Below are 57,671 nucleotides of genomic sequence, written 5' to 3'. Positions count from 1 at the left end.
TAGGAATGTATAACACACGAATAAAATGTGCTATTTCCGTATGGCTAAGTTTTGGTCTGGGCTTCTATCTGATGTCACTGTACTGGGTGAAGGAATACATTCTCGATGAATATAATACTAGTTGGGTTAATCAGTTAACGTTAATTTTACTCGTTCTTTTGATACTGTCATTTAGCTACGCATTAGTTCCTTTATTATTGGCTTTAGTTAGAGGTGAACAGCAGTTTATCCTCTTGCCTGTTGCATTAGTTTGCATAGATATTGTTCGCGAATATAGTTTACTATCCTTTCCGTGGCTTCAACCAGGTTACATCGCGTTAAATCTAGGTTTAAAAGGATGGTATCAAACATTTGGTTCACATAGTATTAGTCTTATATTTTATGTATTGGCAAGTTATATTGCTTGGCTGATTTATTCTAAGCGTTGTAATCTCAGAGTTTGGCTATATCTTAGTACGGTTTTGTGTTTTTTTCCTTTATCTAGTCTAGCACTTGGCACTTTATCTAAGACACAGCCTATCGATACTGCCAAGGTACGTGTTATCCATGGTTATTTTGATGATGCAAGTAAACTGTCTAAAAATGATGTGATTCAACGTGTCGATAAATATGTCTCTTTATCATTGCAAAAACCCACACCAGATCTGGTTGTATGGCCAGAAAGTAGTGTGTCATTTCCGGCGCAAGAGATGCGTCCGTTCTTAGGTGATCACTTTGTCAGGTTAAGTCATAAGCAAGTCTCAACACTTTGGGGTGGTTTCTATCGACAGGCAGACGACATTCAGAATGCCATTTTTAGCGCCCCCGATAGTACCCCAATCTACTTCAAAACAAAGTTAGTTCCTTTTGGGGAGTATGTGCCACGTTGGTTTGCTGCTTGGTTTAATGATCTGAGCCTGTCGAGAGAATTCTGGTTTAGCTTGAAGACCGAAAAACAGTCCAGTTATGCCGTCAATAACATCGTTGCGATTTTTGGCGTGTGTTATGAGGCTCTGTTCTCGGATGTGTTTCGTAAGCAAATTGATGGCTCCAATATTAATCTAGCGGTATTGATCAGCGATATGGCTTGGACTGATGCCAGCTGGCTGAAGAAAGTGATGCTTAATGTGGCGCAAGCCAGGGCAATAGAAATTGGTAAAAGTACTATTCATGCAACCAACGCCGGGATCACTGCAGTTATATCTCCTGATGGCAAGGTGCTCTCTAAACGCGATGCCAGTCAAACACAAGTATTAGATTATAACATTCCGTTAATGACTGGAGAGACAATTTTTTCTAAGTTTGGTGGTGTGCTTTTTCAAATTGTCTTGAGTGTAATATTACTTTTGACTGTGTTGCGCGGTGCAACCTTTAAGTTAATTAATGCAATGAAAAACTAATAGTGGTTCAGATATGAAGATTACATTGTGTTTGGCTGTGGCTATTACTTTTGGGGTTGTTATTCTAGTGGCTATGAATGCTAGGGTAATAAGCGAGGTTGAACGGGTTTCTATTATATCTTCTGACGGAAATGACACTTCAACAGATATAGGTATTACAAAGTATACAGATAGTAACGACAGCGTTTATAAAGAGGGGGCGCCAGTTTCGAAAGAAGTTTATCAAGATCTTGGTCAGATTGCGGCTTTTGAAGAACTCAATGATATTGATAGGAATATACATAAAGCTCAGCTTAAAATTGAAAGAGAATTTGTTGACGAGATAAAGAACCTACCTAAAGCAGAAATTATTTTAGCAGAGGCAAGTTACGTACTGTCAGGGCTTGAGCAACAGGGTATAGAGGTTACTTATGAACCAGCGCTACTTAAATCACCAGTATTAAGTACTGATAGGGTTGAAATAGATCAGGAGATAATAGAAATAGAAGAGCAACTTATCAGTATCGAAAATAAATTTAGATCTTTGAGTGACGAGTAATTGGGGAGATCCAATCATGAACTTCATCAAGCTTATTATCCAAAGTGGCCTCTTGGTTGGGGCGTTGTTGGCACATTTTGATCTCTCTGCACGCTCGGTTGGTGAACTTAACTCTGTTGCCAGTGTGGTTCAGGGCAAGGCGAACTATCACGTCAGTATTGAGTTACCCGAGGGGGTGAATGGCTTAACGCCAGAGCTAGGGATTAGATATACCCAAGGAGGTGCTAACACAACCCTGGGCCTAGCATTTGAACTCTCTGGATTATCCGTCATCACCCGCTGTACTCAGACTAAGCAAGTGGACGGAGTTCGAGGTGGTATAGGGTTGAATGAAAAGGACGTCTACTGCCTTGATGGTAAGAGGCTGCATCTGATTTCAGGCAAGTTGGGCAAAGGAGGTAGTCACTATCTTGTTGATGATCAGTGGCAGACTAAAGTCGTTGCCATCGGCAACCAAGATTCTGGCCCACAGAGTTGGACAGTTTACTCCTCTAGCGGCTTTATCACCCACTATGGTACCTCATTACATTCTAAGCAAGATGTTGAAGGCCACGGACTAGTTTGGAAAATCTCAACTCAAAAGGATCGGTTTAACAATCAAATAAACTATAGCTATGAGGAACGTGAGGGGTTTTTATACCTCAAAGCACTGGAGTATTCGGATGTGAAGATAGCGTTTCTCTATGTCTCACGCCCGGATGTGATGACGAATCATTACTTTGGTAAGTCATCGACGCTGGGAAGGCTGCTTGAGGCTGTCGTAGTCAAGCGGGCAGGTCGCAAGTTCCGTGAGTTTAAACTCAGTTACGATACGGTCAAATTGCAGGGAAAACCATGGAGCCGCCTTGCCTCAATAAAGGCATGCAGTCAATTAGATTGCACGCGACCACATTTGTTTGAGTGGGCAGAGTCGGAAAGCTATTTCTCTGAGCCAGTTGAAAAAACGCTGTTTTTACTCGATGAGTTCAGAGGCTTCATAACTGGGGATCTAAACCGTGATGGTATGAACGATATTTGCTATCTCACCGATGAGCTGTATTGTTCGCTGAATCAAGCCGATGCAAGTTTCTCAGCGCCAAAACGCTGGAGTCGTGACTTTTTTGGCGGCGATTGGAACAAACCTGAGGATATCGCTTCCCTGGCCCTGATCGACATCAACAACGATTCCTATGTGGATGTTTGCGGAGCTAACCAACATGGGTATTACTGTGCGTTGAACGCCAAAGGTGTAAGGTTTCTACCCGGTCGATACTGGACCGAACAGTTCAGTATTTCCGACTATTTAAGACTTGTCGATATTAACACCGATGGACTGATTGACCTTTGCACCCTAGACAGCGAGCAATTGACCTGCTTATACAATACTGGAGACAAATTTAGTCAACGAGCTGTATTGTCGCGAGCGGGATTTACCTTAGAGAAAGTATATTCAAGCGCCAGTTTTCTAACGGTCACTAAGGATTTTGATCCAGTAAAGATGCCGCAAGTACCATTGGTTGATATTAATAAGGATGGCTACCCTGACTTTTGTGGCGTTGAACTAACCGGTGACTTTAATTGCTTATTGGGCCATAGAAATGCACAAGGTCAACTAATGCTGTCTGATAAAGTCACTTGGGCAGAAGGATTACCAATTGGGCTGATACTCGATGCTGACATTTATGTGACCGAGGATCAGTACCGGTCCGATAAGGCCAAAATAGAAGCCTTGCAACGTACACTCAAGGTTATCGATATCACAGGCGATGCCTTACCCGATCTTTGTTATCGCCTTGGGCAAGAATACCTTTGCCGCGTTAATCACGGCGATCGCTTTGGTGCGGCACAAGTATGGCTGCGTTTTAACTCCCAGCATTGGAACTCAAATCACTTGAATTCGGCCCGCGAAGGAAGCCTACGTTTGGTGGACAAAAATCATGATGGTCTGGCGGATTTGTGCTACATCGTTGCGGACAAAGTATTTTGTGGCTACGGCAATGGAGAGCGATTTAATCGGGTGAGCGAATATACGACGATTACGCCTGACTTAGATAAGCTACACGAAAAGGTCAAATATTCGGAAAACTATATAAAAAAAATCTTTGGGATCAAGACGACGGTCCACGCATTGGCTGTTAACAATGTCTATGGTCCATACAAACAAGGTGTTGATTTAACGAAAGACGGTGTGGCAGGAGATTGCTATCGCTCGATTAAGGGGCTGGCTTGCATAGACCAAGAAATCACACCGCTTGCCTTATTGACTCAGGTGAGCACTGCGTTTGGAAAGTTGACCAAGTTTCGTTATCAATCGACAAATGAAGGGAATGTATTTCAACCAAAAGACTTTGTTGCCCCACTTTTTGGTGTAAAGCCAAGCATTACGGTTGTTTCCGAGTTAGAGCAAAGTGATGGTGTAGGGGGATTGAATCGTTCAGCGTACTCTTATTTCGGGTTTGCTGCTCACCCTGAACTCGGGATGCTAGGTTTTAACGAGATCCATGTTGATGACGTTCTCCACCAGAAAAAACAGATATCTCTAAATGGCTATGATCATAATTGGTCGCCTTATTTATCTAAAACGGAGACATGGATACAAGGGGTTAAAGTCGGTCAAATCGAATTTCATTATCAATCGGCGCCCTCTCCGGTACTTGGCCGATTATGGTTTCAGCTAAAAGAAAAGCAACAAATCAATTGGGGTCTGGGCGGTGAGCTTTTGACTCGCAAGAAAACCCAGTATAAAGATTATGATCGCTACGGCTATCCGAAAGTCACCAAGGTGAAAATAGAAGACCAAAACGGGGGCGTGTTTCTAGAAACAACCAATACCGAATACCGGCATCTGCCTTATCGATGGTTGTTGGGTAAACCAAGCAAAATCTCTGTGACAAAGTCGAACGGCTATAACACCCAAACAAGACATACCGAGTTTGAATATGATCCTAAGACCGGGGCGCTATTAACTCAAACTATTGCCCCCAATCATCCGTTGGCTCTTAGAACTAATTATACCTACAACTCTCGAGGTTTTAGGGTCACAGAAGTCACCTCTGGAGCTGGGGGTGAGAGAGGGTCAAAGACTCAATACGATGACCAGGGCCGGATCATCAAGCACACCAACCCACTCGGTCATTCAGTGGTGACTAAATACCATCCATTATGTGCTAAGCCGAGCGCAGTCACCGATGCCAATGGTTTAACTACTCGGTTTAAATACGACGATTACTGCCGCGAGACCAAACAGTTGCTCCCTGATGGAAGCTGGCTAGAGACCTGGTTTGAATGGTCTGATGGTGCTGATGTAGGCATCGACCCCTATGGATTAGCCTTAAGCGATCGAAGTATTACCATGGTCACCAAACAGACATCGAACGGAAGCTCTGCGCGCAGCTATTTCGATAGGTTTGGCAGAGAGGTACGCAAGGTGACAGTAAACGATGAAGGCAATGACCTCGTTGTTGACAAGGTATTTGACAGCCAAGGACAGCTAGTCGCTGAGACGCTGCCGTATATTCGTCATTTATCCTACCATGAGCCCCAATACTGGATTAAGCATACCTTTGACGGTTTGGGGCGTCCGATAAGTCACTCAAGACCGACCATCAAAGGCGACGAGATAGTCACTGAGCTTGCTTACCATGGGCTAGAGGTACGTATTGTTGAGCCTGGCGGTCGAGAGCGGCGCGAGAGAGCCAATGGGCTTGGTCAGCGTGTTGAAGTGGTCGAGAATGAAACCTCAGTTATTGAGTATCAATATGATGCATTCAGTAACCTAATTAGAACCAATGTTAATGGACTAGTCACGCAAATGACCTACGACAGTCTCGGTAATAAGGTTGAAACCGCTGATCCGGCAATGGGCACCTGGCGTTATGGTTACAATGCTTGGGGTGAGCTAACTTGGCAATTGGATGCTAAGCAGCAGCGGGTGGAGTTCCATTACGATCAAATTGGTCGAAAAATACAAGAAAAGCGCGCTGATCGAGTATCAGCTTGGCAATATGACCAGGCATTCAAGGGTAAATTAGACAAGCGTTATACAAAGGGTAATGCGCAAGGTTACCGTTATGACGAGCTGGGGCGGATGTCATCGATGACACTGACTATCGATGGCAAAGACTACTTAACACAATACCAATACGGGGAAGGCAGTCGTTTGAATCGCGTGACTTACCCATCGGGTATGAAGGTCGATAGGCAGTACGACGTGAATGGGAACCTGAAAAGGTTGAGCATTCCCAAGTCAGATATCTGGGATAGTCAATATGTGCAATTAGAGCTGGCCCTAGAGGAGACTTCAGCTCGCATTGCCCGGCTCGAAATGCGTGCGTATGAGTTAGAAAACAAGGCGCAGTTCTATATTCAAGAGTCTGAACGGCTGCGTCAGGCCGCACAGCAGCTGGTTAAGCAAAGCGACAAGTATGAAAAGCAGGCGATAGAACTAAACAATCATGCTCGTTCACTGTTTAAGCTTGCCTCAGTAAACTTGGATAAAGCTTCCAGCTACCGCGAGAGTGCTAACTATTTTTGGCAAACCTTCGGCAATCGTGTATTTAAACTTTACAAAACCAAGGGAGGTTACGCTCACTACAAATATGAAAAGTGTAAGAAAAAAGACTTTAAGGGAAATTGTAAGAAGAAGGATGTCTTCACCTCACAAGTACCGGTCTGGATGGTTAAGGTGGGGTATTGCATTCAGTGGAAGGGAAATACTCATTGTTATAGTGGCCCGCGTCGCAGTGTCAATCTAACCCATGTCTATAATCAGTGGGCTGACCATTATCAAGTGCTGGCGGACACACAGCAGGCCGAAGCGCGTATAGAGAAAGCCAAAGCAAAGACAAAAACTCAGCAGGCTAACCTTGCCTCAGAAAAAGCCGCGAAGATGACTGAGAAAGCCAAACAATTTGCGAAGCTGGCCAAAAATCAAACTCAACTATTAGCCAAGTTAACCGACGAGCTTGATAGTTTGATTAAGACAGAAAGTGAGTTGCAGCAAATCCTTGATGATCGTTTAAAAGATGAAACTGAGCAGGTGATCTGGCTGGCAACCAAGCGTGATAATTTTGGCCGGGTGTCTGGCGAGTTATTTGGTAATGGTTTTGTCACGTTAAAAGAGGTGGATCATGCGCAAGGTAGAGTAGCTCGTATTACAGCAAGCTTAGGGAAGAACAAGCGCTATGATGTTCGATATACATACGACCAGAGAGGGAACGTAATCAGTAAGTCTAATCTCTCATTACAGCGCGAACAACATTATCAATACGACGCTTTCAACCGCTTAGTCAACTGGGAGTTCGCTGATGCCAAGCAAAATACCTATTATTCCAGAGGCTATCAGTACGATGTGTATGGCAATTTGTTATCTAAAACGGGTCAAGAGCGATTTGAAGTTGAACCAAGTGGGTTGCTAAAAGGGAGTATGACCTATGATGCCAATGGAAATTTAATTTCAGGTAAGGGAAGAAAGATCAAGTGGAGCTCATTTAACAAAGCAACCCAGATTAATGATAATGGCGATGTAGTCCGGTTCGAGTATGGGAGTGAGCAAGAACGTGTAAAACAACGCACAGGTCAAGCAACCACGATTTACGTCAGTTCGGAGTATCAAGTCGTAACCTCAGTCGATGCCAAAGGTAAAGAGGTAATATCGATGCATCATCGTTTCTTGGCTGATAATCAGATGGTTGCAGAGCATGTTAAAACGCTTTTGTCTGGTCAGAAGCAGATTGACAAGACCGCTTATTTTCATACCGACGCCTTGGGGAGTGCGGAGCTTATCTCTGATACCAATGGTGTTATTCAAATTGAGCGAGGGTATACACCGTTTGGTGAGAAATTAGCTGAGCTCGAGCTGAGTTCTCCACCGCTGTTTTCTAGTCGTCAGATGCGTGGGTTTACCGGGCATGAGTATGTTGCTGGTGGCACACTGGTTAACATGAATGCGCGGCTATATGATCCGCAGCTAGGGCGATTCCTGAGTGCCGATAGCTTTGTTCAAGACCCAAGCATGAGCCAAAGCTATAACCGATATTCGTATGTGTTGAATAATCCGGTCAAGTATACCGATCCCACAGGGCACTTCTGGGAGTTAGCTGCGATAGGCTTTGCGATATTTGTTGGCTCTCAGACGTTTGGTGACCCGGCTATACAACAGATAGGCGCAATTGTTGGCACGACGCTGATGTCATTTGGGGCTGCAGGTATCTTCAGTGGACTTGGAGAGGTGGCCCAATATGCAGCGAGTGGCGCCTCGACGTCATTTGTCTCCAATATTGTGGTCACCGGGGATCTGGAGAGTGCAGCGAGTGCAGCCGCGATTGGGGGGGCATCCGCCATGATTACGCACGCATTGGCCCACAATACCTCGCTAAGCCCTTTCGCTGATGGACAACAATGGCATGCCGCTTTACCACTCGCTCATGGTGTCGCGCAAGGTGGCATTCATGAACTTCAGGGTGGAGAGTTCAAGCAAGGCTTCATTAGCGGTGTCGTCGGTAAATTCGGTGGTCGGGTAGTACATAGTACGTTTAACGAATCTCAGGTATATGAACAGATGGCTGGGATGGCAGTGGTTTCCAGTGTCGCTGCAGTCGCCAGTGGGGCGAATAGTCGTGATGCGGTAATGAGGTCTGCTGTGAGTTCTTTGACTATATATCTATACAATGATATTGCCCGTATGAGGATAATGAACAAGAGAGCTGAGAATGATGTAGGATTATTAGAGTCTATAGAATGGAAAAAGACAATGGTATTCATCTCAAAAACGTCCGCCGATATCGCGACAGTTTGCGTTGTGACAGCCAGGCTACACTGCGTAGCAGTATCAAGCGCGATTAGCATAAGCACTGCAGGCATAGCTCTAGCCATCGACACAATAGATGGTGGAGGTGTTGATGAGGGATCTGTAGCAGGATATGCTAACTCTGTTTCTACGATGATAATATCAAAGAGAGCAATAGACTCTTTACCAATTCAATATGAAGTTCCTGCATTGATTATATTTGACTCGTACGGTCGGATATCCACATTTCTTTTTAATGAGGCCTCGGAAAATGCAAAAAAACAAGACAAGTAAAGGTAATATTTCCCCTGATAAATTTGTTTGCACATCTACACTTGGAATCTATGCACCAATGTTTTTTGCAGCCAAGGAAAGCGGCGAGTTTATGGTCTATATAGTCGCAGCGCTATGTGCTTTTGCATGTTTTGGCCAAGGGTACATATGGGATATATTTAGGAGTAATAAAAAGTTTAGGGATTACTTAATCATTCACCAAGCAGCTCTCTGGTCTCTAAGTCTGGTGATTCACCCGGCTTTGGCAATAGGGATTATGTTTTTACCAACTTTTGCATTGTCATGGTATGCAATTAAATTATCTGATAAACAAAGGTGATTTAATTACAAAGCTGTATGCTGTTTGCTACTCGTCGATCTTGTTTGTAATCTAATAGTGCACTTACGCTAGTCTATAATTGCCTGGCTACATGGTTTTTAAATTTAAGACAGCTATAGTGTATTATGATTGAGTATTTTCTATTGTAAACCTAGTGTGAGTTGACTTTAACTGCCTAGTAATGTAGGTAGGGTGGGTTATATATACAAAATGTCATCTGTCTCATTTTTTAAATATGCACTTCCAAGCGTAGTCATCTATTAATATCCAAAAGGTGGAAAATTACACCTTTAGTTTAATTTCCTCAGGCACAAGGATGATAAAGATGGATATACGTTGGATAGCTGCGATTGTTGCGACCGGATTGTTGGCGGGATGTCCGCTAGAGGATAGCGACTCTGGTAGCTCGAGTAATGGCTTCACAAATAGAACACTGAACGGTACAGCGGTAAAAGGAACACTGGAAAACGCTCGCGTTGCGGCGTGTCAGGCAACCTCTGATCGCTGTCGAACTGCGATTCTTGCCGACTTTTTGAATGCCCCAGTTCCTGGGCAACTTGGCGATTTTGCCACTACGGATGAAAACGGTGACTATGAGATCACTATCTCAAGCGAATACGATGGTCACCCGATTTTTATCAGAACCTTTGCGACTAGTGAAACAAAGGTCGTGAATTGTGACTTTTCGTCTTGTGAAGATTACGAGGGCGCACTAGAGGGGCTGGAGTTAAATACGGTCACTCGAATGGGAGGTTCGGCCCCGGTAACAGCAAACGCTAATTCACTAACTACAATGGCCGCGAATTTGTTTATCGAGTCTGTGGTAAAAGCGGATGACTTCCCTGAGGGGGAAGTCGATGAAGCGTCGTTTTACTCGGCGATGCAAACGACTAGCGATAGCATTGCTCAGTTGCTTGATCTCGACCTGTCTTCCGGTGTGGGGACGGAGAAATTTAGCTTATTCACTATGGATCTTCCTAGTGCAACCAGTGAAAAATTGAGCGAGATGGAACCGCAAGTAGTCGATGGTTTAACCATACCCCAAAGTTTGATCGAACAGCTTTCACTTGTGAATGCATCGTTTGGTGAGCTATGTGCTGAGTGCCGCGATACGTTGCACGATTTGTCCAATGAGATTATTGAGATTGTTCAGGATAAAGCGGCAGGCAATGATCTAGACACTGCTGTTTTGGCTTCTATTCAAAACCGATTGGACACAGCTAAGCAAGAGATCGATACCAATGCCAATACAATCAAAGAAGTTATTGAAGATCTCTCGATACCGAGTATCACGGAAGATATTCATGCAATACTAGATGGCGTCATTTACGAATTTCCCAAAGTAGTGTCTCCAGGTGATGACAATTCTAATGATGACACACCTAGTGAAGGCGGAACAGGTGGTACAGGTGGTACAGGTAGTGGCGGCACGTCTGGTGGTGGTACCGGCAACTAATCAATATATAAAAATGGCTCCCTGTTGTTGGGAGCCTTTGTTTATTGAATCCTAACTGGCAAAACGGAGACTGTTAACGCGTTTTACCAACTTTAAGCTACTAGCTGGAAGCCGATTAAGATGGGTTGTTAGGCATCGGCAGGATCTCAAAATCGACACTGAAATCATCAAGTGCTGAGGTCAGCTTTTGCAAGATATCAGCGTCCCCCTCGATAGTCGCTTGTTCAAACTTAATCATATCGGCAAACGAGAGGCGGCCTTGGAGCACGCGGGTCAAGTCGGCACGTTCAATCGTCACCGTCATATCAACATCTTGCATTGGCTTGTCTACTTTGACTGATGACAGGTTGGCGTTAGCAATCGTCGCGTAATACACCTCATCAATATCCGGATGAATAACTTGGAAGCTGGCATTGAGGTTAAGTGCTTCTGCTTTAGGTGCGTTTAGGCGCACGGCAAGCAAATCAAGTACCGCCGATGTGGGCGTATTGGCTAATACATCAGGAGAGGTGGTCTTGATAGGCTCTTTGATCTCATTAGTACGAAGCTCATACGCGCCCTGCAAATAGCTGTTACGCCAAGCCATCGTCTCCGATTGATAGCCTTGTTGCTCTAGTGAGTCTGCCATTGCCAAGCGATAAGTGACATTGTCTGGCTGACAAAGAACTAGGTCGTTATACAGCATCGTTGCATGCTGATAATCGCCTTTGGCGAAATATTGATTGGCGGCCTCAAACATTGCTTTAGCACCCGCGACTTCGACATAGGTACAGGACTTGTCCTGAGTCAGCAACGGATTGAGTGTTGCCGGGTTGGAATCGTAGTAGCCTAGGTATAAGTTCAATACAGCACGTGCATTATGCGAGTAGGATCCATGGTAGCCGTTTGTATACCAAGCCTGCTCTTGCGATTTAGGTACGATTTGTTCTAGCTTGCGACCGACATCATTAATGTTCACGCCGTGGTTAGCTAAACGCAATGATTGGTTATGAATAAAGCCGTAGTTATCGCGCTGCAGGGCAAGGTACTCCCCGACATATTCATTGCCAATCACGGGTGCTGAGTGAGCGGCAACAATGTGATCAACGCGATCGCCATATTGCACTAACATATTGGCAAGGTATTTTGACCACAATAGACCGTCGCGCACTTTGGCGCCGCGCAGAGTATAAAGGTTGTGCATGCCGTCATAAGTGAGCTCACCGGTATTAAGGGACTTATACTTTTCAACCCAAACAATAAGACCTGCCGGTGCCTCAGCATACGGTACATTAGTGATCTCAAAATCAACACCATCGATATTGATCACCTTGGTGTCTTCCTGAACCTCTTCGGTTGGCAGAATCAATGACATGCGTCCACCATAAGCCCCCAGACCAATCGCACTGTCAACAATCCCGGTTTCTGATGGGGTCAGTGTGGTGCCATATTGATACTGTGAGCGACGATTCATCGCATTGCCCGCAAGGATGCCCTCATCAATCAGCTCTTTGAGGAATCCTCGTGGACCGATCACTGGTACGTCTTCAGGGAGTGTGTTGTCTTGCCACAATCCGCGTACCCCACCGAAGTGATCAATGTGGTTGTGCGAGTAAATTACCCCCGTTACTTTAACCTCACCATTGATCTTTGGTAAGTGAGCACGAGCGAAGTCCATCGCATGCTCGACCGCTTCGACGGTCAGTGCTGGGTCGTGCACGACATAGCCATTGTCTGTGCGGTAGAAGGTTAAGTTAGTCACGTCTGCCCCGCGAAGCTGGTAGACCCCTTCAGCAACTTTATACAAACCGTTAGCGAGGAAGTTCTGTGCGGCTTGATGGTAGATAGATGGGTTAACCGTCTCAGGTACGGCATCAGCGGAAACATCAATCGCGCCTTCGAGAAAGGCATAGCGTCTTAAGATCTCGCCGGCAGGATGGTCACCAAAACTGGCAATAAGGCCATGCTTTTGACGCTCGATAACGCTGCGATCATGCCAAGGGAGCTTGGTTGAAAATGCTTGGTTGGCAGCAATGGTATGCTCGGAAGCAGGCTTACCCTGATAATTTAATAGGTTATCGTAATTGATGGCGTGCTCATCACCGCCGTGATCACCGTGTGCTGCAACAACACAAGAGAGGGTAGAGAGAACCGCAATGGCGGTCAGATGTTTTTTCATGATTAATACTTAGTTATTTTAGTCGGAGCAAAAGTATCCATCACAATGATTTTTAAATATAATCACCTGGCGAAAATAAGATATATGAAATTCTAATATCATCTTGATCAAGTAGGGACAGTGATGGAAAAGCAATTGGATCTAAATCTGTTAAGAGTGTTTTGTGCAGTCGTAGAAACGGGCAGCATGTCTGAAGCTGCACAGAGCCTAGATATGAATCAGTCGGCAGTCAGTCTCGCAATGCAAAAACTGAAAGTAACGTTAGATACCGAATTGTTTGTGCGCAAGAGTCGTGGCGTTGAGCCCACCACAACGGCCAAGGCGCTTTATCACAAAGTCTCGACCGATCTATTGAGTATCAATCGTGCGGTTTCCAGTTTGGTGACGTTTGAGCCAATGCAATCAAAACGGACTTTTTCAGTCTCTTGCCCTGAATTTAGCCATACGGTATTACTCAAACAGCTTTTTTACCCTGCAAACCCAGAATTACAGATCCATCTTTATAATCAACCCGAGAGTAGTGAGTCGTTGATACAGCAGCTTCTTGATCGAGAGCACGATGTGTTTATTGACGTTGATGTGCCCGATCACCCAAGCATCGTTGCTCAGCAACTCAGTCAGGATCGCTCTTGTGTTATCGCGCGCAAGGAGCACCCTCGATTGACTGGTGACAGGATCAGCCTAGAGCAATTTCTTAACGAGCCATACGTTAAGCTCGCTCGCACACGCAATAAACTGGCAGGGATCAGTTGGCTGACTAAGGCCCAGATGCACCAATTGAATGTTGTCTCGCATACCAATTCATTGTTCGAATCCATGGTCACCGTGTCGCAATCTGATTTGATCTCGACGCTGCCTATAACGATGGCGCAGCACTATCAACAATTGCTTGGTTTACAGACCTATGAGCTCCCGTTTAGTGGCGACAACATCAACATTTATATGCTCTGGCACAAGGCCAACAGTGCCGATCCCGGCCACCAATGGCTCCGAGAGCGGATTGCATTGATTTATCAAAATTGATTGACTGTTAGATATAAAAAAGCCATAGGTTTCAATCCTATGGCTTTTGATTAGAGCAGTGAGTGGGATAAAACAAAGCACCTGGGATACAGATCCCAGTCGGTTTTGCACTAGCAGACGGGTTCCGCTTCTGGTTGTGGTTTTGTCGCTTGTGCAGTTTCTTGGCAGTTGCATGTCAGCCCAATCACGCTGTTGCAAGCTGCGCACATCGCAATCTCACCATCATCGGTGAAGTCGCATTTTCTTCTTTCCATCCAGCGATAGTCAGTTTGGGCGCCACCGCAGTAGGTAAACTTTTCACTCATAATGTGTTCTCCTTTTCACCTGTAGCTTTGACCGATGATATCGCCTGTTCATCGAGCCTTAATCTTGCTTAATGAATTCATTGTATATGGCAAAGGCGGAGAAAAACGGGGGCAAAGGCAGCGTTTGACTAAAGTCTAATACCTTTTTGTACCAGAGTTTGAACGTGCCAGAGTATGGTGTATCCAATAAAAAGAGAGGCATCACGCCTCTCTTTGCTTGATTGATTCCCTTCTCTTGCTGTGTAAGTAGTACAGGTATCCTACCTGCAACACTTTGAGAGTTAACCAGATCATCGAATCAACTATAGTGTATTTAGAGTTGGTTGATGTATCAATTGACAGTTTCAAACGAACACTCTAGAGAAAATAGGTCAGAGTTGGTCTATATCAAACCTAACTAATATCCCAGTAACACAAATTCTCATCCGTTGTGCTGCGATACTTTTCCGCCAGAAAATCAATCACAACCCGAACCTTAGACGCAAGATGATCGGTCTCAAGGTAAAAGGCACTGATTAATTGTTGCTCTGAGCTTGTTGAAACATGATAGCCTTCCAGCACCGGCACCAAACGCCCGCTACTGAGCTCTTCGCCAATCAACCAAGTGGGAAACAGGACGATCCCACCGCCACCCACCGCGCTCGCGACCAAGGTTTCAGCATTATTGCTAAACAGTGAGCCAGAGACGTCATAAGGTTTGAGTTGCTCATTGCCGATAAACCAACGTTGCAAACCTTTGGTGCCTTTAAATACCAGGCAGTTGTGCTGCTTCAGTTCTTCTGGGGTTTTAGGAGCGCCATAAGATCGAAGATAAGAAGGGCTTGCGGCCATCACATAACGCTGCTGAGCAAATCGCTTCATGCGCAGGGAGGAGTCCTGAGGAACTCCAATACGTATCATCAAATCAATGGCTTGTGCAGCTGGGTCAACAAAGTCATCGGTTTGCTGCAGCTCGATTTTGAGCAAAGGGTAACGCTCGAGTAACTCAGGGAGATAAGGCGCTATATGCAAGCGGCCAAAGGCGACAGGGGCGCTAATTTTGACAGTGCCTCGAGGCATGCCATTGCGCTGCTCGATGCGCTCAACCACTTGTTCATAATGATGAATAATTTCGCTACAGTGCTTGCTAAAAGCAATCCCCTCATCGGTGAGAGAGATGGCGCGGGTATGACGATGCAAAAGCTTAGTGCCGACTTTTTCTTCCAACTGGGCCATTTTGCGCGAGACCGACGAAGGCGTCATATCCTGCTTGCGGGCGACCTCAGAAAAGCTACCAAACTGGATGGTGAGTAAGAACAGCTTTATCTCTAACAGCGACACATCATAATTCACATGCACTTCCCATATCGTTTTTATCACACTCTCTTTTTCACTATTGCTGATATATAAAAAAAGGCAAGCGAATAACCCGCTTGCCACTGACTCGACAACGCTTAAATGATGTTCTCTGTCAGGATAAATTGTGCGCTTTCTGTGAACTGCTCAAACTGCGCAACAATTTTCTGCATTTCCTCGGTCTGGATATCGCTTAAAAAAGCCTCTTCAGAGTGAATGTGGATCACTTCAAAGTAGTCCCATGGTGATGGCGTACTCTGGCCAAACAGACTAAGCCCCTTAAACACCTCAAAGGAGGACACACTGCTGAGTTTATTCACCGTTGGCAGATCAGATTCTTTGGCCCACGTTAAGTACTCAGATTTGTTGGTTGTTTGTTTGAGATTGAAGAAAACAATCAGTGTTTTAGTCGACATTTATATCCCCTCGAGAGCAGTTTCGTTAGTTTGATTTGTTGTGCGTGTTTGACGGTTGGCTAAGTAGGTGCAAGCGAGTGCACAGGCGATACACACCATCGCGGCGACTCGCCAGTAATTGAGCTCAATCGGCGCGTTTCCAAGCCAGCCTTGAGTATCAATCACCAGGCTCATCAGCATTTGTCCAAGAATGGTCGCGACCGTGGTAATCACAACGCCAATTTTTGGAATGGCTGCTACCATTACCACCATATAGACGATACCGAACAGCGCCCCAGACAGCTGCCACTTAGGTACCGTGAGTAGCGTCGCTTCATAACTGGGCTCAAAGAAAAAGATCAGCAGACCTGTGATCACACTGCCCATACTAAAGGTCAGCAGGGCGCTTTCGATAACACCTACCTTGGCGCCAAGTTGACCGTTAATCGCAGCTTGAGCGCTGAGCGCCATACCCGCAGCAATAGCGAATAAGATAATTAGGCTCATGACATTGCTCCTATATAAACACAGCAAAGGGCGAGAAAGATATACACTAAGCCCAGCACTCGCAGCGGGTTAGTCGGTTGCTTAGGTAATCCAAACCAACCAAAGTAATCAATCGCAAAACTCTTGGTGACTTGGCCAAATAAGACACAAATCATCGTCATCGCCACACCCAAGATAGGGGTTGAAAGCGTTAACACCACCACATAAATCGGACCAAGCAGGCCACCAATCAGTTGCCAGCGAGGAATCGAGTTCCAATCGGTAAATTTACCCTGTGGCATAAAGTGTCGGATCATCCACAGTAGGGCAGTACCCACACCAAAAATGCTCAGAGTTGCCCATAAGTGGCCGACTTGTTCACCTAGTGGGCCAAGAAGGCCGGCTTCAAAAGACAGCCCCATTCCCGCCATGACGACGAGTAAAATCAAGATAATGTTCATCGTGGATCAAACAGCCCTACAGAAGAGTGACGCGTATAGGCCTTGCCGTTAGGGTAAGAGACCAGTTCCAGTTGCATACCCCAAGGGGCCACAAAGTAGACCCAAGATTCGCCTGCAGTAGGGCCGTCTGTCATCACGCTTGGCGCTCCAAGGACTTTGATACCCTGCTGCTTGAGATAAGTCACAGCAGCATCGATATCGTCTACATAAAACGCCAAGTGGTGCCCACCAATGTCTGCGTTGTTCGGCGCGGTTTTGTTGCGCGGAGCAGTATCGGCGTACTCGAAAATCTCAAGGTTGATGCCCTTCGCGTTCATCACCGCAATCTTGGTAATTTGCGCTCGTGGGTCGACGTTTAGATGCTCTTGCATCCAGTTATCATCAGAAGCAAAAGGTCCAAACTGATAGGCGAGCTCGAACTCGAAGTGATCACGGAAAAACGCAATCGCTTGGTCGAGATCAGGCACAGTAAAGCCGATGTGGTCAGGTTTTTTTAAGCCAGGAATTGCCATTAGAGTTCTCCTCGTTCGTGACGAATACGCCTGTTAACATTAGGCAGTACGACAAGTCGCCTGCCGTAATCAGTGGCAGGCATTATAGAGATTGGAGATCGATGAAAAACCGGCTGTGAGGAATAGGACTTTTGCAGATTCTGCACAAATGCAGTTTGATCTGTGTGCGATTGAGCAGTATTTAAAGCGCAAAGCTTAAAGTGCTATTTTTAGTGTTGAGCAGGCTAGGTCAGATAGAGTGACCAATAGAGTAAATCTGTCATACATCTATCAATTGATTTCTGTTAATAATGGCTATTTAGGCGGGTTATTAGACTTACCGATCATTCAATATAGATAATTGGTCATTAGAATTGCTGATAAATCAGCTGATTCAGAAATCCAATTTAACTTCCGATGTGATGCATGTTTTGTTTTGGTGATGATTTCACAAGCGAACAAAGACCCCGGTCAAGAATGAGATTTTTTGGTTAAACAGTCGATTGTTTGGCTTAGATGATAGCGGTATATTGGCCCTGGGGCTTAGGATCTTTGCTTTGAAAAAAGCCAATGTGACACAGATTGAGCCCTGAATATCGGGTTATGGTTTGTGGCAAGGAACCCAGCATGTGGTGTGATATTGACAGAGTCCCGGGACGTGTAATCCCCAGTAATACAATTTATCGGTTGACTCAAACATGGGTGGAGCACAGTGCTCGCTCGTTCATGTCTTACTTATTGAGTGCTCTCATACTGGTTATTTCCTCTCTTATTCATGCACGCAGCTTCATTGAGTACATTCATGCCTTGCTAAGCGCATTCACTACACGCCCAAACCTTGCGTTTCTCCGCGCGATCGACCCGATAAGAAAAAAGTACACAGTAACAGTTTTAAAGTAGCCCGCTGCAATTGAGCGTTCTGCTGTAAGGATTAGTTTTGATCAACGAATACCAACAATAGTCAAAAATCTACCCTACAAAACATGGAGTACTACCATGAGAAAATTGAAATTACTGACACTGTCGACAGTTATCGCTATGGGTTTTTCTACGGTTGTTAATGCCGCAACTGAGATCCGAGCCGCATTCAACCAATCAGACAAACACCCTCAATATCGCGCACTGCAAGAGTTTGGCCAGCAGTTCACCGAGGCAACGCAAGGTCGCTACAAGCTCAATATCTTCCCCAACGAACTGCTTGGTGACCAACGCGCCTCCCTTGAATTGGTGCAAAACGGGGCGATTCAAATGGCGGTCGTGGCCAACCCTCTGGTCGAGAACTACAACACTAACTTTAGTGTGATTGGTTTGCCTTATATATACAGCGGCTATGATCACCAGCAGCAAGTGTTCACTTCGGGCGCGTTAGACAGCCTATTTAAAGAGACATCACGGCTAGGGTTTGAAGTCGTCGCAGCCTACACAGGCGGCGCGCGCAGTATGTATAACAAGGCCGGACCGATTACCTCGATGACGGATATGCAAGGCAAGAAAATCCGCGTGATGCAATCCGATACCATGCTCAAAACCCTGTCTTGCATGGGCGGACAAGGGGTGCCAATGGGGCAGGGCGAGGTTTATTCGGCTATCCAGCAAGGAGTGCTTGATGGTGCGGAGAATAGTGAGATCACCTATTACGATTTGAAGCAGTATGAAGTGGCGCCATATTATTCAGCTACGCGTCACCTAATGGTGCCAGACTTGGTGGTCGCGAGCAGCATGTTCCTTGATTCGATGTCCAAAGATGACCGAGCCGCGTTCGAGAGATTAATTAAAGACAGCACCAATAACCAGTTTGAGCTATGGAAGAATCAAATCGAAGTGTCAAAGCAAGCCGCTATTTCTGAGGGTGCTCAGTTTAACGAGGTTGATATTGAGCCTTTCCGTCAAGCGTGTATACCACTGCAAGAGCAGTTGATCAAATCTCCTGTGCAAAAAGAGCTTTACAACAAGATTGTCTCTCTTCAATAGAGACCCTATTGAGACCAACGCATTGTTGGTCTCTTTTTTTATTGGATTAAGGGTAGGGGATCAGGATGTTCAGAAAGCTTGTTTCAGGTATCGAATTTTGCAAAAGGGTGGTCGACAAACTCTTGTCGCTGCTGCTCATTACCATCGTTGGTTTGATGACAATCCTCGTCACCTACCAAGTTGTTACCCGCTATGTATTTGAAAGCCCAAGTGCGATTAGCGAAGTCTTGTCTCGCTACTTGTTTGTTTGGCTAGTGCTGTTTGGCAGCGCCTATGTGTTTGGTTCGCGCGAGCATATGGCGATCGCGTTTGTTAAGGACAAATTCAGCCCCAAGATCCGGTTGCTGATTGATATGTTGATTGAGCTGATCACCGTGGCATTTGCACTAACGGTAATGATTGCTGGTGGATACAATAGCGCATTGCGTCAAATGTGGCAGATGGACTCAGCGCTGCAAATTCCCATGGGTTTGATCTATGCCGCGATCCCGATTTCCGGCGTCTTGATGTTGTTCTATTTCCTGTGCAACGAAATTAGGCTCATCGATCACTTTACCAACCCTGAAAAATTAACCGAAGAGCAAGGAGGCGACTAATGGATATGGCAGTCACCGCAGCACTGATCATGCTAGTTGGCATCGTTGTGCTGCTGATTCTTGGTACACCGATAGCGATCAGTGTTGGTATCTCTTCGTTTGCCGCAATGACGGTAATTTTGCCCTATCAAGGGGCGATCACGACCTCAGCTCAGCGAATGTTTGTCGGTTTAGATTCGTTTGCGCTATTAGCGATCCCGTTTTTTATCCTCGCTGGTAACATTATGAACAATGGTGGCATCGCGATACGGCTGATTAATTTTTCTAAAATAATCAGTGGCTTTTTCCCCGCGCCTCTGGCTCAGACCAATGTTGTGTCTAATATGCTTTTTGGCTCCATCAGTGGTTCGGGCGTCGCGTCTTGTGCGGCGGTAGGCGGGATTATGAGCCCAATCCAGAAAAAAGAGGGCTATGATCCTAAGTTCTCCACCGCGGTGAACATCGCCTCGGCGCCAACAGGGATGCTGATCCCACCCAGTAACGCCTTGATTGTCTATGCGACTGTCGCAGGCAGCGTGTCAGTATCGGCGCTGTTTATGGGCGGCTATGTCCCAGGGATCTTATGGGGGCTTGGGGTGATGATAATGGCGGCCATCATGGGCAAGCGACGTGGCTATATCGGCAAGCACTCAATGACCCTAAAACAGTGCCTGCAAGTGACCTTTGAAGCGATTCCGAGTATGTCGCTGATCGTGGTGGTGATTGGCGGGATTTTAGCGGGGATATTTACCGCCACTGAGGCCTCAGCCATTGCGGTGGTTTACTCGATGATACTGGGCTTTTGCTACCGCCAACTCAAGATAAAGGACCTACCGGGTATCTTCCTCAACACCGCCAAGATGGCATCTATCGTCATTTTTATGATTGGTGCTTCTTCGATCATGTCTTGGGTGATGGCTTTTACGCAATTGCCAGGCATGATAGCCGACACCTTGCTATCACTGACTAGTAACCCAATCATGATCTTGCTGATCATTAATATTGTGTTGCTATTCATCGGTACCTTTATGGACCCAACGCCCGCAGTGTTGATATTTACGCCAATATTCTTGCCAATTTGTGTTGGGCTAGGCATGCATCCAGTGCAGTTTGGTATTTTAATGGTGTTTAACTTATCACTTGGGACGATCACTCCACCCGTCGGGCCAATTCTATTCACTGGCTGTAAAGTGAGTGGGATCAGTATCGACTCAATCGTGAAGACGCTGTTGCCGTTTTTCTTTGTGATATTTTGTGTGTTGCTTTTGGTGACATATATTCCGCAGGTGTCGATGATGCTGCCGACGTTTGCGGGTTTGGTTCGTTAAGCGATAGGTTGGCTTTAAGCAATCTGCCAGAGCGAGGCTCTGGCAGAGATTGCATTACTCTGTGGGATGATTACAGGTAACGATTGTTTAAATGCGCTTGGAAGAACTGTGCATTGAGCGTCTCGCCCGTCGCCTGTTTGACTAACTCGTCAGTAGTAAGCAAGCTGCCCTTGGTCCAAATATTATCAGAAAGCCAGGTGAAAATAGGTGAGAGATCGGCATTGGGGATAGCCGCATCAACATCAACCTGCTGACGCATCGCAGCCATAAACTGCGCCGCGTACATAGCACCTAGTGTATAAGACGGGAAGTAGCCAAACGCACCATCTGTCCAGTGAATATCCTGCATACAACCATTGGTGTAGTTGTCCTTGGTTGAAAGCCCCAAGTAGGTATGCATTTTTTGATCCCACAGCTCTGGCACATCGGTGTGTTTGATATCGCCGTTTATTAAATCGCGCTCAATTTCGTAGCGTAGGATCACGTGCGCAGGGTAGGTGAGCTCATCCGCATCGACTCGGATAAAGTCTTTCTTAACGCGGGTGTAGAGCTTTTGGAAGTTGTCGAAGCTAAATAGGCTTGGGTCATGGTGGGTGAAGGTGTTGCCTGCCATTTGCGCCAGATGTTTGATGAAGGCGTCGCTGCGACCTACTTGCATCTCAAAGAACAATGATTGTGACTCGTGGATGCCCATTGAGCGCGCTTCACCAGCTGGCAACCCTGCGAGCGCTTTTGGTAAGCCTTGCTCATATCGGGCATGTCCAGTTTCATGGACAATGCCCATCAAAGACTGAACAAACTCGCTTTCGTCATAGCGCGTCGTGATACGTACATCACTGGGAACGCCGCCACAGAAAGGGTGCACACTCTCATCAAGACGGCCGTGGTTGAAGTCGAACTGGAGTAGTTTCATGACTTCAAGGCCTAATGCCTTTTGCTGCTCAGTAGTGAAGCTGCCTTGGGGCTGGATAAATTGATCGCTGCGCTGCTTATCAATCGCCTCATCAATCATCTCAGGGAGCCAGCTTTTGACATCGGCAAAAAGCGTATCGAGCGCGCTCGATTTTGTGCCTGGCTCATAGATGTCGAGCATGGCATCGTAAGGGGTTAGTCCAGTGGCCTCAGCGCGGATCTGTGCCTCTTGTTGAGACAGGCTCACCACCTCTGCCCAGTTTTTCTCAAATCCTTGCCAGTCGTTCTCACCGCGCTGGGTACGCCAGGCATGCTCACACTTAGAGCCTGCTAAGGATTTAGCTTGAACGAGATCTTCTGGCAACACATTACTTTGCTGCCACGAGCGTTTTAGCTCGCGCAGCACCGCGCTATCGTTTGGTGCTAACTGCTGCTCTTCGGCTTGAGCAAACCAGTCGCCAAGCTGTGGTTGGGTCATTAACTTATGAATATGGACAGACAGCTCGGCCATGGCAGCAGAGCGGGCCTGATTACCGCCACTTGGCATCATGGATGCGGCATCCCAACCGCAGATAGCAGACAGGTGATTAAAATTGGAAACGGTTTGAAAATGGGATTTTAATTGGTCAAATGCACTCACTAAGGCAATCTCCATGCAGTGGGTCTAGCGTCATATCTCAATGATAGCAGGGTCTTTTTTACAGACAACATATCTAAATAGTTGTTTGTCCTGACATCATTGTAAAAGGGCTGCGAAGTGGAGATGAGTGCTTTGGCAACACGACAAAGTTTTTAGATTTTTTGCACTATGGCACCTGTGTTATCTGTCGATGTCTTGACTCACAGTGCTTTCTGATTTTTCCATTTTGTCATACTGGGTATTCTGTGTGTGAAAGTTGGTCATGGTCTACACTGAACTTATCTTTTTAAGTAGTAGAGTTCCAGTCATGACCTCGGAAACACCTGCTGTCAGTGATGTTGCGTCACCAAAGTTACAGCTGCCCAAGCTCAATAATGATGTTTACCGATTTCACGCCGTTTCTAAGCCTTCAGCATCACGGTGCAATTTAGATTGCAGTTATTGCTTCTATCTGCACAAAGAGTCTCTTCTGGAGCAACCATCCCATGCAGGTATGAGCGACGAAACGCTTGCACTCTACATCAGGCAGTATATCGAAGCGCAAACCGGCGATGAGGTAGTCTTTACCTGGCAAGGTGGTGAGCCAACGTTGATGGGCTTATCCTTCTTTGAAAAAGTCATAGCGCTACAAAAACAGTACAAGAAGTCAGAACAAACCATCCTTAATGACTTGCAAACTAACGGTATTTTGCTCAACGACAATTGGTGCCAATTCCTAAAAGAAAATCATTTTTTAGTTGGTATTTCTATTGATGGACCAAAGCACCTTCACGATATTCACCGTGTTAATCGAGTCGGGAAGTCATCATTTGATAAGGTGATGGCAGCTATAGCTTTGCTGAAAAAATACCAAATTACTTTCAACGCCTTGTGTGTTGTAAACCAAGACAACGGTGCTTTTCCACTTGAAGTCTACCGTTTTTTGCGTGACGAAGTTCAACCTCAGGTTATTCAGTTCATCCCTTGTGTTGAGCCAAAAGACTTTACTCAGGTAGCCCCAAATAAGTGGCCTTCTCAAGAACTTATCCAAATTGGTAACAACAAGCTCTCTCCGAATGAAGATGAAACTTACCTGACCCACTGGTCTGTTGGTGCTACGCAATGGGGGACTTTCCTTACTGCTGTCTGGGATGAATGGTTGAAGAAGGATTTTGGTCAGGTTTTTGTTGATCAATTCGAGAACGTTATCTCTCAGATGTTTGGTTATGGTGCTCAAAAATGTGTCTCCGCTGAGTTTTGTGGCAAGGCGCTTGCCGTTGAACACAACGGAGACTTGTATTCTTGTGACCACTTCGTTTATCCGGAGTATAAGCTCGGAAATATTGCTGAAACTCATATGGGAGACCTGGTGTTTTCAACCAAGCAAGAAACCTTCGGCAGGTCTAAAAGCAAAAACTTACCATCGGATTGCCGCCAGTGTTTTTTCCTTTCGCTTTGTTACGGTGAATGCCCTAAAAATCGGTTCACTAAAACAGCAGCAGGCGAGGAAGGGCTCAATTATTTGTGTCCTGGACTTAAAAGATTCTACAGTAAAGTTGTTAATAGTCAGACAGCTCTACAACAACGTTTATTTACTTGAGGAGCTGAAATGAAAACCAAAGTAAAACCAATAGTTGCCATCACCAGTATGCTACTTGCATCAGCAAGCTACGCTGCGCCTAGCCATTCTGTTGATAGAACCGTTTTACCGATTCAGCAGGCTGCAGAATTTGGTGGAAAAATCGGTAAAACTTATGATCAGTCTAAGCCAGATTACCCTCAACCGATTAAAGCACCCAAAGGTGCGCCAAACGTTGTAGTGATTCTTCTAGATGATTTAGGTTTTGGTCAGGCAGGTCGTTTTGGTGGCTTAATCCCGACACCGAATATGGATAAGATGGCAGCGCGTGGGGTGACTTACAATAACTTCCATACTACCGGTATCAGCTCGCCAACTCGCGCTGCATTGCTAACGGGTCGTAATCATCACCAAGTTGGCTTTGGTACTATCTCTGAGCTTTCAACGGGCTTCCCCGGTTATAATTCTATCTGGCCAAAATCTGTCGCAAGTGTCGCTGAAGTGTTGACTCACAATGGTTACAGCACCAGTGCCTTTGGTAAGTGGCATAACACTCCAGACTGGGAAACATCGCCATCAGGACCATTTCATCAGTGGCCTACTGGACTGGGTTTCCAACACTTTTATGGTTTCCAAGGTGGTGAGACGAGTCAATGGGAGCCACAGTTGTTTAATGACACGACGCCGATTGAACCAGCAACAACGCCTGAGGAAGGTTATCACCTGAATAAAGACTTAGTGGATAAAGCGATAGGTTGGATTGACCAACAGAAATCACTGAATCCAGATAAGCCCTATTTTACCTATTTTGCCCCAGGTGCAGTCCATGCACCTTTGCATGTGCCTCAAGAGTGGATTGATAAGTTCAAAGGTCAATTCGATATGGGCTGGGATAAATATCGGCAAGAAGTCTTTGCTCGACAGAAAGAGATGGGGATTATTCCGGAGAATACTAAACTGACGCCTCGTCCGAAGGAGATTCGAGCGTGGGACAGCTTAAGCGCAGATGAGAAAAAACTGTATGCCCGTCATATGGAAGTGTTCGCGGGATTCTTAGCTTATACCGATTACGAAATAGGACGTTTGATCGATAAAATCGAAAGTATGCCAGATGCAGATAACACAATGATCATGTATATCGCCGGTGATAACGGCGGTAGTGCAGAGGGGACTCCTACCGGCACCACCAATAATATAATGACACAAAACGGTATACCCGATACCGTCGAGTCTCAGCTCAAGTACATTGATGAGTTGGGTAATGAGTTACATGAAAACCACTATCCAGTCGGTTGGGCTTGGGCGAGCTCTACCCCTTTCCAATGGATGAAACGTGTGCCTTCCCACTTTGGCGGTACGCGTAATGGGATGATCGTTTCGTGGCCAGCGAGAATTAAAAATACTGGTGCGATTCAGAGTCAATTCCACCATGTGGTCGATATTACGCCAACCATTCTTGAAGCCGCTAATCTTCCGGCACCGAGAATAGTCAATGGGATAGAACAGAAGGAAATGGCGGGTACGAGCATGATGTACTCGTTTAATAATCCAACAGCCAAGTCACATCGTACCGTTCAGTATTTTGAAACAGGTGGTCACCGCGCGATTTATAAAGACGGCTGGGTAGCGGCTGCATTCCATGGTGTACCTTGGCAGTTAAGTGGTTCGCGTGGTTTTGAAAACTCGAAGTGGGAATTGTATAACGTCGAACAAGACTTCTCTCAAGCAGATGATTTATCTGAGCAAATGCCAGACAAATTAGCAGAAATGGTGGCTGAATTTGATCTTCAAGCGGAAATCAACGAAGTGTATCCACTGGATGACCGGTTCGTAGAGCGAGCGGCGACCCCAGACCGCCCCTCTTTAACCAGCGGTAAAACCAAGTTTAGCTACACAGCCAGCGTTACTCGGGTACCTGAAGGTTCTGCGCCACCTGTTTATCAGCGTGATCACCGAATTGATGCATATGTTAGTGTCACCGAAGGCAAGAAAGCGGATGGTATCTTAATGGCAATGGGAGGGAGTGCCGCTGGCCTCTCGTTCTATGTCGATAACGGTACATTGGTGTATGGCTACAACTTCTTCGGCAAGGGTTACTATACCGTCGAATCCGACTCCGCTATTCCGTCTGGAGACGTAAAATTGTCGGCTGTGTATAAGCAAGAGCCATTTAAATTCTTGCAGGAATTTAATGGTGGTAGCGTAGATTTATACATCAATGATAAAAAAGTCGGCTCAGGGAGAGTTGAACAAGCTGTGCCTGTTCGATTCTCAGCAACAGAAACCTTGGATATTGGCGTAGATCTAGGTGCACCAGTGATGCCCGTATACCGTGATAAACTGCCGTACAAGTTCAATGGTCAAATCAAGAAAGTTGATTTAGAAGTTGCTCCAACGCAACCGATTATCCAGTAACTCCTATCAAAACGAAAAATGCCAACCGTTTCTGTTGGCATTTTTGTACATATGCCTAATTCGGGCGGTCAGTCGCTGGATGAGAGACGATAAACAAGCAAAAGGTTGATTAAACTAATTTATTATTTTCCAAGTGTTCCCATGTAAGCGGTATTTGCTATATTGCTCCCTCATTGGATTAAATAGGCAGCTGCCGTGATTGAAAACTTTAGCGCATTTCTGATTGCGATTACCATCTTAACCATGACGCCCGGCTTGGACACAGCGCTGGTGATCCGCAATACCACCCGAGGGGGGCTCAATGATGGGGTGCTGACTAGCCTTGGAATTTGTCTTGGGCTTTATGTGCATGCCACGCTCTCTGCGCTGGGTATCTCGGTGGTGTTGACTCAGTCTGCGCAGTTGTTTTACCTAATCAAAACCTTGGGGGCGGGGTATTTGATTTATCTTGGGATCACGAGTCTACGCTCGATGACCAGGTCGCATACCGTCAAAGTGGATAGTGTCGGCAGTCAAAGTCTGAGTGTGAAGCGCTCACTACGCGAGGGCTTTTTGTCCAACGTGCTCAACCCTAAAACTGGGGTCTTCTATCTGGCCTTTTTGCCGCAGTTTATCAATCCCGAGTACTCAGCCTTTAGCCAGTCATTGCTGATGGCTTCAATCCACTTCGTGATTGCCATGGTATGGCAATGCGGATTATCTGCGATGCTGACCTCAGCTAAGTCACTACTGAGTAACGCCAAGTTTATTGCTTGGATGGAGGGCACAACAGGAGCCGTGCTGGTGGTGCTTGGGATTAAACTGTTGCTGGAAAAGGCGCCTGTTTAATCAGTCTGCAAAAGCTGATCCTGTAGGCTGTTCTGTCCAACTAAGAAGGTGTGCCGTCAGCGCCTCAGGTTCAGCTAAAGGTAAGTCATGGGCGTTAGACTCAAATGTCTTTAAGGGGACTTGCCATGCTGTGGCAATGCGCTTACCTGCAAGACTGAAAACCAGTTGATCGTCAACACTCACAATGACTTGGCACGGACAATTTGGCGCACTAGCGAAACCTCTAAAGCGGGCGGCGGCCAGAAGTTGATAGATGGCATTACGCATGCTCACAGGGTGACGCTCGGCCAGTGCAATATGATTGGCCAAGACAGTCGGTTTTGTCCTGTGCTCAGGGTAGGTGTAGTCAAGTAGTTTGGTTTGAAAGGACTCTTGACCCTTGAGTCTAGAGGCTAAAATGGCGACCAATTTAGTCAGGTTAATCCGCTCCCAAGGAGGGCTAAATCGGGCAAAACTAGGATTAATCAAAGTCAGACTTGCCACGCAGTGCGGATAGCGCTTCGCCCAAACACTGGCAAGCATCGAGCCCATTGAAATTGCCACCAGATGATAGCGCTGACAATCACTCGGTAACTGCTCTAATACACTAGGCAGCATCGCCTCTACACTTGATGGGCTGCGCTCTTGATAAAGAGCGCCATTGCCCTTGACATCTGGAGTGATGAGATCGATGTATGGGTTGTGCGTTTTCATCTCAGTAACCAGTTCACTCCAATGCCCGCTCTCTCTGAGCAAGCCGCGTAACAACACTATTGGTACCATAGTTTGATCGCCTTTTCGGTTAGCTTGGCTTTACTGGTTTTATCATGTTGATCAATTAAATCATTGGCTAAGACCTGAATCAGGTAGTTGAGTAAGGTGGTATGGCGACGCTGTACACGCTTGATCCGATGGGGTTTGGTTGGGTGAAATAGCTGACTAAAGCTCAATAGCTGCAGCGGATTTTTTCGCACCCACAACCATGAACCAAGCTCTAGCGTCAGTGGGACAAAGTGATGGTTTGATTGCCCATAGTGCTGCTGGTACATCCAATCCCAGAAATCGCCGTGGGTGGTGTATTGGTGCCATTGGGGCTCAAATTGATATAGCTCGTAGTGGGGGTAGCTTTTGCGAAACTGGCGATAGAGCAGATAAAAATGGTGCAGGTTATCTGGCGGCTTAGCGTGATGAGCAAAGGGAAACCATAGTCTGTCGCGCGCGCCAAAGCCGCTATGAAGATCAAGCACGATGGTGGTTGGCGACTGCTGAGTATGCTTAAGAATATAGGCCGAAAGTGATTGCAGCTCCTGCTCCATATTGTTGGGATTACCGCGATACCAGGGGAGTTTGGAGCTGATAGTCTGCCCAGCATAAAGATGATGCGCGGGATTATTGGCGCTTATCGGGGCATTACGCATCAAATCGACGCCGTTGTGGTTAGCGCGACGTCTGTTGGCGACTCCCCATGGGTTAACAACAGGTACTGCTAAGATTTTAATGTTTTCGAGCGTTTGTGCCAGTTGCTTATCCCATACCACACGGCGAAGCAGGCTTTTGATAAACGCAAGGATGATCTGGCTACCAATCCGCTCAACCCCATGAATCGCCCCGGTGAGAACTAAGCAAGGGGCACTAGGATCGGGGCTGCCGAACGACAATGAATGGATCGGCAGGCTATCCCCTTTATGTGTTACTTGGGTCAAGGTATTCAGTGTCAGCCGTGACTCTTGTTGAGCGATACGCTCTATATGCTTGATCTCTTTCGGCACCAATGGCTCCATATCGCCTAAACCGTTGTTAAATTGTTAGTTTAATCTATACGTAAGCCGATAGGATGAATCCTTTGTTGCATTTTTAACCATGGCTGCTTTTTCGCTTACTCAGCTAGAGCATAGGTAAAGTTGAGCCGAGCAGCAGCGCGCCCATAGCGTAGTTGAACAGTGACATGCGCCGTGGTGTATTCAGGAAACGGCTAATTTCGCGTCCCATTAGGGTCCAAATCGTTCCTGAAGGAATATTGGCCAGCGCGAATGCACCACTGATGATCACCACCCCGGTGAAATCTTGACTGGTGTTGTACACGGTAATCGAGGTCAGCGCCATGCTCCACCCCTTGGGATTGACCCACTGAAATAGACAGGCACCGATAAACGACATAGGTTGGAAATTGCTTGCTTTTAACTCGGTGCGACTAGTTACTATCTTGTAGGTCAAGTAAACAAGATAGCCAAGACACAACCACTTCAAAACTTCCTGCGCCAAGGGGAAGGTGTCAAACAAACTGCCCAGCCCAACGCCAACGATGAGTACCATTAAAGAGAAACCACACAGTATTCCCGCCTTATGGGGCAAGGTGTGAATAAAGCCCACATTCGCACCAGAGGTAAGCAACATGATGTTGTTAGGGCCGGGTGTGAAGGTTGAAACAAGAGCAAACAAAGCCAGTGCGGAGATAACGCTAATATCCATAATGAGCAATCCAAAAGTCGATTTGGTGGTATTTTATATAGATAAGCGGGCAATTTTGTGCCTAAAATGGCGTAATAAAGACCAATTAAGCAATAAATTAGCGCTATGGATAACTTTGAGCAAAAAATATTGCGTGAGCTGCGCTCAAATGGGCGAATTTCTAATGTTGAGCTTGCAGAGCGAGTGGGACTATCACCCTCAGCAACTCTACGCCGAGTACAAGAACTGGAGCGCAGTGGCGTCATCACCGGTTACAGCGCCAATATCAGCCGCGACAAACTCGGCGTCGGTTTTATTGCCTATGTTTCGGTGGGACTATCAAGCCATCGCAAGCGCGATCAGCTAGAGTTCGAGCAGCATGTGGCTTTTGAGGAGGAAGTGGTAGAGTGCCATAACATCACTGGCGCGAGTGAGTATTTGCTGCGCGTTGAAACCCAAGATCTTGCAAGCTACAAGCGCTTTCATTCCGATGTACTAGGGGAGTGCCAGCAGGTCAATTCGATTACGACCATGGTGGTGATGGATACACCTAAAGACCTAAGATGATTGAAGAGGCGAGAATCGAGAGGCGAGAAGCGAGATAGACAGTGCGCGAGGGGAGTGACTTTCTCGACTGTGCAAAAGCGTACGCTGTGTTTTGCTTTGGATAAGGGGGCGGGGCTCGAGGACGGGCTTTGCCCTACGGGGAGCGAGGAGTCTGTTTAATGTATCAAACTCCTCGCTCCCCGAAACGAAGTGTACTCGCTCCTCGCCCCTAACCCCCTAGGGGGTTAGATCAGTGCGTAGCGGGCTTTGGCTGAGATCCACTCTGAGATCACGACAGTCGCTAAGATAGAGCAGAAGATCACGGTGACCTGTGGCCAAGCCAGGATTGACATAGACTCTTGCAGTTTAAGGCCGATGCCGCCTGCGCCGACTAGGCCGAGCACGGTTGACTCACGGATGTTGATGTCCCAGCGGAACAGGCTCGTGCCGATAAAGCTCGGTAGAATTTGCGGCAGGACGCCGTAATTCAGTACTTGTAGCTCAGAGGCACCCGTCGCGCGGATGGCGGCGACTTGAGTCTCATTGACCTCTTCAATCGCTTCATAAACCAGCTTCGATACAAAACCAATTGAACGCAGCGCAATCGCGATGATACCAGCCAGAAGGCCAGGGCCCATGATTGCTACCAATAGCAATGCCCAGATCAATGAGTTGATTGAGCGGCTTGATGCAATGATCAGCAGCGCAATTGGGCGCGCGATGGTTTGGCTTGGCGTGGTATTACGCGCAGCCAAAAACGCAATAGGAAAGGCGATGGCGACGCCAAGCGCAGTGCCTAACGTGGCAATGTTGATGGTGTCCCACAAAGGGATCCACAGCTGCTCAAGATAGCTCCAACGCGGCGGCCACATACGCGATGAAATATCAGCGACCTGATTGGGCGCATCCACCACGAAGAACCACATGGTGTCTTTATTCATCACTTGCCAGCAGTAGACGGTCAGTGCCACAAACAAGAACCAACCAATAAAGTGTTGCAGTGACTCTATTTGTGAGTATTTGCTCCAGTGAGCTGGGGTTGAGGTCGTAGTGTTCATTAACGAATTCTCTTTCGGATCTGCGTTGAGATAAACTCAGCGGCCATAACAATACCGATGATGATCAGCAAGATAGCGGCGGCTGCGCCATATTCGTAGCGATCCATGGCGGTGTTGAGTGTTGCGCCGATACCACCGGCACCGACGATACCAATCACTGCAGACTCGCGGAAGTTGATATCAAAGCGGTACAGGCACAGGCCAGCAATGCGCGGCATCACTTGCGGTTGAATCGCGTAGTTGACCTGCTGTAGCCAGCTTGCGCCAGCGGCTTTCATGGCTGTCAGTGGCGCAGGATCAAGCGCCTCAATCTCTTCGGCGAACAGCTTGGCTAAGAAGCCAATCGTGGCGAAAGTCAGGGTCACAAAGCCGGCAAAGGTACCGAAACCAAACAACGCCACACACAAGATAGCGATGATGATCTCTTGCAAGCTACGGGCGATGGCCACGAAGCTGCGGCAGAAGTAGTAAACCGGCTTTGGCGCTAGGTTTTTTGCTGCGCCCAAGCCAAACGGGATTGACAGGATGATACCAGCCACCGTTGAGGTCATGGTCATGGTCAAGCTTTCAATCAGACCCGCGGATATGTTGTTCCAGCGACCTGAGAAATCAGGACTCATGAAGGCTTTAACAAAATTGAGACCACGCTCAGAGCCTTCATAAATTCGCACCCAGTTGACTTCAATCGATTGGGTGGCCAGATAAAGATAAATAGCAACCGCAAGCCACAGACCGTTTCTCACCCAAGGATTTTGGATCAGCGGTGGCTTTTGCCAAGTGGTAGGGTAGTGACTCATACTGCCAACTCCAATTCTACACCGGATTCTTGTTGCTCTTCATTTGAGCTTGCATTCCAATCTTCTTCACCGTAGATCAGTGTCAGCGCCTCATCATCAAGCTGGTCTGGCGCGCCATCGAATACCACTTCACCACTGTTCAGACCGACAATGCGATCGACAAACATCTTGGCCAGATTGACATCGTGAATGTTGATAATCGCTGGCAGTTGGCTCTCACGGCAGATATCGGTGATCAGGCGCATGATTTGACGCGCGGTTTTAGGGTCAAGCGCAGCGGTTGGCTCATCAATCAGCAGCAGTGATGGCTGCTGAGCAAGTGCGCGCGCAATCCCGACACGTTGTCTCTGACCACCCGATAGGGCATCGGCACGCTTGTCGGCGTGGCTGATAAGGCCAACGCGATCAAGCAGGGCAAAGGCATTTTGAATATCGGTACTTGGATACTTGCGAAGCAAGCTGCGCCAGAATGGGACATAGCCAAGACGGCCAGAGAGCACGTTTTCCATCACGGTTAGACGCTCAATCAGGGCGTACTCTTGGAAAATCATGCCGATTTGGCGGCGAGCTTGTTTTAGTTGACCTTTAGACAGTGTGGTTAGGTCACTGCCTTGAAATAGAACTTCACCTGATGTCGGCTCAGTGAGACGGTTGATGCAGCGAATCAGGGTTGATTTACCGGCGCCAGAGGGGCCGATAAGTCCCACAACTTCACCAGCTTGAATCGATAGGTTGACGTCAGTCAGCGCCTTATCGGTGTTGGAGTAATGCTTAGTTAAGCCTTTAAGTGTTAGTGTGGACATGGTTTACCTTGGGTAATAACGTTGTGATCGAATAAAGCAGATGCAGCCATCAAGCTGCACCTGCGATTCGTATAAAGAAGGGGCGATAGATTAGCTACAAGTGTAAGAAACTTGGTTTGCTGTATCGATAGTACGGATCACTTCCCAGTGCTCTTGGTAAGTGATTGGGATGAATTGAGATTCACCGTTACGCTCAAACTCTTCTTTTAGCTTGGTGCCTTCCCAGTCGAAGCTAAAGAACGCATCTTGGATTTGCTCTTGTAGATCTGGGTGTAGGTTGTGGGCAAAGCCGTATGCTGTAGTTGGGAACGTCTGAGACTTGTAGATAGACTTGATTGCGTCAGCCTTTACTACTTCACGAGAAAGCATGCGGTTAAGTACTGAGTTAGCCACTGCCGCTGCATCGTAGTCTTGGTACGCGACACCCAGGATCGAGTTGTCGTGCGCGCCAGAGAATGCAGGGTTGAAGTCGACTTCAGGTTTTAGGCCGTATTCTGCATCTAGGATAGCTGAAGGGGCTTTAAAGCCAGAGTTCGACGTTTGCGAGGTAAACGCAAGCTGCTTACCTTTTAGCTCTTCAGGAGTGTTGATGCCAGACTCTGGGTGAGTGATGATTTCCATTTCGTAACCGAAAGAGCCATCTTCGCCCGCCATGATAGTGAACGGGTTAAAGCCCGCGCAGTTTACCGCAAGAGGAGTTGCACCTGTGTTAAAGCCGGCAATGTGTAGGCGGCCTGAGCGCATCGCTTCGATTTGCGCCGCGTTGTTTTGCACAGGGAAGAAGCGTACGTTTTTACCCGTTTTTGCTTCTAGGTGCTCTAGGAACTCGCTCCACACGTCAGCGTAGACTGCAGGATCTTCAACCGGAGTGTAAGCAAAGATAAGAGTTGATGGGTTAGACCACTCTGATTCGCTTGCAGGAAGGTCAGCAACAAGGTTGCCAGTACGGTCTTCGTAGCGTGCATCCATCGCTACTGTATTGAAAGACATTACTAGAGCTGCAGCTACAGCTGATTGAATAAGTTTCATCGTGAATACTCATATAGATTACTGAAAAGTCGAGCTTAAGGTAGAGCTGCTATATGACACTAAAGGCGCAGAAAAATGACAGAACGAAGACAGGAAGTAACTAAATGTATCAATAAAGGCGACTTTTCAACCACTGAAAACCAAACACCCTCCGGCGCACAAGGCGTGGGAGGGTGTTTGGCTACAGGTCACATTTTACTCATGTAACCTATGAAAAAGTATGAAGAATTTATTACGCGGCGCTCATTTGCGCTTTGGCCGGCTTCGCCGCTGCGAAAAAGAGCTTGGTTTCTTCGATAACCACTTGGCGAAGTAGGATCAAGCCAATCAGGTTTGGAATTGCCATCAGACCATTAACGATATCAGCGATCAGCCAGATCATATCTAGGTGCAGGAAAGCGCCAGACGCGACTAAGCATAGGAAGATAATCTTATATGGCAGCACTCCTTTGGTACCGAACAAGAACACCACGCAGCGCTCACCGTAGTAGTTCCAACCCAAAATGGTGGTGAAGGCGAAGAAGATCAGACCGACTGAGACCAACATTGGACCAAGTACGTTGGCATTAAGACCTGTGGCAAAGGCGTGAGTAGTCATTGCTGCACCAGCAAAGTCGCTCTGCCATGCTCCAGTTAGGATCAAAGCAAGACCCGTCATAGTACAGATAATGATGGTATCAAAGAAGGTACCGGTCATTGAGATCAGGCCTTGACGTACGCAAGAGTCAGTTTTCGCCGACGCCGCCGCAATCGGCGCGCTACCCAGACCTGCCTCGTTTGAGAATACGCCACGGGCAATACCCGACTGGATCGCAAGCATAATACTGGCGCCAAGGAAGCCACCGGTGGCTGCCGTTGGAGTAAAGGCTGAGGTGATCACCAGCATCACGGCGTCAGCCAAGTGTTCAATGTTGACGATGATGACCGTTGAACAAGCCACGATGTAAAGCACGGCCATTGTCGGTACGATTTTACCCGCCACTTTAGCGATCGATTGAATACCACCGAGGGTGACACAAGCAACCAAGATAGTAAGAACCACCGCTGTCATTTCGCGCGGAACGCCAAACGAGATTTGCGTGGCGTCTAGAATGGCATTCACTTGCGGGAAGGTACCAATACCAAGTAGGGCAACACCGAGTGCGAATACAGCAAAGATCACCGCTAGCACATTAGAGCCCACTCCGTACTTAAGGTAGTACATAGGGCCGCCGACCATCTGACCCTTTGCGTCAACTTGGCGGTATTTTACTGCGAGCAAACACTCGGCATACTTGGTCGCCATGCCAAATAGAGCAGCAAGCCACATCCAAAACAGCGCGCCAGGGCCGCCAAGCTTAATTGCAGTCGCAACACCGACGATATTACCGGTACCAATCGTGGCTGATAGGGCAGTACACAGCGCGGCAAAGGGTGAGACATCGCCTTGGGTGCCGCTTGATTTGCTAAAGACATATTTCAGCGCGGTTGGCAGATGACGAAATTGAAGCAAGCCAAGGCGGAAGGTGAAGTAAATACCTGTGCCGACAAGCAGGATAAGTAGTGGTGGTCCCCAGACAAGGTTATCGATGGACTCAAGAATAGATTGAATGGTGGTCATGTGAATTCCCCTTAATAGATACAACGTAACTAAGGAGAAGAGTGAAAGGTCTGACGCCTCAATGAAGAGGTAAACACTATCGCTATCCCTGCGTCTAACCGAGATCGAATGATCGCAGCTAGGCTAATGGATAGATTTAAATTGTTCGCATTTTCACTCCTCTGTCCTTTTGCCTGAGAGTTTCACTATCGTGTGATAGCTTGCTCCTTCGGCGACCGCTTGCTACAACAAAGTAGTACGGTTCTCTCCAGAGGTTCCTCCAACTAACAGTCCTTTTGCCTGAAATAGTTAATTCTTCGGCGGGTATACTCGCGGTATACCTCTCTCCTGAAAGTCTTCATAGGAACGTTTGCTCATTGGTTGAACAAACATAGCTTGCTGTTGGCCAGCAAGGTGGCGTTAATTTAACAAAAAAATTGAAAGATTCAACTTGATTTGTACAAATTGGTGCATAGTAATCGTGCGTTTGCTTAGTTTATGTACAGACCCTGCTAATTTTGCCGTGATGAACAACAGATCTGAGTGCAAGTGATAGTAAAGCTCGATTAGTTCGTATTGTGGATTAAGCTGTTGTAACAAAAAACTATGGTAAGTCGTCAAGTTATAGTTATTAACCCACTGAAAAGGCTTGCTTATTAGGTTAATATCCGTATAAGTAACCGTAAATTTTCGCAGGCATTGCACTGCTGGTGCGTGATTGGGTGTTTGCCCAGTGTGCTGCTGAGGCGAGACTTGGAGCAGATTATTATGATTAGGCTGATAACGATTGCCGTGTTAATCGCGGTTGCGTATGTGTTGATCCGCTACCGTACCAACGAAAAATTACAAAAGATTGTCGTAATTGGCGTGGTAGGTGCTTTCCTCCTGTATGCCGCAAGCATTATGATAACCGAATTAGCCCGCTAAGCGCTTGGAGACTGTCGTGGACGTACGACCTGAACAAAACGAACAAGAAGACATCGTTGTTATTGAGCAAAAAGATCGTAAAACACGACTTTATATCATCATTGCCGCCGTGTTAGGCGCGGCTCTAGGTGGGGTGATAGGCTCCGCCCACACTGCTGATCGTTGGCAATCGACCTATGATGAATTAGAAGTGCGCTACCAAGAGCTGGTGGAAGAGAAGCAAGAGCTCGCTATGACGGTTGAGCGTCGAGTCGCAGAACTGGATACCCAGTTGGAGCAGCAGCTAGAGGCGAACATGCAAGTGCAAGTCGCCGACTTCCAAACCCAATTAGAGGAGCGCGATGGACAGATTGCCAGTCTTGAGCGTGACAACAGTGAGTTGAACGATCAGCTTAAGCAAAACGAGAAAAACTTGGCGAACTCCACCCAAGCTAATGTCGAGCTTATCCATAAGGCTGAGAAGCAAGTGATCATGCTAGAGCGCTCACGTGAACTTTTCCAGCGTGAGATGGGGATAAAAACGGAGTTGGCTAAGCTTGAAGACCAACGAGATGATTTGATCCCAACCATAGAGAAACTCAAACAAGACTGTGAGCTGTTTTTGCAGGGCACGACGTGGGATGCTAAATCTGATGCGTGCAGCAAACAAGATGAGGCCAACAACCGTTTAAGCCAGATCAACCAGTTGATCCAGGTTCATCGCATGGACCTTAAGGAAATTGAAGCGATCGCCAAGGAGATCGGTGTCAATTAACTCGACATTTTATCGATAGTTAAAGGGGCTTTATGGCCCCTTTGTTGTTTGTGCTTAATTGATTGTCGAACACCTTTAACCCCCTCTATCTCTTAAATAAGTCACTTCAATTCAAAATTGGCAGTTGATTTTATCTATGCTTTAGGTTGACTGCGAAGTGAGTGAGCAGTAGCTAATTCAGTGTCGCAGTGTGCGAGAGGCAAAACGATGCCGATTGATGAACTTGCCACGAGACAAGACAATCAGTCCAGTGCAAATGGGGAAATGAAATGGAATGGTACTTCGCAGTTTTAAAAAAATATGCCGTGTTTACGGGTAGGGCGAGACGACAAGAGTATTGGATGTTCGTGCTTTTCAACGTGATTATCTCTATCGCCATCGCTTTAATCGAGCGTGTGATAGGCACTAATTTTATCGGCGGACTGTACTCGCTTGCCGTGTTTATTCCTAGTCTTGCCGTGGCTGTGCGTCGTCTGCATGATACTGGGCGCACTGGTTGGTGGGTGTTAATAGGCTTCATCCCTTTGATTGGTTTGATCGTGCTGATTGTATTTACTATTAAGGACAGTGATGAAGGGGATAATGAATATGGGCCTAATCCAAAAGGTTTGGATGCACAGTTAACCTAATAGCACTGCAGCCTTGAGTGTGTGGCTTTTTTAATCAATAAGATACTTAAATGCGAGGCCTAAGGTAGTCGTGCTCACTTGGGCATATCTCAATGTAAAAGAATCGATGTACGTTGAAGGAAAATATGGTTCAATCTCTAAAATGAAGTTTTAGAGGAAATTTGGGCCATGACAGCATTTACGGTCCTTGATGGTGGAATGGGCAGAGAGCTCAAGCGAATTGGTGCGCCGTTCTCACAACCACTTTGGAGCGCTCAAGCGTTAATTGAAGCGCCGCATTTTGTCGAGCAAGCGCATCAGAATTTTGTTGCGGCAGGCGCAGAGATCATCATAGTCAACAGTTATGCTTGTGTGCCTTTCCATCTAGGTGAAGATGGTTATCAGCGCGATGGTGTTCGACTTGCACAGTTGGCAGCAAAGATTGCTCATGCAGTCGTCGGTTCCAATAACTCAGTGTCAGTTGCGGGAAGCCTTGCTCCACCCTTTGGCAGTTATCGCCCAGACCTTTTTCAGGCGCTAAGCGCGCAGCAGATTTATCAGCAACTTTATGCTGCGCAGGACTCTTATGTCGACCTTTGGATTGCAGAAACAATATCTAGCGTTGCAGAGCTTGAGGTCGTTCAATCGGTATTGCGACAATCGGAGAAGCCATGTCACTACGCGTTTACATTGCAAGACGAACTAGATAATGAAAAGGTCTGTTTGCGCTCCGGTGAACCATTGTCAGAGGCGCTGAAGTCAATCAGCTTAGATAAGGCCGCTGGGGTGATGTTTAACTGCAGTGTGCCTGAGGTAATGGAGGCAGCAGTCCTTGAAGTCAAACAGTGGCAAGAGCACAGCGGTGCTTCGCTTAAGGGAGCAGTGTTGGAAATAGGGGTTTATGCCAATAACTTCGCACCCATCGAATCGGACCACCAGGCGAACGGTACGCTGCAACAGACGCGCACGTTAACGCCTGAGGACTACTTAGCGTTAGCTCGACGCTGGCATAAGGCGGGGGCGACGATTATTGGTGGCTGCTGCGGGATCTCGCCAGAGCATATCAAGGCGCTTGCGGACTGGTCGCGAGAGCTTAGATAGCAAATCCGGTTGAGCACATTCTAGCGACTCAATTAGCGGAAAATGTAAAAATACCCAGCCTGCGAGCTGGGTATTTTTATCAAGGCTACAAACCTCGGGTAACGAGAGCGAGCTACCGGATATCAGAACTCCCGATTCATTTGAGCCAAAATTTGTACTAAGCGATCGCTGTCTTCGGCACTGATTCCACTGGTGAGATCTTTGACTAGATTAAGGTGTAGCTGATTATGATGCGTGTGGATCTGTTTGCCCGCACTGGTTAAGGCAACCACGATAGCGCGCCTGTCGTCAGGGTGGCGGAGACGCTCAATTAACTGCGCAGAAACCAACTTGTCTACTTGAACGGTGAGGGTGCCAGTGGTGATGCCTAATTTATCCGCCAGCTCCTTCATTCGCATTGGCCCATGGCTGCCCAACACTTCAATGGTGTGGACTTGAGCCAGACTATACCCGGTTTCTTTGACCACCGACTGCTCCCAAGACGACATCTTGTCGTAAAACTCGGTCAGCAGTTGATTTAGCATCTCTATTTTTTGCATTATTTTTCATGTACTTCTAACGTCAGGTGTTTGATTTTATCAAACTCGGCTAGCTTTTTCTTGTAGTCCACTATCGATAAGTCACTGCGTGAATCAATGGTGATGGCGGCACTGTAGTGGTGTCCGGTGATTTTCCAGATATGTAAGTCGGTAATATCACCGTACGGTGACAAGGTATCGCGAATGCGTTGACAATAGGCCTCATCGATATTTTCGTCGAGCAGAATGGGACTGGTTTGTGCGAGCAGATTGAATGTCCATTTTCCAATGACTACAGCACCAACCATACCCATGATGGCATCAAGCCAGTTCCAACCAAAATATTTGCCAAAACACAGAGCAACAATGGCCAGTAGTGAGGTCAAGGTGTCAGCCAATACATGTAGGTAAGCGGCGCGAAGATTATGATCGTGGTGGTGATGGTGATGGTCATGGCCATGTGAATGGTTGTGATCATGATGATGATCACCGAGCAGTAGCATACTCACCAGATTGACCACAAGCCCAACAATCGCAACCAAGATAGCTTCATTAAATTGAATGGTTTGCGGGTTGAACAGCCGGTTCACCGACTCGACGAACATGAGTAAGGCAACAATACCCAGTGCGATGGCACTGGTGTAACCACCAAGCACACTGACTTTACCCGTGCCAAAAGAGAATCGCGTGCTATCGCGATGCTTTCTGGCATACCGATAGGCGAACAGGGTAATGCAAAAGGCAGCGGCATGCGTGCCCATATGCCAACCATCGGCGAGTAGGGCCATTGAACCATAGACGGTACCCGCGGTGATCTCTATCACCATGGTGACAAGGGTCAGTATTAGCACGTAAACCGTGCGTCTTTCCCCGTGGTGGTTGTGCTCTGAGAAGTTGTGATGATGTTTGAGAGAACGTTCCATATTTACTTTGATAATCAAACTATTTGATAGTTAATTTAGTTTGATTATCAAGCTAAGTCAATATTCAAATTAATATGAGCAGAGAGTATTAGCTCCAGTTAAATACACAAAAAAGGCAAGCCAATTTCAATATCGAAAAGTCACAAATCACTAACATCTCAAATCAACAATTAACATAATAATCAATACTCTGAACGTGATAGTCCTCCCAGAAGTATACTTGACATTTTGTCAGCATTATCATGTGACCTTACTAAATGTATGGTTATTAGTTGTCTGTTTTCAATAGTTTTTACTGTTAGCTAGGAAGATAAAGGCGGGTAGATATGGAGATCAAAAAAATTGCAATCTCGGTCGCTTTAGCGCTGGCGACAACATCGTGCTTTAACGATGACTCTAGCTCTTCGTCCGACCGTTCAGGAAGCTATACGCTATCTGGAAGTGTTATTGATGGTTACATTTACAACGCGTTGGTTTGGATAGATGCGAATAGAAATGGAGAATTAGATGAAAGCGATCCACAAGCCGTAACGGACATCAACGGAACGTATTCGCTTAACTTGACTAAGGCGCAAGCCGATGGGCTGATAGGCTTACCTATTCTCGCCAAGTTAACCAATGAATCGGTCGATGTGGGTTCAGTGCCACCGGAGTCAGAAGAGGCTCTTTTACAGCTTATAGAAGATGGTGAGTTAGACTACTTCTTCAGTAGCGATCAAACAGCCCACTCTGTAACATTAAGCATGCCTCCGATAGGACCAGAGGCACTCGACTCGCTTTTAAACGGCGAGCTCGAAGGCCAGGTAATCAATCCATTTACTACTGAGGTGTATGAAGACATTGCGGATGTACTAGATGGTTTTGTTGCAGATGCTATCGACAGTGAAGAAGCGTCCTTTATAGCCTCGCAAATTGCCACCTTAGTTGAGCGTACAGAGCGTCAGCGTATGGAATGGCTCAAGACTCAGATGAGTAATACCGGTGATTACGATGATGAAGAGCTTCTGGATTTAATGAAGGGAGATTTCATCGACAGCAACCATAATTTGACCAATGCCATGCTAGAGATGGCGGCAATAATGGTTGAAAGCAAAAAACAAGATGAAGAAAAGGCCCAAGAGCTGGCCAGCGAGGCAGGCGACGGAGCCACCGTTATCTATCGCACGGTTAATGGGACCGATTACTTTACGCCTTATAACACTACCTCTCCGATTGCCGTTACAGAAAAAGGCTATAAACAATCGGTTACTCAAGGCAATAACATCGATTTTGAAAGTAAAGTTGATCAGTTTAGAGAAGTTGATGATGAGGACATATTGTATAGTACATCTACGACGACGGGGGCTGAGAACACAGAGACTGGTGACTACTGGGCAATGGCAAGTTATAGCTCAGACCTAAACCGTGACGGTAGCTTGAATTTTTCCTCATTTGTCTATGATATCGGTACCCATACTGTTGAAGATGGGGTCAGTACCTATTCAACCACCAAGTACATCGATGAAGACGACCCATATACTGCCGCATATCCATACTCTGTGTGGGAACAGGATAGTGGCAGAGTATTGACCTATGGTTCTGTTGAAGAGTTTGTGGACGCAATCAAAGATGATGATCTTTCAGGTGTGGATGCATTGCAAAAAATGGAGCAAGTGTCGTGGGTGACTTCTGAGTATGAGTTTGAATCGAGGGAATTTACTGAATACGACCATACAGGCGCAGAGCCATTTGATTTGCCTACTTACCGTCAGATTAACAGTTATTGGAATTACTTTGATGGATCAAAAAAAGAGGTCATTTCAAGTGATTGGGGGGCCGATGGTCATATAAATAATACCCAAGTTAATGAGTATGATGCGACTACCGACATTGACTATAACTCTTGGGAAGAAATTACCAGGGGTGAGCTGTATGGTGGGGATTTCATCGATTACTGGAAAGATTTTACGGTCTTTGAGTATATTGATGATGAAGGAAGTGAGATCCACAGAAGTATTGGTGGTAAGTACATCTTAGACTCAGATACAAATACTAAGTTACTAGACGATTCTGATGAGGGCTACTTATTCAACAGTTGGGATTATACCTTAATAAGCTACTCAGAGTCTGATCAGCGCGATCATGTAATTTGGCACAACTATAAGCTCGAGGGTTATGATTTCACCTATAGTGGCAGTGGTCAAAAATATACGACCGAAATTGATGGCAAATATACAGCTTATATAGAAGACTGGGGGCCATTTATTACGGGCTTACCTTCATTTGTCGATGGTCTTATCGATGACGGTTTCACTGAGCAGGAAATCTGGCTAAGAGTGATAAACGAGTCCTTAAGTAGTGCTCGGGCTCAAGAGCCTTATGATGAATGTGAAATTGATATAGTGGGAGAGGGAGCGACCAAAGCAGTGTTTGAATCTCACCTTGCATCCTGTGGTGGCAAAATCGAACTGGAAGAAGAGAATATTAGTGGCATTACAATCGCTCGAAGAAGAAGTGGTGGTAGTGCTGTTCGGTTGTGGTACTTAGATCCAGATGGCACTGCGATTCGAGGTGACTGGGAAGACAGTGGAGAAACCTATAAGTATGATTATAACTGGTCAGTTAATAGTGATGGCCACTTAGTCATTGAGCGTGATACGTTCAAGCGAGAGATAGCAGCTTACTATCTGTTCTCTGGTGAGAATGATGTCTACGGCGGAGCAATGATCGTCCTAGACCAAGATACAGAGTTCCCAGATGAAGACACAGTCTGGAATACCTATTTTGTCGATGTGAGCGATGTTTGGATTCCATACGACGTTTCAGAAATACAATAGTCGGCCGTATTAAACCTAAAGCCTCAACGTAGTGTTGGGGCTTTGTTATTTCAAACCTAGTTTAATTGGACAAGAAGGTATTTTTATCTTCTCACGCAACTATCGATTACGTTAATTTTGATGATTTTTGCACAGGTAATTCATCTTGCCAGAGCTGCTGGCTGACCAATCGGCTAAAGTTGATGGTGACATGGCGTTTTTGGATATTCCTGGATAGATCACTGAAGAATTTGATCCTCTATTTGACCTAGTGCCAATGAACTAAGCCCGTCCAAATATACTAGCGAAATAAAAAGGTCGCCTAGCGAAAGCTAGTGCGACCTTTTTTTGATACCTACAGATTGGGTAATGTTATTTTTTCAACTGAGATTGCGCTTGCTCGACTTTAGAGAAGTCCAAACCTAACTCCTCAACGGCTTCTTTGATCAGCGCTGGGTTTTGCATTACTTGGCCCATCAATAGTTGCAGTTGCTCTTGTGGCAGGCCGAGTTGGCTGATTGTTGCCATGGCTGCGAGTGGGTTCTGGGTTAGGGTCTCAAAAAGCTCGTGGATCTGCTGCTCACTGACTTGATGTTGTTTCAAGATCGCTAGGATTGGGTTCATGATTTGCTGTACCTTTCTGAACGCGAATAGATTATCGCGCAGTCTATCACTTGTTCTAATTGGCGGGTAGCCCAAGTAACCGCCTTTCTAATTCAAACATTTTACGTTTATCGGCAGGGACAGCACGAAAAGGGGCAATGCCAAGTCGATAACACATTCGGTAAGACCTGTTGGTTAGCAAAGTTTGATTTAGCCAACATAATCAGAAGGTTAATGGCAATTTCGTCGGTGTTTAGTGATTCGCTTTCCTATACTATTTTCAAAAGATGACAAAGGAACTGACTCAATGAAAATCAAGCCCTCACTTTATGTGGCCCTGTTTATCGCAGGTGCCACTGTGAACGCTAATGCCAGTGAATGCGGTGAGTTTACCATTGCCGATATGAACTGGAATTCGGCCAGTGTCATGGCGCACGTGGACCAATTTATTCTCAACAATGGCTTTGACTGCCAAGCACAACTGATCCCGGGTGACACGGTTCCGACGGGCACGTCAATGATTGAAAAAGCCCAGCCAGATGTCGCGCCGGAGCTATGGACCAATGGCATAAAAGAGGCTTTGGATAGGGGGGTGGCTGAGAAACGTTTGCGTTATGCGGGCAATTCGTTGACCGATGGCGGCCAAGAAGGCTTTTGGGTGCCAGCCTATATGGTTGAGCGTTACCCGGAGCTGGCGACGATAGAGGGCGTGATCAAACACAAGGCACTATTCAAACATCCTGAAAGCGATGACAAGTTTGCGTTCTATACCTGCCCATCAGGTTGGACGTGTCAAATTACCGCTGGGCACTTATTTGATGCCTTAGGTCTTGAGGCGCACGACTTCGATATTATTGACCCAGGATCTGGCGCGGCTTTAGCGGGTATCTTGGCCAAAAATTATGAGCGCGAGCAAGCTTGGTTTGGCTACTACTGGTCACCCACGCCCATACTCGGTAAGTATGAGATGGTCATGGTTGATTTTGGCTCGGGTGCTGATATTGACGAGTATCGAAATTGTACCACCCAGCCAGATTGCCAGTCGCCCAAGGTAACCATGTATCCACCATCGCCGGTACACACGGTCACGACGGAGAAATTTGCCCAGCAAGAGCCAGCCGCATTTGAGTATCTCAGCAACCGGGGATTTACCAATCAGCAAATGAGCAAAATACTCGCTTGGATGGAAGACGAGCATGCGGATGCTGAAGATGCTATGTACTACTTTTTAGAAAACTATCCCGAGGTGTGGAGATCATGGATCTCTTCAGAGATTGCAAGCAAAGTTGAAAGCGCTATCTAGAAATCGTGTCGAGGTTTGCGCACTAGCGCAAACCTCTCTGCATCAGGGCTGTGTTTTAAGATCCGAAAAGTACTCTTTCCAACCAATATGAGGTCGGCCTGCCGCTTTTTCATAATCGCTCGGGTTGTTCGCCTTACCTTCTAAGATGCCTTGATAGATACCCGCGATCACGGTACCAAGAAACTCACCGAGCTCTGCTATTCGGTCTTGGCGGTATTCCTCCACCGTCATTGAGCGATAGTTTATCGAACTGTCAAAGGCCATGCTCATCAACTCGGCTAACTGAGCCTGAGTGATCGCCTCGCCATTCAAGTTGTAGGTGTGACCATTGTGCTCATCCTGAGTGAGTAGGCGTGCGTAGGCATAGGCAAGCTCAGGGCGAGTCGTATAGCCACATTTTCCCTCTCCGGCACAGTTGACAATTTCGCCTGCCTGAATGTAGTTATCGATATACTCAATATCGGGTTCAATATAGATACCATTGCGGCCCACGACCCAACTGAGGCCGCTGTTTCGCACATCCTGTTCTGTCTGTCGGTTACTTTGCACCACCGGCGAAAAGGCGGTGTTCTCTTCAGCGCCTTGCACGCTGGTATAGACAATTTTGCTCACTCCGGCTTTTTTGGCCGCTTCTATCACGTTTCTGTGCTGTTGAATGCGTTTTTCAGGTGCGTCCATACCTGAGACGAGTAACAAGGTATCCACACCTTTGAGCGAGGTTTCAAGCTCGCTTGGGTTATTGTAATCCCCGGGTCTAATCTCCACCCCCAAGTGAGCTGCCTTGCTCGGTGTACGGGCCAAGCCGATTACGTTATTGCTTGACAGTAATTCCGCAGTGGCTTTGAGTATCGCTGATCCCAGGGCTCCGCTGGCAGTGGTGACGGCTATTTTCATTTTTGCTGCTCCGTAAACAATGGTTGATTACACCTAATGGTAGTTAATTCTCAGGCAACGGGAGATAAATGAAACGATATGAGTGGCTTACATATAAAATTTAGATTCTAAATGAGGGTAACTAGTGAAAGTCTCCGGAGCCCGATAGCACGACTATCGCTGTGCCCCTAGATATCTTTGCAGCGCTTAGTTGTGTGGCATGAATGAGGCGGCAGACAAAATTGCGAGCTTCGTACTCAAACACAGTCTTTCTTAGTTACGCTTACGTTGGTGATCACTCCTATCCCAGAGTTGTAGACATCAATAGATATCCAATTGTTATTCGATAACCAGTCTTTTAGTACCGTGCTACTGCAAATTTTCTGAGGGAGGATCTTCCTGGATTGTTTGGCTAGCGTACTTTTGTCTTTTTTCATTAGGTGTATATTCACGATACGGACATCTAGGGCGATAACACTATCTTCAACTCTTATTTCAGTGATTTGCACTCGATTATCGTCTTCAAAGAGGAAGTCGTGAAACTCTGACTTGAGTTTTTCTAATTGTTGGTCCTGTTGATAATTAGGGTAATACACATGAACGACAAGAAGAAATATGGATAGAGTAATTGGTACGATTATTTTCATCTCACCCTCCGTGTGAAAGTGATTCATTATCTTGCCATGTTCCCAAGTAACCCATTATCACATCAAGTATCTAAGCAAAAACCTTACTCGCTGTCGTCTTAATGATTTCTAGCATGCATCTCGTGAGCGGGTCGAGTGTCGCTCTCTCATGGAACAAAAGCTTAACAGTCTGCTCTGCAATGAAGGGGGCTGGCTGCGTGATGACATTATAGTTGTCAAAAAAGCCATCGTTGGTATCAGCGGCAAACATTAAGCGGTCGGTGCCTTCTAAGGCCATTGTAGTGAACTCCATGGAGGTTGACGTAAACTCAACCGAGCGCGGTTTGTTTTGTCTGTCGGCTAGGTAGTCCAACCATCGCTCGACCGCCTCATTGGTACTGACTACCGCATGTGGGTAGTCAAAAACGGTTTGTTTGCCGATCACTTTCTCCGCCATTGGATGTGCATGGGACATAACGATCTGATAGCCAACCTCGACCAGAGGAATAGATTGCAGTTGCGATAACTTATCGCCCTCAAAGCCAATAGCAAAATCAATTTTGCCCTCCTTGATCATCGAAGGTACTTGCTCAGTCCAGTCAACAATCTCCATGCGAACAAGTGGCAGTTGGTACTTTATCTCACCTAGAAGTTGACCGATAAAATTGCGCGAGCCGTTTCTATGACATGCTAATCTCAAGGTTCCTGTCGCGGTCTTTTTATCGAAGTGATCATTAAACAGTAAGCGCTCGATAGCGTTAAAATGCGCGGTTAAACCAGAGTGAATTTGCTTTGCGTAAGTGGATGGCTCAAACCCCCGCCCTGAACGAACCAGAAGCGGATCGTTTAATACCTGCCGAAGTTTTCCCAGTTGATAACTGACCGTGCTTTGTTGAAGACCTAGGAGCTCTGCTGCTTGCGAAACATTTCTTGTCTCGATAAGCACTAACAGTGTACGCAACATCTTTAAGTCGAGTGTCGTCAACTTATCGAATTGTACCGTCATTTTCTTACTCCTCCTCATTACCTGTTAGATGTTATCGCAATAGCAACTATCGAAGATTTCGATAGTTGCTATTGATGCTATCACATTGTTCGATGTAACTCGAAGGCCCACAATGCACTCAAACCAAACGAGGATTCGAATATGAAAAACGCAACAGCAAGTATTGCTATCGCAACCGCGCTTATCTCACACGCCGCGACTGCTGAAATCGTCGCAGAGCACTATACCGCTCAACTTGATGTACCCTATGCCAAAGGCTTGGTAACAGTGGAGGGAGAAGTGGCTGAGCGTGATTTGGTTATGGATATCATCCAACCTAACACTCCCAAAGCAGAGCACAATCCAGTCGTCGTAATGACGTTTGGCGGTAACTTTATTCGCGGTGGTCGTGATGATATCTACTCGGTATCAGGTGCTCAAACGACCACCATGAGAGACTACTGCGAGCAATTTGCCCAAGTAGGCTATACCTGTGTGGCGATTGATTACCGACTCTCAAGAGAAGAGCCCGTACCGACGAACATCGGCTATTCGGATAAGATGCTAGTTGATCAAGAGTTGCGTAGCAAAGCGCTGCACGATCGCCACAATTTGCTGCGTGTCAACAAAGGCCTGGAGCCAATCCCTTATGGGTCGGATATCCTGCGCAATAGCATAATCGCTGCTGCAGAAGACCTGTATCAGGCGATTGGCTATCTACAAGACAATGCCGAAACCCTGGGTATTGACCCCGATCGAATTGCTTTGGGCGGCTTTTCTGCAGGGGCTATCACCAGCTTTAACGTTGCGTATGGTATGAACGCACCGGTTAAAGCTGTTATGGCTAACTCAGGTATGCTACTTGGTTTTGATCTAAACCCACAAAACCAAACTGAGCTGCCTCCTGCAATAATCCACTTCGGTCAGTACGACCTAGACGCTTTATTTGATGTAGCAGAACATTCGTTGCCAAAATACTCGCAAGCGGGCATTCATGTCGATACGGCATGGGTGGCAGGCTTTGGTCATTTCTATCCATCAGGTGCCATTACACTGGATGATAATGCTACGAGAGCCCCCTTGATTGAGCGTATGGTTAGCTTCTTGGACAAGAGTCTGTAATACGAGAGTTCACTTAAGTGGACTAATTGTGCACTCAGCGGATTGCTAAGCAAGATGTGGTGAATCAAAAACTCTGCCAATGGCGCCACTGAAAAGTGGCGCCATTGTGATTGGCTATCTCAACAGTTTTCCTTGGCAACCCGAATTGCTAGGGTGATGGTGCTTTAAAAAACTGGCGCGTTAACGTCGGTTTGAGCGTCCGCGAGATGAGCGCTGTTTGAAGGCGGATGCGGCTTTCGCTTGCGACTTCAGAATAGAGTCAACGGTTAGCTCCATAGGCTCTTTAGGTTTCAGGCCATCGGGGAAGGTACGGGCTCTTGGGGATAAATTGAACTCTTCTGCACTTGCGCGTGGCATGCGCTTGAAACGATAAAGGTAAAAGTTCTCTAATTTTTCTCGCGCCCAATCGGTCTTCTTCAAATATTTCACACTGCTGGCAATCGAAGGATTGGTGTTAAAACAGTTAAAGCGCATTGCGGTATCAAGAATATCCCAACCATAGAAATCCACTAGCTCTTGCAGCATAGTCTCTAGCTTTAGTCCATGCAGTGGATTGTTTTGTTGCAGCTTGATTCTTTCTTCGTCAGTCATCATTTGCGGGGTATCAGCCGTTGTTGTGGTGCTTTTGACAAAGTATACAGTACAGCGGTATAGACAGCTATGATGCATTGTGTGTGAGGCCGGTGATGGAGCAGAGGCTAAGTCTATGCAGGCCTGGTCGATTCATTTAGCATGTTTGAGCCGTCTTGTTCACATTCTGTAGCACAATTTATTGCAAAATAATCATTACAAATATCGATAGTTTGAAGCCTACTCGATCTTTGGTCTTGCACACTGGGTAAAATAGCGCTCTCTTTTTGCTTCTTGTAACCGTTTTCGTCAGCAATGAAAAAATACGCGCTTATCGCCGGTGTCACCGCTCTCGCGGGCTTCACGGCATTTTCACTCCATACTTCTGAAAATGAACAGCCTTCAGTATCCACTGCCTTAACCGTTGATACGACCTTTAGTCATCAACAGACCCTGCAACGCAGTGTCCATATGTTGGGAAATACGTTCGCCCATCAGTCGATTGAAATAAAACCACAAGAAAAGGGCCGCATTACTCAAGTTTTGGTGAGTTCTGGTCAGCAGGTTGCGAAGGGTGAGCTTCTATTTAGCATCGATGATCGCCATCAACGTGCGGTTGTTCAGCGTGAGAAAGCAAATCTCAAAGAAATCGAGAGACAATATAATAGCCTAGTTCGTTTGTTACCCAATGGTGCCGTTACACAAGCAGATGTTGATGCAGCGCAAGCACTGGTCGAAATTCAGCAGGCTGAAGTCGATATTGCAACGGCAAATCTGCAAGATAAGCAAGTAATAGCGCCATTTAGCGGTCGTCTAGGTCTGGTGGATGTCAGTGTTGGTCAAAATATCGATTCAGATACGGTGCTAACCACACTGGATGACCCAAGCAAGCTAAGATTGAATGTCGCTATACCAGCTTCTCATTTACGTCAGCTATCCATAGGCCAGTCTACGGAGCTTTCCAGTGTTGAAGGCAGTGCTAAAGTCACAGCAACCCTAACCAGTTTAGATGGGCGAGTGAGTGATCAAACTCAGAGTATTCAAGCCCAGTTCTTAATCGACAACCACAAAGCGGGGTTAACACCAGGAAGCTTAGTGATGGGTGAGTTGACTTTGCCTTCTCAAGTTGAAGTGACCATTCCACTGCAGTCTGTGGTCTATCGTGGTGATCAGCGCTATGTCTATGTGGTTCATGATTCTGTCGTTGAACAAAGGTCGGTTAGCTTAGGAGAACGGACTGGCGAGCTGGTTCAAGTCTTGTCTGGGTTAAAACTTGGAGAAGAAATCGTTTATCGCGGAACAGTGAAGCTACGTGATGGGGCGGAAATTGAAGTGATTGAAACCATCGTACTGAATCAACACAAGGTAAGCGGTAATAATGAAGCTGTCTGATTTTGCTATGTACCGCCCAACTTCGGCGGTTGTCCTTAATATACTCTTTGTTGTTTTTGGATTGGTAGGCGCAAGCATGCTTGCCGTTCGCGAGATGCCAGATGTCGAAAGTAGTGTTGTTTCGGTAGGCACGTCCTATCGAGGTAGTGCGTCATCGATTGTTGAAAGTCAGATCACTAAACCGATCGAAGATCAGTTAAGCGGCATTGATGGCATCGATTATATTTGGTCATCTTCTTGGGATGGTTGGTCGGGTGTCAATATCACCTTTAAACCGGGTACCGACATGATTCAGGCGGTCAGTGATGTTCGGGATGCCGTTGGGCGTGCCAGGGGACGACTACCCGACGATGTCGATGAGCCTGTCGTACGTAAGAACAGTAGTGAAGGTGACCCCTTCATGTGGCTCAATTTAACCAGTAACAAACACGACCGTGTTGAACTTAGCGACTATGCGCAACGTATTTTGATTGAGCGTCTCAGCCTGTTACCCGGTGTGAGTTCGATTAACACATCAGGTGTTATCGAACGTGTGCTCTATGTTGAAATCGATCCAATCGAACTTGCAGCCCGAGAACTCACAACGACAGACGTGACCCGTGCACTAAGAGCTGAGAACTTGCAGCTTCCTGCTGGATACGTCAGAAATGAGTCACTTAATATTGTCGTTCGACTCGAGCGAATGTATCAAAAAGTCGATGACTTTGAACACCTACAGATCGTTGAGAAAGACGGCGAGTCTGTTCTGCTCAAGGATATTGCGAGTGTTTACGTTGGAGCAAAGAAAGAGACAACGACCTTCAAGGCAAACAATGTCGACAGTATGGGGCTGGGTATCGTTGCGATGTCACAAGCTAACCCGTTAACCGTTTCTGATGCGGTTCAACGTGAACTTGAGCAGTTGCAACATTTTCTCCCTGAGGGTGTTCGGCTTGAAGTCGATTACGACAGCACCGTATTTATCAGAGAAGCGATTAAAGAGGTTTACATAACGCTAGCGATAACCGCGGTGTTGGTGATCTCCGTTTTGTATCTGTTCCTCGGTCGACTCTCGACGACTATCGTACCCGCTATTACGGTACCCGTGTCACTCATCTCAGCATTCTCAGTCGCGTATTTATGTGGTTATTCAATAAACCTGGTTACTTTGATGGCACTTATCCTAGCTATTGGCTTAGTGGTTGATGATGCGATTGTGGTGGTTGAGAACATTGTGCGCCATCGACGAAACGGTTTGCCTGCAATGGTGGCAGCTTTTAAAGGGACGAAAGAGCTCAACTTTGCCGTTATCGCAACCACACTTGTACTCATCATGACTTTCCTTCCTTTGATCTTTTTGCAAGGAAAACTTGGCAACATGTTTGCAGAGTTTGCGGTTATCTTGTCAGCGGCCGTTGGGTTCTCATCAATCGCCGCGCTAACCCTTGGGCCAGTAATAAGTGAACGCCTATTTAGAAATGAGTTGGAAACCCCAAGCAAAGTGTGCCAATGGGTAGATTCTAAGGTGGCACGCACTCAAATGGGTTACCGACAGACGCTAGAGGGTGTTCTCAAATGGAAAACCTTTTCACTGTTTGTATTGGCGCTATGTTCGGTTGGACTTTACTTTGCGTACGGCGCACAACAACGAGCGTTTGCACCGGTGGAAGATCGAGGTGCTGTCAACGTGTATGTCAGTGGTATTGAGGCGACCAGTTATGAGCGCATGGTTCGTAGTATGGAGCAAATCAATGAGCGCTTAATGCCGCTTGCTGATGAAGATGGGCCTGTTGCCTATCTTAACTATTCAACACCGGCTTTCGGAACGTGGGCTGATCACCAAGGTTTCTTTATTATCCGCCTGAAACACTGGGACGAGCGTGACATGAACGCCACTCAAGTCGTCAGTCTGATTAAAGAGTTGACGCGAGATGTGACCGATGCACAAGTATTTCCGTATCAACCGGGGTTTGGAGGCGGAATGGGGGAGCCTGTTCAGTTTGTACTCCAAGGGGAAGACTATGATGTCATTTATGAGATTGCTAAAGAGTTAGAACAGCTTGCTGAAGCAAGCGGCAAGATGGATGGTGCAAAGCTTGATTACAACCCAACAACACCGGAAATGCTGCTCACCGTCAATCGCGAGGTGGCGAGAAACTTAGGAGTGAGTGTCAGCGATATTGCTTCAACACTTGAAGTTCTCTTGGGTGGTGCGTCTGAGACACGCTTTGAACAGTCTGGTGAAGAGTATGATGTCTATTTGAAAGCCAATGAAGCGCATTTCAACTCTGCAGCAGACTTAAGTAAAGTCTACTTGCGTTCAAACGGCGGTGCGCTGATTTCGTTAGATACTTTGGTGTCGGTAAATGATGTCGCCTCAGCACGTGGCTTGTTCCACTATCAGCGTAAGAAGTCGATTAACCTCAAAGCGAATCTGGTTGAAGGCGTAACGCTTGGAGAGGCGTTGACCTATTTAGAAGAGACGGTTCAGCCGATGTTACCGCCAGGCTACACTTATGATTATGCAGGTGAATCAAAAGACTACTACGACAATCAGCGTGAGGTTTGGTTGATCTTTGTTCTCGCTCTTTTTGTCTCATATCTTGTATTAGCCGCGCAGTTCGAGAGTTTTGTTAGTCCAACGATTGTCATGTTGACGGTTCCTATTGGTTTACTCGGTGGTTTGTTAGGCATTCTAATTGCTGGAGAAAGTTTCAATCTCTACTCACAGCTCGGTATGCTAATGCTAATCGGTATGGCGACTAAGAATGGTATTTTGATTGTTGAGTTTGCCAATCAACTACGCGATCAAGGACAAGAGGTTAAGCAAGCTATTGTGAACGCTTCCGAGCAGCGCTTGCGCCCAATCGTGATGACTGCCATGACAACTTTGCTTGGCTCGATTCCGATGTTAATCGCGACCGGTGCAGGCTCAGAAACGCGTTTTGCGGTGGGTGTTGTGATATTCAGCGGCATGCTATTAACCACAGTAGTGACGCTGTATGTGATACCCAGTCTTTATCTGTTGATTGGTGGTCATAGTCGCTCACCGGAAGCGAGAGTTAGCGAGTTAAATGATGTGTTGACACAACATGCAGAGTTATAACAGTCGCTAGGCTATTACTTTGTTGATAGGTCACTTTATCTCTGTGCGAGGTAGGGGGAGAGTAGGCTGATAAGTTATGAGGGACCTGAGTTTGAATCAGGTCCCTTTTTTATTCTTTTAATCTCAGTGCTTTAGTTTTAGGCAGATACGAACGAAATCGTAGGGTGATGTGAAAGAATATAATTATTACAATACCTTACGTCATTAACTCGAATTTTATAACTACAAATAGTTCTTCCAATGAGTCAGAATGCAGTCTTTCACCTTTGATTCCTCGATATGTCGGGAACTGACAGATTGCTCTAAACAGTTTTTGCCCCTTTCCTTGCCAGTGTTACTCAGCTCCTCAACTATAGCGATGCGCTTTGCCTTACCTTTCCTCATACCTAACGAGGTCGAGTGGAATCTAGGACGCTGACTAATTTATAGGCGGCAATATGCATCATACTGCGACACATGTTTGACTTAATCGGTTGATAATTTACTGAAATGTAGGGATTATGTTGATGTAGGTTTGTTTTTGGTGGTGGGTTAGGTGGCAGTGCTGAAGGGAATTATGTGGCACGTTGCCGCATAGTAAGCATTATGTGTCAATCAGTTACGAGGTATAATTTTGTAGCATGAGTAATTTCATAAAAGAAGTAGTTAACAGTAAAGTTAACTACCTTAAGTCTTCGTTTGAAGCAAATAACCTTGTGCATCATCAAGGTGTTAAGGGAAGTCTGAATGAAATATTACTTAAGGAAATTATAAAGGATGTAATCCCTAGTAAATATAAGTTTGCTAATGGAGTAATACAAGACAGGGCAGGAAAGCAATCCAATGAAAGTGATTTAATTATATATGATGATGAGATTCTTCCTTCTATTTTATTTGGTGGTGAATTAGGGTTTGTACCAGCTGAATCAGTAAAATACAATATCGAGGTGAAAACAACATTAAATGCTGCGGAGATAAAAAGTACAGTATCAAAGTTTACTAATGCTAACGAGCGCCTCGGCTACAAAGGTGTCAATTCTCTGTTTGGTTTTTCCAGTGATCTAGCGAAAAAACATGAGTTAGCTAGGTATCAAGAATTGTCAGGAGCAGATTTCTTTTTCTCGCCACCAATTAAAGTTCTAACTATCTTAGATAAAGGATACTATTTCTTAAATACTCAGAGAGTTTACATAAAAGAGCTAATGTCCAAAAATGAATTTGTCAAGATTTATAGAGAGAACTCTGAAGCTCCTCTGGTAGTTGATGGCGTTGAGTTAAATCTTGCTAAAGATACTAACATCGATCTAAAAGGCGATTTTATTGTTAACGAGATTAATTTTAATGAACTGTATGTTGATAGACACTTTTGGGTCGGTACTGACGTAGATAGATTTGAAAATACCTTTATGCTTTGTTTTTTGTCGGGCGTATCGAACACCTTATCTCAAGGAGTGTTTGGTAAGTACCTCATTGAGTCTGGTTCAGATATGACAGTTTATTCGGAGTGTATAGTTGATATGTGGGGAAATGTCAGTCACAAAAAGTTCGACATAGATGGAATCGAAAAGTCAATATTTGAGGGGCGCTTTAACTTTTCCTTCTCACTAAATCAGAATGGTAAGGGCAATGCACTAAAATTCTTTGAAAAAAACACATAACCGCACCTTAGCGGCGTTTTTCAAGGCGTTAGCCTTCAAGCAATATCTTCAACATTTGGGAATAATGATGAAATGTGAGAAATGTTCTGAATTTCGTGAGTTGCCATTACATCTACATGAACTGTATATGTTTTGCGATCTACTGAGAAATAAGTCAGATGTGTATAAGCTTTCAAAGAAAGAACTAAAACAAGAAACAGAGGCTCATACCGAAAGTATTGCCAAGTGGTTAAAATTAGCTAGTCAGTTGGATAATGTTCAACTGAACCCATTTCGTTATGAAGAAGCGCATTATTGGTGTGAGTCAGCTGGAGATGAGCTGGATTCTGATGCCTCTCATAATAGTTCAATCATTACACCGCTCACGCGCTTCTTGTTCATTTCAAATGCGCTTGAGGAGACGTACCGTTTTACTAACTCACAATATGAGTTCCATTATGCTCGGGCTCAACTAAAGAATAACTCACTCGAACGAAAAAGGAATTACTCAGCTCAAGCTGCATGGTTACTTGATGAAGTTTATAGTGATTTGGAAGTCCCGTTGCACTATGGTCACAAAGTCGATGGTTACCTAACTCAAGTTAAGGAATATCAAAAAAGGTTCGATAATAGTTTTGATATTCAGTTGGAGAACAATGGAAAAATTTCATTTGGTCTTTCGCTTGTAAGAAATATTAGAAACCACATAGCACATGGCGTTTTTCCAATAGTAGATAACCCAGAATATAGCCATGAGTGTTTTAACCCAAAAACGAATAATCTTATTTTGAACATCTTAGGTTTTTCATCTCGTATAGCCACTATGAATATACAAATAATTCTAAATGCTACTCACAATGGATTTGAATCAGAGGTTTATAGTTATCTATGCGGAGACCCTGACTTTGGACATAAGTTAGAGCAATACATTACTCCAGAATACCTCCGGCGTTTACATCTAAAGCAGGATTTTGGGTTAAATGAGAGCTTACAATGGGCAATACGTTCGACATGGGAAGAGGAAGGCTAGCAAAGCATTTAAGAGTGATTCCCAACGCTTGGCATTTTTCGTTCCATCGTTGGGTTTTGTGTTTACGGTGGTATGGTAAAGGTTTGGTGGTAGCGTTGCTCACACCTTTATGCGGCGTTAGGCTTACGTTAAAAAGGGGTCACCATGCAGGAATTAGAAAATGTGTCTGGATTACCGGTAGGTTCTTACTTTAAAGCCAGAATTACCCGAATCGAAAAATTGCTTCAAGCTGCATTTGTTGACTACGGGGCCGAAAGACATGGATTTATGCCAATTGATGATGCTTTACTATCTTCATTAAAAGAAGGTATGGAAGTTACAGTGCGATTGGATAAAAAGGAAACTGGTAATAAAGGTGCGGCTGTTAGTTATGTAACAGATAATAGCAATTTGACAAACGTATATCGCTCTATACCTGAGGTGGGAAGCGACGCACCAGCATCATCGATTGTGCCGTTAAAATTTATTCTTTTGGTTCTGGTTATTGGTTTGGCAGCTTACGTGGGTCTTGTAGTGGATTAGTAGCTTTGGCCAGTCGATAAGAGGCTTTGCAATACCTTAGATTATCCGTCAAATGCTAATTTAGCAAAAGCTGTAACTCACATTTGTCCAGAGGCTTGCTGACGGGGCATGAAACACGAAAATGCCCCAAACTTTGTCAGCAACGCAAAAGCAATCAGATTATCGGCTATCGGTTTGAGCTACTTTTTGTAATGCCGCCAGTCGCGATTTCGGCGGCAGACAAGATTTAGGGCATTGCTTTCATCACAGAACACTATTAAATGTTACAAAGCTCGGATGTCTGATATTTCTTCATCCGATATACCGAGCGATTTTAGGAATTTCTGAGCTCCTCTGGTTCTAGTTCCTCAAATTTTTGATGCCATTTCACCATATCTGCCTCAGTAAACCCGGCTTCAACCATTATTTGTACCCAGCGTTCCTTTTTCACAATATTCTCCTCTAAA

Annotated in this window: 48 protein-coding genes, 1 pseudogene and 1 riboswitch (1 of these 50 running past the window's edge); of the genes and pseudogenes, 25 read left to right on the top strand and 24 right to left on the bottom strand. The window is 46.1% G+C overall.

Annotated features, from left to right (window positions below; all coding sequences use genetic code 11):
* The 5 genes from lnt to ACSTTG_RS00225 all read left to right on the top strand — a co-directional run.
* Positions 1–1,379, top strand: the 3' portion of a protein-coding gene (gene lnt, locus ACSTTG_RS00245) for an apolipoprotein N-acyltransferase (protein WP_438473465.1). 112 nt of this gene lie to the left of the window's left edge; 1,379 of the gene's 1,491 nt are visible here — the last part of the coding sequence; the start codon falls outside the window, past its left edge; it ends in the stop codon at positions 1,377–1,379.
* Positions 1,380–1,392: 13 nt separating this feature from the next.
* Positions 1,393–1,917, top strand: coding sequence for a hypothetical protein (locus tag ACSTTG_RS00240; protein ID WP_438473464.1), 525 nt, complete (start codon positions 1,393–1,395; stop codon positions 1,915–1,917).
* 16 nt (positions 1,918–1,933) lie between these two features.
* Entirely contained in the window at positions 1,934–8,977 is a 7,044-nt protein-coding gene (locus tag ACSTTG_RS00235; RefSeq protein WP_438473463.1) for an RHS repeat-associated core domain-containing protein, read from the top strand.
* A complete protein-coding gene (locus ACSTTG_RS00230) occupies positions 8,955–9,296 on the top strand; it encodes a hypothetical protein (protein ID WP_438473462.1) in 342 nt (113 codons plus the stop codon). Before ACSTTG_RS00235 ends, ACSTTG_RS00230 begins: the two co-directional genes overlap by 23 nt.
* 325 nt (positions 9,297–9,621) lie before the next feature.
* Positions 9,622–10,752 carry a hypothetical protein gene (locus ACSTTG_RS00225; RefSeq protein ID WP_438473461.1) on the top strand — a complete coding sequence of 377 codons (1,131 nt, stop codon included), beginning with the start codon at positions 9,622–9,624 and terminating at the stop codon, positions 10,750–10,752.
* A 115-nt stretch (positions 10,753–10,867) separates the two neighbouring features.
* Here the strand turns inward: ACSTTG_RS00225 and ACSTTG_RS00220 are convergent, their stop codons facing one another.
* On the bottom strand, positions 10,868–12,910 hold the full coding sequence (locus ACSTTG_RS00220) for an alkyl/aryl-sulfatase (protein WP_438460141.1): 2,043 nt from the start codon (positions 12,908–12,910) through the stop codon (positions 10,868–10,870).
* A 123-nt stretch (positions 12,911–13,033) separates the two neighbouring features.
* Between ACSTTG_RS00220 and ACSTTG_RS00215 the strand changes: the two genes are divergently transcribed.
* Positions 13,034–13,933 carry a LysR family transcriptional regulator gene (locus tag ACSTTG_RS00215; RefSeq protein WP_438460142.1) on the top strand — a complete coding sequence of 300 codons (900 nt, stop codon included), beginning with the start codon at positions 13,034–13,036 and terminating at the stop codon, positions 13,931–13,933.
* A 110-nt stretch (positions 13,934–14,043) separates the two neighbouring features.
* On the opposite strand, the gene ACSTTG_RS00210 is transcribed toward ACSTTG_RS00215, so the two are convergent.
* From ACSTTG_RS00210 to ACSTTG_RS00185, 6 genes are all read right to left on the bottom strand, one after another.
* Positions 14,044–14,238 (bottom strand): hypothetical protein, encoded by a 195-nt coding sequence (locus ACSTTG_RS00210; RefSeq protein WP_438460143.1) that lies wholly within the window; start codon positions 14,236–14,238, stop codon positions 14,044–14,046.
* A 393-nt stretch (positions 14,239–14,631) separates the two neighbouring features.
* Positions 14,632–15,570, bottom strand: a complete 939-nt coding sequence (locus ACSTTG_RS00205) for a LysR family transcriptional regulator (RefSeq protein ID WP_438473460.1) — start codon at positions 15,568–15,570, stop codon at positions 14,632–14,634.
* A gap of 101 nt (positions 15,571–15,671) precedes the next feature.
* Positions 15,672–15,989, bottom strand: coding sequence for a RedY/HapK family protein (locus tag ACSTTG_RS00200; RefSeq protein ID WP_438460148.1), 318 nt, complete (start codon positions 15,987–15,989; stop codon positions 15,672–15,674).
* Positions 15,990–16,475, bottom strand: a complete 486-nt coding sequence (locus ACSTTG_RS00195) for a DMT family transporter (protein WP_438473459.1) — start codon at positions 16,473–16,475, stop codon at positions 15,990–15,992.
* Positions 16,472–16,915, bottom strand: a complete 444-nt coding sequence (locus ACSTTG_RS00190; protein ID WP_438473458.1) for a DMT family transporter — start codon at positions 16,913–16,915, stop codon at positions 16,472–16,474. The genes ACSTTG_RS00195 and ACSTTG_RS00190 overlap by 4 nt, the downstream gene beginning before the upstream one ends.
* Positions 16,912–17,427, bottom strand: coding sequence for a VOC family protein (locus ACSTTG_RS00185; protein ID WP_438473457.1), 516 nt, complete (start codon positions 17,425–17,427; stop codon positions 16,912–16,914). Before ACSTTG_RS00185 ends, ACSTTG_RS00190 begins: the two co-directional genes overlap by 4 nt.
* A 975-nt stretch (positions 17,428–18,402) precedes the next feature.
* On the opposite strand from ACSTTG_RS00185, the gene ACSTTG_RS00180 reads away from it, so the two are divergent.
* The 3 genes from ACSTTG_RS00180 (at position 18,403) to ACSTTG_RS00170 (ending at position 21,280) form a co-directional block, all read left to right on the top strand.
* Complete coding sequence (locus ACSTTG_RS00180; protein WP_438473456.1) at positions 18,403–19,377, top strand: TRAP transporter substrate-binding protein; 975 nt, start codon at positions 18,403–18,405, stop codon at positions 19,375–19,377.
* A 65-nt stretch (positions 19,378–19,442) separates the two neighbouring features.
* Positions 19,443–19,973: a TRAP transporter small permease gene (locus ACSTTG_RS00175; protein WP_438473454.1), complete on the top strand. Its 531-nt coding sequence runs from the start codon at positions 19,443–19,445 to the stop codon at positions 19,971–19,973.
* Positions 19,973–21,280: a TRAP transporter large permease gene (locus ACSTTG_RS00170; RefSeq protein ID WP_438473453.1), complete on the top strand. Its 1,308-nt coding sequence runs from the start codon at positions 19,973–19,975 to the stop codon at positions 21,278–21,280. The genes ACSTTG_RS00175 and ACSTTG_RS00170 overlap by 1 nt, the downstream gene beginning before the upstream one ends.
* A gap of 70 nt (positions 21,281–21,350) precedes the next feature.
* On the opposite strand, the gene ACSTTG_RS00165 is transcribed toward ACSTTG_RS00170, so the two are convergent.
* Positions 21,351–22,832: a carboxypeptidase M32 gene (locus tag ACSTTG_RS00165; protein WP_438473452.1), complete on the bottom strand. Its 1,482-nt coding sequence runs from the start codon at positions 22,830–22,832 to the stop codon at positions 21,351–21,353.
* A gap of 307 nt (positions 22,833–23,139) precedes the next feature.
* On the opposite strand from ACSTTG_RS00165, the gene ACSTTG_RS00160 reads away from it, so the two are divergent.
* From ACSTTG_RS00160 to ACSTTG_RS00150, 3 genes are all read left to right on the top strand, one after another.
* Positions 23,140–24,411 (top strand): anaerobic sulfatase maturase, encoded by a 1,272-nt coding sequence (locus ACSTTG_RS00160; protein WP_438473451.1) that lies wholly within the window; start codon positions 23,140–23,142, stop codon positions 24,409–24,411.
* Positions 24,412–24,420: 9 nt separating this feature from the next.
* Positions 24,421–26,805 carry an arylsulfatase gene (locus ACSTTG_RS00155; protein ID WP_438473450.1) on the top strand — a complete coding sequence of 795 codons (2,385 nt, stop codon included), beginning with the start codon at positions 24,421–24,423 and terminating at the stop codon, positions 26,803–26,805.
* Between the two features lie 243 nt (positions 26,806–27,048).
* Positions 27,049–27,633 carry a LysE family translocator gene (locus tag ACSTTG_RS00150; protein ID WP_438473896.1) on the top strand — a complete coding sequence of 195 codons (585 nt, stop codon included), beginning with the start codon at positions 27,049–27,051 and terminating at the stop codon, positions 27,631–27,633.
* Here ACSTTG_RS00150 and ACSTTG_RS00145 read toward each other — a convergent pair whose 3' ends face one another.
* The 3 genes from ACSTTG_RS00145 to ACSTTG_RS00135 form a co-directional block, all read right to left on the bottom strand.
* Positions 27,634–28,395 carry an alpha/beta fold hydrolase gene (locus ACSTTG_RS00145; RefSeq protein WP_438473449.1) on the bottom strand — a complete coding sequence of 254 codons (762 nt, stop codon included), beginning with the start codon at positions 28,393–28,395 and terminating at the stop codon, positions 27,634–27,636.
* Positions 28,383–29,381, bottom strand: coding sequence for a DUF2817 domain-containing protein (locus tag ACSTTG_RS00140; RefSeq protein WP_438473448.1), 999 nt, complete (start codon positions 29,379–29,381; stop codon positions 28,383–28,385). Before ACSTTG_RS00140 ends, ACSTTG_RS00145 begins: the two co-directional genes overlap by 13 nt.
* 115 nt (positions 29,382–29,496) lie before the next feature.
* Entirely contained in the window at positions 29,497–30,081 is a 585-nt protein-coding gene (locus ACSTTG_RS00135; RefSeq protein WP_438473447.1) for a LysE family translocator, read from the bottom strand.
* 105 nt (positions 30,082–30,186) lie between these two features.
* On the opposite strand from ACSTTG_RS00135, the gene ACSTTG_RS00130 reads away from it, so the two are divergent.
* Positions 30,187–30,627: an Lrp/AsnC family transcriptional regulator gene (locus ACSTTG_RS00130; protein WP_438473446.1), complete on the top strand. Its 441-nt coding sequence runs from the start codon at positions 30,187–30,189 to the stop codon at positions 30,625–30,627.
* 224 nt (positions 30,628–30,851) lie between these two features.
* Here ACSTTG_RS00130 and phnE (ACSTTG_RS00125) read toward each other — a convergent pair whose 3' ends face one another.
* From phnE (ACSTTG_RS00125) to ACSTTG_RS00105, 5 genes are all read right to left on the bottom strand, one after another.
* Entirely contained in the window at positions 30,852–31,664 is an 813-nt protein-coding gene (gene phnE / locus ACSTTG_RS00125; protein WP_438473445.1) for a phosphonate ABC transporter, permease protein PhnE, read from the bottom strand.
* Positions 31,664–32,461 carry a phosphonate ABC transporter, permease protein PhnE gene (gene phnE / locus ACSTTG_RS00120; RefSeq protein WP_438473444.1) on the bottom strand — a complete coding sequence of 266 codons (798 nt, stop codon included), beginning with the start codon at positions 32,459–32,461 and terminating at the stop codon, positions 31,664–31,666. Before phnE (ACSTTG_RS00120) ends, phnE (ACSTTG_RS00125) begins: the two co-directional genes overlap by 1 nt.
* Positions 32,458–33,264, bottom strand: a complete 807-nt coding sequence (gene phnC, locus ACSTTG_RS00115) for a phosphonate ABC transporter ATP-binding protein (RefSeq protein WP_438473443.1) — start codon at positions 33,262–33,264, stop codon at positions 32,458–32,460. The genes phnE (ACSTTG_RS00120) and phnC overlap by 4 nt, the downstream gene beginning before the upstream one ends.
* Positions 33,265–33,354: 90 nt before the next feature.
* A complete protein-coding gene (phnD, locus tag ACSTTG_RS00110) occupies positions 33,355–34,293 on the bottom strand; it encodes a phosphate/phosphite/phosphonate ABC transporter substrate-binding protein (RefSeq protein ID WP_438473442.1) in 939 nt (312 codons plus the stop codon).
* Positions 34,294–34,525: 232 nt separating this feature from the next.
* Entirely contained in the window at positions 34,526–35,893 is a 1,368-nt protein-coding gene (locus ACSTTG_RS00105; RefSeq protein ID WP_438460166.1) for an alanine/glycine:cation symporter family protein, read from the bottom strand.
* 151 nt (positions 35,894–36,044) lie between these two features.
* Positions 36,045–36,154: riboswitch (glycine riboswitch) on the bottom strand.
* Positions 36,155–36,640: 486 nt separating this feature from the next.
* On the opposite strand from ACSTTG_RS00105, the gene ACSTTG_RS00100 reads away from it, so the two are divergent.
* From ACSTTG_RS00100 to ACSTTG_RS00085, 4 genes are all read left to right on the top strand, one after another.
* Positions 36,641–36,799, top strand: coding sequence for a hypothetical protein (locus tag ACSTTG_RS00100; protein WP_438460167.1), 159 nt, complete (start codon positions 36,641–36,643; stop codon positions 36,797–36,799).
* A gap of 16 nt (positions 36,800–36,815) precedes the next feature.
* A complete protein-coding gene (locus ACSTTG_RS00095) occupies positions 36,816–37,553 on the top strand; it encodes a chromosome partitioning protein ParA (protein WP_438473441.1) in 738 nt (245 codons plus the stop codon).
* Between the two features lie 269 nt (positions 37,554–37,822).
* The gene (locus ACSTTG_RS00090) at positions 37,823–38,182 is read left to right on the top strand and encodes a DUF805 domain-containing protein (protein ID WP_438473440.1); all 360 of its coding nucleotides are present in this window, start codon (positions 37,823–37,825) and stop codon (positions 38,180–38,182) included.
* A 168-nt stretch (positions 38,183–38,350) separates the two neighbouring features.
* On the top strand, positions 38,351–39,262 hold the full coding sequence (locus ACSTTG_RS00085; RefSeq protein WP_438473439.1) for a homocysteine S-methyltransferase family protein: 912 nt from the start codon (positions 38,351–38,353) through the stop codon (positions 39,260–39,262).
* 122 nt (positions 39,263–39,384) lie between these two features.
* On the opposite strand, the gene ACSTTG_RS00080 is transcribed toward ACSTTG_RS00085, so the two are convergent.
* Together ACSTTG_RS00080 and dmeF are read right to left on the bottom strand one after the other, a co-directional pair.
* A complete protein-coding gene (locus ACSTTG_RS00080) occupies positions 39,385–39,801 on the bottom strand; it encodes a MarR family winged helix-turn-helix transcriptional regulator (RefSeq protein WP_438473438.1) in 417 nt (138 codons plus the stop codon).
* Positions 39,801–40,703: a CDF family Co(II)/Ni(II) efflux transporter DmeF gene (gene dmeF / locus ACSTTG_RS00075; RefSeq protein ID WP_438473437.1), complete on the bottom strand. Its 903-nt coding sequence runs from the start codon at positions 40,701–40,703 to the stop codon at positions 39,801–39,803. Before dmeF ends, ACSTTG_RS00080 begins: the two co-directional genes overlap by 1 nt.
* Positions 40,704–41,029: 326 nt before the next feature.
* Here dmeF and ACSTTG_RS00070 point away from each other — a divergent pair, with 326 nt between their 5' ends.
* Complete coding sequence (locus ACSTTG_RS00070) at positions 41,030–43,519, top strand: hypothetical protein (protein WP_438473436.1); 2,490 nt, start codon at positions 41,030–41,032, stop codon at positions 43,517–43,519.
* A 351-nt stretch (positions 43,520–43,870) separates the two neighbouring features.
* Here the strand turns inward: ACSTTG_RS00070 and ACSTTG_RS00065 are convergent, their stop codons facing one another.
* Positions 43,871–44,122 (bottom strand): DUF2999 family protein, encoded by a 252-nt coding sequence (locus ACSTTG_RS00065; RefSeq protein ID WP_438473435.1) that lies wholly within the window; start codon positions 44,120–44,122, stop codon positions 43,871–43,873.
* 286 nt (positions 44,123–44,408) lie between these two features.
* On the opposite strand from ACSTTG_RS00065, the gene ACSTTG_RS00060 reads away from it, so the two are divergent.
* On the top strand, positions 44,409–45,404 hold the full coding sequence (locus ACSTTG_RS00060) for an ABC transporter substrate-binding protein (protein WP_438473434.1): 996 nt from the start codon (positions 44,409–44,411) through the stop codon (positions 45,402–45,404).
* Between the two features lie 42 nt (positions 45,405–45,446).
* Here ACSTTG_RS00060 and ACSTTG_RS00055 read toward each other — a convergent pair whose 3' ends face one another.
* The 3 genes from ACSTTG_RS00055 to ACSTTG_RS00045 all read right to left on the bottom strand — a co-directional run bounded on the left by ACSTTG_RS00055 (position 45,447) and on the right by ACSTTG_RS00045 (position 47,909).
* The gene (locus tag ACSTTG_RS00055) at positions 45,447–46,298 is read right to left on the bottom strand and encodes an SDR family oxidoreductase (RefSeq protein ID WP_438473433.1); all 852 of its coding nucleotides are present in this window, start codon (positions 46,296–46,298) and stop codon (positions 45,447–45,449) included.
* Positions 46,299–46,534: 236 nt separating this feature from the next.
* Entirely contained in the window at positions 46,535–46,924 is a 390-nt protein-coding gene (locus ACSTTG_RS00050) for a hypothetical protein (protein WP_438473432.1), read from the bottom strand.
* Between the two features lie 70 nt (positions 46,925–46,994).
* Positions 46,995–47,909 (bottom strand): LysR family transcriptional regulator, encoded by a 915-nt coding sequence (locus ACSTTG_RS00045; protein WP_438473431.1) that lies wholly within the window; start codon positions 47,907–47,909, stop codon positions 46,995–46,997.
* A gap of 141 nt (positions 47,910–48,050) precedes the next feature.
* On the opposite strand from ACSTTG_RS00045, the gene ACSTTG_RS00040 reads away from it, so the two are divergent.
* A complete protein-coding gene (locus tag ACSTTG_RS00040) occupies positions 48,051–49,010 on the top strand; it encodes an alpha/beta hydrolase (protein ID WP_438473430.1) in 960 nt (319 codons plus the stop codon).
* Between the two features lie 180 nt (positions 49,011–49,190).
* On the opposite strand, the gene ACSTTG_RS00035 is transcribed toward ACSTTG_RS00040, so the two are convergent.
* Positions 49,191–49,604 (bottom strand): VF530 family protein, encoded by a 414-nt coding sequence (locus ACSTTG_RS00035; protein ID WP_438460184.1) that lies wholly within the window; start codon positions 49,602–49,604, stop codon positions 49,191–49,193.
* 291 nt (positions 49,605–49,895) lie between these two features.
* Here ACSTTG_RS00035 and ACSTTG_RS00030 point away from each other — a divergent pair, with 291 nt between their 5' ends.
* The 5 genes from ACSTTG_RS00030 to ACSTTG_RS00010 all read left to right on the top strand — a co-directional run bounded on the left by ACSTTG_RS00030 (position 49,896) and on the right by ACSTTG_RS00010 (position 57,225).
* Positions 49,896–50,972, top strand: a complete 1,077-nt coding sequence (locus ACSTTG_RS00030; RefSeq protein ID WP_438473429.1) for an efflux RND transporter periplasmic adaptor subunit — start codon at positions 49,896–49,898, stop codon at positions 50,970–50,972.
* Positions 50,959–54,057 (top strand): efflux RND transporter permease subunit, encoded by a 3,099-nt coding sequence (locus ACSTTG_RS00025; RefSeq protein ID WP_438473428.1) that lies wholly within the window; start codon positions 50,959–50,961, stop codon positions 54,055–54,057. The genes ACSTTG_RS00030 and ACSTTG_RS00025 overlap by 14 nt, the downstream gene beginning before the upstream one ends.
* Positions 54,058–54,677: 620 nt before the next feature.
* Entirely contained in the window at positions 54,678–55,694 is a 1,017-nt protein-coding gene (locus ACSTTG_RS00020) for a DUF6602 domain-containing protein (protein ID WP_438473427.1), read from the top strand.
* Positions 55,678–56,703 (top strand): hypothetical protein, encoded by a 1,026-nt coding sequence (locus ACSTTG_RS00015; protein ID WP_438473426.1) that lies wholly within the window; start codon positions 55,678–55,680, stop codon positions 56,701–56,703. Before ACSTTG_RS00020 ends, ACSTTG_RS00015 begins: the two co-directional genes overlap by 17 nt.
* A 144-nt stretch (positions 56,704–56,847) precedes the next feature.
* Positions 56,848–57,225 carry a hypothetical protein gene (locus ACSTTG_RS00010; RefSeq protein ID WP_438473915.1) on the top strand — a complete coding sequence of 126 codons (378 nt, stop codon included), beginning with the start codon at positions 56,848–56,850 and terminating at the stop codon, positions 57,223–57,225.
* A 263-nt stretch (positions 57,226–57,488) separates the two neighbouring features.
* On the opposite strand, the pseudogene ACSTTG_RS00005 reads toward ACSTTG_RS00010, so the two are convergent.
* Positions 57,489–57,671: pseudogene (locus ACSTTG_RS00005) on the bottom strand (MerR family transcriptional regulator); the annotation flags it as partial.

This window comes from Vibrio glycogenivorans (assembly GCF_051660965.1).
In the GTDB taxonomy this organism is placed as follows: domain Bacteria; phylum Pseudomonadota; class Gammaproteobacteria; order Enterobacterales; family Vibrionaceae; genus Vibrio.
This window is presented reverse-complemented; position numbering and strand designations above follow the sequence as displayed.

What these genes read in the sequence shown, in the direction of transcription:
- ACSTTG_RS00240 (WP_438473464.1), top strand. Translation starts at nt 1,393, where the DNA reads ATGAAGATTACATTGTGTTTGGCTGTGGCTATTACTTTTGGGGTTGTT.
- ACSTTG_RS00235 (WP_438473463.1), top strand. Translation starts at nt 1,934, where the DNA reads ATGAACTTCATCAAGCTTATTATCCAAAGTGGCCTCTTGGTTGGGGCG.
- ACSTTG_RS00230 (WP_438473462.1), top strand. Translation starts at nt 8,955, where the DNA reads ATGCAAAAAAACAAGACAAGTAAAGGTAATATTTCCCCTGATAAATTT.
- ACSTTG_RS00225 (WP_438473461.1), top strand. Translation starts at nt 9,622, where the DNA reads ATGGATATACGTTGGATAGCTGCGATTGTTGCGACCGGATTGTTGGCG.
- ACSTTG_RS00220 (WP_438460141.1), bottom strand. Translation starts at nt 12,910, where the DNA reads ATGAAAAAACATCTGACCGCCATTGCGGTTCTCTCTACCCTCTCTTGT.
- ACSTTG_RS00215 (WP_438460142.1), top strand. Translation starts at nt 13,034, where the DNA reads ATGGAAAAGCAATTGGATCTAAATCTGTTAAGAGTGTTTTGTGCAGTC.
- ACSTTG_RS00210 (WP_438460143.1), bottom strand. Translation starts at nt 14,238, where the DNA reads ATGAGTGAAAAGTTTACCTACTGCGGTGGCGCCCAAACTGACTATCGC.
- ACSTTG_RS00200 (WP_438460148.1), bottom strand. Translation starts at nt 15,989, where the DNA reads ATGTCGACTAAAACACTGATTGTTTTCTTCAATCTCAAACAAACAACC.
- ACSTTG_RS00195 (WP_438473459.1), bottom strand. Translation starts at nt 16,475, where the DNA reads ATGAGCCTAATTATCTTATTCGCTATTGCTGCGGGTATGGCGCTCAGC.
- ACSTTG_RS00190 (WP_438473458.1), bottom strand. Translation starts at nt 16,915, where the DNA reads ATGAACATTATCTTGATTTTACTCGTCGTCATGGCGGGAATGGGGCTG.
- ACSTTG_RS00185 (WP_438473457.1), bottom strand. Translation starts at nt 17,427, where the DNA reads ATGGCAATTCCTGGCTTAAAAAAACCTGACCACATCGGCTTTACTGTG.
- ACSTTG_RS00180 (WP_438473456.1), top strand. Translation starts at nt 18,403, where the DNA reads ATGAGAAAATTGAAATTACTGACACTGTCGACAGTTATCGCTATGGGT.
- ACSTTG_RS00175 (WP_438473454.1), top strand. Translation starts at nt 19,443, where the DNA reads ATGTTCAGAAAGCTTGTTTCAGGTATCGAATTTTGCAAAAGGGTGGTC.
- ACSTTG_RS00170 (WP_438473453.1), top strand. Translation starts at nt 19,973, where the DNA reads ATGGATATGGCAGTCACCGCAGCACTGATCATGCTAGTTGGCATCGTT.
- ACSTTG_RS00160 (WP_438473451.1), top strand. Translation starts at nt 23,140, where the DNA reads ATGACCTCGGAAACACCTGCTGTCAGTGATGTTGCGTCACCAAAGTTA.
- ACSTTG_RS00155 (WP_438473450.1), top strand. Translation starts at nt 24,421, where the DNA reads ATGAAAACCAAAGTAAAACCAATAGTTGCCATCACCAGTATGCTACTT.
- ACSTTG_RS00150 (WP_438473896.1), top strand. Translation starts at nt 27,049, where the DNA reads ATGACGCCCGGCTTGGACACAGCGCTGGTGATCCGCAATACCACCCGA.
- ACSTTG_RS00145 (WP_438473449.1), bottom strand. Translation starts at nt 28,395, where the DNA reads ATGGTACCAATAGTGTTGTTACGCGGCTTGCTCAGAGAGAGCGGGCAT.
- ACSTTG_RS00135 (WP_438473447.1), bottom strand. Translation starts at nt 30,081, where the DNA reads ATGGATATTAGCGTTATCTCCGCACTGGCTTTGTTTGCTCTTGTTTCA.
- ACSTTG_RS00130 (WP_438473446.1), top strand. Translation starts at nt 30,187, where the DNA reads ATGGATAACTTTGAGCAAAAAATATTGCGTGAGCTGCGCTCAAATGGG.
- phnE (WP_438473445.1), bottom strand. Translation starts at nt 31,664, where the DNA reads ATGAACACTACGACCTCAACCCCAGCTCACTGGAGCAAATACTCACAA.
- phnE (WP_438473444.1), bottom strand. Translation starts at nt 32,461, where the DNA reads ATGAGTCACTACCCTACCACTTGGCAAAAGCCACCGCTGATCCAAAAT.
- phnC (WP_438473443.1), bottom strand. Translation starts at nt 33,264, where the DNA reads ATGTCCACACTAACACTTAAAGGCTTAACTAAGCATTACTCCAACACC.
- phnD (WP_438473442.1), bottom strand. Translation starts at nt 34,293, where the DNA reads ATGAAACTTATTCAATCAGCTGTAGCTGCAGCTCTAGTAATGTCTTTC.
- ACSTTG_RS00105 (WP_438460166.1), bottom strand. Translation starts at nt 35,893, where the DNA reads ATGACCACCATTCAATCTATTCTTGAGTCCATCGATAACCTTGTCTGG.
- ACSTTG_RS00100 (WP_438460167.1), top strand. Translation starts at nt 36,641, where the DNA reads ATGATTAGGCTGATAACGATTGCCGTGTTAATCGCGGTTGCGTATGTG.
- ACSTTG_RS00090 (WP_438473440.1), top strand. Translation starts at nt 37,823, where the DNA reads ATGGAATGGTACTTCGCAGTTTTAAAAAAATATGCCGTGTTTACGGGT.
- ACSTTG_RS00085 (WP_438473439.1), top strand. Translation starts at nt 38,351, where the DNA reads ATGACAGCATTTACGGTCCTTGATGGTGGAATGGGCAGAGAGCTCAAG.
- ACSTTG_RS00080 (WP_438473438.1), bottom strand. Translation starts at nt 39,801, where the DNA reads ATGCAAAAAATAGAGATGCTAAATCAACTGCTGACCGAGTTTTACGAC.
- dmeF (WP_438473437.1), bottom strand. Translation starts at nt 40,703, where the DNA reads ATGGAACGTTCTCTCAAACATCATCACAACTTCTCAGAGCACAACCAC.
- ACSTTG_RS00070 (WP_438473436.1), top strand. Translation starts at nt 41,030, where the DNA reads ATGGAGATCAAAAAAATTGCAATCTCGGTCGCTTTAGCGCTGGCGACA.
- ACSTTG_RS00065 (WP_438473435.1), bottom strand. Translation starts at nt 44,122, where the DNA reads ATGAACCCAATCCTAGCGATCTTGAAACAACATCAAGTCAGTGAGCAG.
- ACSTTG_RS00060 (WP_438473434.1), top strand. Translation starts at nt 44,409, where the DNA reads ATGAAAATCAAGCCCTCACTTTATGTGGCCCTGTTTATCGCAGGTGCC.
- ACSTTG_RS00055 (WP_438473433.1), bottom strand. Translation starts at nt 46,298, where the DNA reads ATGAAAATAGCCGTCACCACTGCCAGCGGAGCCCTGGGATCAGCGATA.
- ACSTTG_RS00050 (WP_438473432.1), bottom strand. Translation starts at nt 46,924, where the DNA reads ATGAAAATAATCGTACCAATTACTCTATCCATATTTCTTCTTGTCGTT.
- ACSTTG_RS00045 (WP_438473431.1), bottom strand. Translation starts at nt 47,909, where the DNA reads ATGACGGTACAATTCGATAAGTTGACGACACTCGACTTAAAGATGTTG.
- ACSTTG_RS00040 (WP_438473430.1), top strand. Translation starts at nt 48,051, where the DNA reads ATGAAAAACGCAACAGCAAGTATTGCTATCGCAACCGCGCTTATCTCA.
- ACSTTG_RS00035 (WP_438460184.1), bottom strand. Translation starts at nt 49,604, where the DNA reads ATGATGACTGACGAAGAAAGAATCAAGCTGCAACAAAACAATCCACTG.
- ACSTTG_RS00030 (WP_438473429.1), top strand. Translation starts at nt 49,896, where the DNA reads ATGAAAAAATACGCGCTTATCGCCGGTGTCACCGCTCTCGCGGGCTTC.
- ACSTTG_RS00025 (WP_438473428.1), top strand. Translation starts at nt 50,959, where the DNA reads ATGAAGCTGTCTGATTTTGCTATGTACCGCCCAACTTCGGCGGTTGTC.
- ACSTTG_RS00020 (WP_438473427.1), top strand. Translation starts at nt 54,678, where the DNA reads ATGAGTAATTTCATAAAAGAAGTAGTTAACAGTAAAGTTAACTACCTT.
- ACSTTG_RS00010 (WP_438473915.1), top strand. Translation starts at nt 56,848, where the DNA reads ATGCAGGAATTAGAAAATGTGTCTGGATTACCGGTAGGTTCTTACTTT.